A 57,671-nucleotide genomic window follows, 5' to 3' on the forward strand; every position below is an offset into this window, starting at 1 on the left:
CCCTAAATAATATGAAATATTAAAAAAAAGAAGTGAAATTTAATAAAAAACAAAAAAAGGGGTGAGACTGTATAGTCTCACCCCTTTTATCTGAAATATTTTTAAGTTGATTTACTCAACAAATATCTTCTGTACTCTTACAACTCCATCAACATCTGTTGTCATTACAAAGTAAACTCCTTGTAAATTCGCATTCGCTACAACTCGTCCTGATTGTTTAAAGATCTTAATCGCTATTACGTCGGCTGGAACTACAATACTTCCTCCTACTACATCCAACTCTTCAATAACAACTGGTGCAACTGGTGATGAACAATCATCTGCACTTGTAAACACACTTGCATCTTCTACATAATTCGTCCAGTTTAAAGTACTGTATGTTACAGCATCAACCTTTACACATGTTAAACTTGGTGTATTTACAATGTTAAAGTTATCATTAGCAACTCTGTTGTTAAATCCATTCTTGAATAACACCTGCTCTAATGATTCGTTGTTTCTTAAATTCAACTTAACAATACATGAATTCTTATCTAAGTCTAACGTTCCTTCTAAATCATTATACTCTAAGCTTAATACTGATAAGTTTAACGCTGATCTTATATCTAAGCTAGTCAACTTATTTGTTCCTGCATATAAGTGTGTTAATGACATCTTATATCCTAAAATTAAGTCTTCTAACTCATTTCCTTGAACTTCTACATAAACTAATGCTTCGTTTGGTGTAAGGTCTAAGCTTGTTAACTTGTTTCCTTTTAAACTTAACGTCTTTAATAACGTGTTGCTTGATAAATCAATTGTAGTAATTAAGTTACCTCCTGCATACAACTCTTCTAAAATTACTTGGTTAGACACATCTAAACTAGTCAATTGATTTCCTGATACATCTAATACTCGTAATAATGTATTACTTGATAAATCAACTGTAGTAACTAAGTTTCCTGCCATATGTAATTCTTCTAACGAAGTAAACAACTCTATTCCACTCATATCTTGGATACATAATCCAGTGATATTTAAGTAAGTCATCGTAGCTACATTAGCTGCCGGTGTAATGTTTCCATCTGCAACTCCATCTAAATCCAATCCTTGATCTACCATGTACTCCTCTAAAGTTGCAAAACAAACCGGTGCTGGTTGAACTGTATCACAGCTTCCTGGAGGATAGTTATCCAAGTTGTTGTTACATAAGTTAACTGTCTCTATTTGTGTATGATCTGTTAAATTTAATATTCCTGATAAATTGTTATCATTTAATAATAACGTTTTAATACACTTAATTCCATCTAAATCAACTACCTCTAGATTGTTGAATGCTGCATTTAAGTATTCCAAGTTACAGTTACTACCTAATAATAACTGCTCAATCTTGTTATAACTAGCCTCTAATGATTTTAACTCTGTTAATGGTCTTACATCTAAAATCTTGATATTGTTATAACGTAGCCCTAAATGCTTCATGATTAACGCATTTGAAACATCTATCTCTGTTAATTTGTTTCCTTCTAAGTGTAACTCTTCTAATAGAATATTATCTCTTACGTTGATTCCTATTAAATCATTATACTTTAAGCTTAAGTGCTTTAAATTTACGTTTTGCTTTAAATCGATAACTGTCAACTCATTGTCATCAGCGATTAAAGTTTCTAAAGCTGTAAAGTATTCAATACCATTTAAGTCCCTTAAGTTCTTACCCTTGATATCTAAATGTTTCATTGAAGAAACTCCAGGAGCTGGAATTATAACTCCATTGATTTCATTATCTAAATCCAACCCTAGTTTAACTAAGTAAGCTTCGAAAGTGGTTACTTTACAGTAATCATCCAATAAACAGTCAGGATCACTTGCTAGCGTTGTTCTTACGATGAACGTTACATCGTCTGATGTGGCTGCACAATCTCCGTCTGCTGCAATTGTATATCTGATAACCACCTCTGTATCAGTATTTACATCCGCTGGTGTATAAGTTGTTCCATCAATGCTTCCTCTTCCTGATACAATTGACCAAGTTCCTCCTGCTGGACTTCCTGACAATGTCTTCGTTTCATCTTCCGTGATATCTGCATCGCTTGTGTTATTCTCAGCAACTACATCACAAACTGGTGTTACTGTGAATGTTACATCGTCTGATGTGGCTGCACAATCTCCGTCTGCTGCAATTGTATATCTGATAACTACCTCAGTGTCAGTATTTACATCAGCTGGTGTATAAGTGTTACCATCAATGCTTCCTCCTCCTGATACAATTGACCAAGTTCCTCCTGCTGGACTTCCTGACAATGTCTTAGTTTCATCTTCCGTGATATCTGCATCGCTTGTGTTATTCTCAGCAATCACATCACAAACTGGTGTTACTGTGAACGTTACATCGTCTGATGTGGCTGCACAATCTCCGTCTGCTGCAATTGTATATCTGATAACTACCTCAGTGTCAGTATTTACATCAGCTGGTGTATAAGTGTTACCATCAATGCTTCCTCCTCCTGATACGATTGACCAAGTTCCTCCTGCTAGACTTCCTGACAATGTCTTAGTTTCATCTTCCGTGATATCTGCATCGCTTGTGTTATTCTCAGCAATCACATCACAAACTGGTGTTACTGTGAACGTTACATCGTCTGATGTGGCTGCACAATCTCCGTCTGCTGCAATTGTATATCTGATAACTACCTCAGTGTCAGTATTTACATCAGCTGGTGTATAAGTGTTACCATCAATGCTTCCTCCTCCTGATACGATTGACCAAGTTCCTCCTGCTGGACTTCCTGACAATGTCTTAGTTTCATCTTCCGTGATATCTGCATCGCTTGTGTTATTCTCAGCGAACACATCACAAACTGGTGTTACTGTGAACGTTACATCGTCTGATGTGGCTGCACAATCTCCGTCTGCTGCAATTGTGTATCTGATAACTACCTCAGTGTCAGTATTTACATCAGCTGGTGTATAAGTGTTACCATCAATGCTTCCTCCTCCTGATACAATTGACCAAGTTCCTCCTACTGGACTTCCTGACAATGTCTTCGTTTCATCTTCCGTGATATCTGCATCGCTTGTGTTATTCTCAGCAACTACATCACAAACTGGTGTTACTGTGAATGTTACATCGTCTGATGTGGCTGCACAATCTCCGTCTGCTGCAATTGTATATCTGATAACTACCTCAGTGTCAGTATTTACATCAGCTGGTGTATAAGTGTTACCATCAATGCTTCCTCCTCCTGATACGATTGACCAAGTTCCTCCTGCTGGACTTCCTGACAATGTCTTAGTTTCATCTTCCGTGATATCTGCATCGCTTGTGTTATTCTCAGCGAACACATCACAAACTGGTGTTACTGTGAATGTTACATCGTCTGATGTGGCTGCACAATCTCCGTCTGCTGCAATTGTATATCTGATAACTACCTCAGTGTCAGTATTTACATCAGCTGGTGTATAAGTGTTACCATCAATGCTTCCTCCTCCTGATACAATTGACCAAGTTCCTCCTACTGGACTTCCTGACAATGTCTTCGTTTCATCTTCCGTGATATCTGCATCGCTTGTGTTATTCTCAGCAACTACATCACAAACTGGTGTTACTGTGAATGTTACATCGTCTGATGTGGCTGCACAATCTCCGTCTGCTGCAATTGTATATCTGATAACTACCTCAGTGTCAGTATTTACATCAGCTGGTGTATAAGTGTTACCATCAATGCTTCCTCCTCCTGATACGATTGACCAAGTTCCTCCTGCTGGACTTCCTGACAATGTCTTAGTTTCATCTTCCGTGATATCTGCATCGCTTGTGTTATTCTCAGCGAACACATCACAAACTGGTGTTACTGTGAATGTTACATCGTCTGATGTGGCTGCACAATCTCCATCTGCTGCAATTGTATATCTGATAACTACCTCAGTGTCAGTATTTACATCAGCTGGTGTATAAGTGTTACCATCAATGCTTCCTCCTCCTGATACAATTGACCAAGTTCCTCCTGCTGGACTTCCTGACAATGTCTTAGTTTCATCTTCCGTGATATCTGCATCGCTTGTGTTATTCTCAGCAACTACATCACAAACTGGTGTTACTGTGAATGTTACATCGTCTGATGTGGCTGCACAATCTCCGTCTGCTGCAATTGTATATCTGATAACTACCTCAGTGTCAGTATTTACATCAGCTGGTGTATAAGTGTTACCATCAATGCTTCCTCCTCCTGATACGATTGACCAAGTTCCTCCTGCTGGACTTCCTGACAATGTCTTAGTTTCATCTTCCGTGATATCTGCATCGCTTGTGTTATTCTCAGCGAACACATCACAAACTGGTGTTACTGTGAATGTTACATCGTCTGATGTGGCTGCACAATCTCCGTCTGCTGCAATTGTATATCTGATAACTACCTCAGTGTCAGTATTTACATCAGCTGGTGTATAAGTGTTACCATCAATGCTTCCTCCTCCTGATACAATTGACCAAGTTCCTCCTGCTGGACTTCCTGACAATGTCTTAGTTTCATCTTCCGTGATATCTGCATCGCTTGTGTTATTCTCAGCAACTACATCACAAACTGGTGTTACTGTGAATGTTACATCGTCTGATGTGGCTGCACAATCTCCGTCTGCTGCAATTGTATATCTGATAACTACCTCAGTGTCAGTATTTACATCAGCTGGTGTATAAGTGTTACCATCAATGCTTCCTCCTCCTGATACAATTGACCAAGTTCCTCCTGCTGGACTTCCTGACAATGTCTTAGTTTCATCTTCCGTGATATCTGCATCGCTTGTGTTATTCTCAGCGAACACATCACAAACTGGTGTTACTGTGAATGTTACATCGTCTGATGTGGCTGCACAATCTCCGTCTGCTGCAATTGTATATCTGATAACTACCTCAGTGTCAGTATTTACATCAGCTGGTGTATAAGTGTTACCATCAATGCTTCCTCCTCCTGATACAATTGACCAAGTTCCTCCTGCTGGACTTCCTGACAATGTCTTAGTTTCATCTTCCGTGATATCTGCATCGCTTGTGTTATTCTCAGCAACTACATCACAAACTGGTGTTACTGTGAATGTTACATCGTCTGATGTGGCTGCACAATCTCCGTCTGCTGCAATTGTATATCTGATAACTACCTCAGTGTCAGTATTTACATCAGCTGGTGTATAAGTGTTACCATCAATGCTTCCTCCTCCTGATACAATTGACCAAGTTCCTCCTGCTGGACTTCCTGACAATGTCTTAGTTTCATCTTCCGTGATATCTGCATCGCTTGTGTTATTCTCAGCAACTACATCACAAACTGGTGTTACTGTGAATGTTACATCGTCTGATGTGGCTGCACAATCTCCGTCTGCTGCAATTGTATATCTGATAACTACCTCAGTGTCAGTATTTACATCAGCTGGTGTATAAGTGTTACCATCAATGCTTCCTCCTCCTGATACGATTGACCAAGTTCCTCCTGCTGGACTTCCTGACAATGTCTTAGTTTCATCTTCCGTGATATCTGCATCGCTTGTGTTATTCTCAGCAACTACATCACAAACTGGTGTTACTGTGAATGTTACATCGTCTGATGTGGCTGCACAATCTCCGTCTGCTGCAATTGTATATCTGATAACTACCTCAGTGTCAGTATTTACATCAGCTGGTGTATAAGTGTTACCATCAATGCTTCCTCCTCCTGATACGATTGACCAAGTTCCTCCTGCTGGACTTCCTGACAATGTCTTAGTTTCATCTTCCGTGATATCTGCATCGCTTGTGTTATTCTCAGCAACTACATCACAAACTGGTGTTACTGTGAATGTTACATCGTCTGATGTGGCTGCACAATCTCCGTCTGCTGCAATTGTATATCTGATAACTACCTCAGTGTCAGTATTTACATCAGCTGGTGTATAAGTGTTACCATCAATGCTTCCTCCTCCTGATACGATTGACCAAGTTCCTCCTGCTGGACTTCCTGACAATGTCTTAGTTTCATCTTCCGTGATATCTGCATCGCTTGTGTTATTCTCAGCGAACACATCACAAACTGGTGTTACTGTGAATGTTACATCGTCTGATGTGGCTGCACAATCTCCGTCTGCTGCAATTGTATATCTGATAACTACCTCAGTGTCAGTATTTACATCAGCTGGTGTATAAGTGTTACCATCAATGCTTCCTCCTCCTGATACAATTGACCAAGTTCCTCCTGCTGGACTTCCTGACAATGTCTTAGTTTCATCTTCCGTGATATCTGCATCGCTTGTGTTATTCTCAGCAACTACATCACAAACTGGTGTTACTGTGAATGTTACATCGTCTGATGTGGCTGCACAATCTCCGTCTGCTGCAATTGTATATCTGATAACTACCTCAGTGTCAGTATTTACATCAGCTGGTGTATAAGTGTTACCATCAATACTTCCTCCTCCTGATACAATTGACCAAGTTCCTCCTGCTGGACTTCCTGACAATGTCTTAGTTTCATCTTCAGTGATATCTGCATCGCTTGTGTTATTCTCAGCAACTATAGAACATAGATCTACACAATTTGCTAAGTCTAAATTGATATCTCCTTGAACCCATTGATTATTTTCATTTTGATATTCAAACCATCCTGAAACTCCATAGTTTGTATTCTTACTATTCGCAGCTTGACCAATTTGGAATCCATAATAGTAACTTGCTGGTTTATGTCTTACTGGTTTTTCTTGCCCAGCATTACTTCCTAAACCAACTAACTTACTTGTTGCATCATCTAAAATATAGTAAGCCCAATCTTGGTAATTATCCCCCGCTTTTCTACGCTCATCTTTATATGATCTTCCTAAAGCTTTCCACGCATTCCAATTTTTAGCATCTTTTAAGTTATACTCAATAGACCACTTATCATTTGAATCGTTAATATTGATTAAAGTACCTCTTAACGTTGCAGTACCATCAGAATATCTCTTTAATTCTCCTGCGTTATTTTCGAAATAGAACCTTGCTCTTGAACCATTATAACTACTTAACCACATTGCATGGTTACTCTCACCATTACTTCCTTCATACTGAGCTACACAGTATTCATTTTCTGTAATATCAGTATTATCTGAAGGATCTGTATCATCATCATTAGGAACTTCATCTTGACATGCTCCTAAATTTGTCCATTTAGCTGGAGTTTCTACAGGTTCTTGGTTTGTAGTTGAAGCTGTTGCTTTATACAACACATCTAAATGCACTACATAATCTCCTGAATTGTATACTGTTCCATATGCCCAAACAGGTGCAATTTCACATGTTAACTCAGTATCACAAACATCACCTATTCCATCATTATCTACGTCTGCCTGATCTGCGTTCTTTGTATACACACAGTTATCAACATCATCAGTAACACCGTCATTATCGTCATCATCATCACAAACATCTCCAATTCCGTCATTATCATTATCCGCTTGATCCGCATTTACGATTACTCTACAATTATCAGTATCATCATTTACACCATCGTCATCACTATCTGTATCCTCATGATCTAAGGTACCGTCATTATCTGTATCCTCTCCTAATGGGAAATTACACAAATCTGAAAAACGAATTCTTTGATCATTCTTAGCTCCTCCTGTAGAAGCTGTATAAGTTAAATGAACTTTACTCTCTCCACCAAAGAAGTTATTAACAACATCTCCTACATATGTTCCAGCAGTAACTCCATCAACTGAAAAAGTTAATGTTTGAGTAGAAGCTTTCCAACAAGCCATTACTTGGTGCCATTGACCATCTTCTAAGTTACTTAATGCTATTGCCGATGAAACAACAGTTCCATTGTCAGTATCTCTTATAGAACCATGATCTGCATCTATGTCTTCAGCACCATTCTTCCAAGTATCAAGCTCCAACATAATACCATCTTTGATACCTAAAGCCCCAAGACCCTCACCATAAGAACCGAGTGCATTTTCAGCTGCAGGATCGTTATGGAAAGTAATTGCAATACCATCAGCACCTCCATCTTCAGTACCTAAATAAGCCTCAAAAGACATATCAAAATCCTTAGTGAAATCAATCAAACCTGTAGCTGCTGCTGCACCTCCTTGACTTTTTAAATCTGGAGTTAATTGAACTTCTGAATCACTAATAGCACTTGCATGACCTACTAAATTAAAAATAGAACCTACAGTAGCTCCATTAGGATAACGTTCTACACAATCAAGAATACCGTCATTATCATCATCATCATCACAATTGTCACCTATATTATCATTATCAGCATCTGCTTGACCTGGATTAGCTGTATTCACACAATTATCAACATCATCAGTGATCCCATCATTGTCAGAATCATTATCACAAACATCGCCTATATTATCATTATCAGCATCCGCTTGGTCTGCATTTGTTGTATTCACACAATTATCAACATCATCAGTAACCCCATCGTTATCTGCATCGTTATCACAAACATCACCTATATCATCATTATCAGCATCCGCCTGATCTGCATTCTTAGTATTAACACAGTTATCAACATCATCCTCAACACCGTCATCATCTGCATCGTTATCACAAGTAACAGAAGTAGATTCAATATTCAGTATCTTAAATTCCTTATTTAAGTCTGAGATAATTTCAATCGTATCAAACCCGGCATTGTTAGTTACCGTAACCGTATGTTCTGAATTATCTTGCTCGTTAACATCATCCATTTCTAATGTCTGAATTACAGAACCTTCTTTTTTAAGAAGTAGTCGTCCTTCATCCTTAGAATCTTTATAACTTTTGATAGTTATTTTCACAGAAGTTGCAACCCCACCTAAACTTATCTCTCCTGTAGTTTCTCCATTATAATTTAAGTTATAATCTGTTGTATTCTCATAAGTACAATCACCACCTACATTATCATCATTACAAGTAATATCATTATCAAATGGATGATGATGTAATTCTCCACCACTCATTTCAAATGACTTTACAACTACCTGACCATCAATATTACTAGATGAGTTTTTTGCAAAGTGAGCTTTTGGAGCAAAAACAGTTCCTTTAACAGTTCTAGCAGAACTATTAAACTCTAAATCTGTTGTATTGTAGAAATTAAACAAAATATAACGCCCATGAGAATCTCCAATTCCATTAAAATTGAACATCTGTGTACTGAAAGAACCAGCTGCATCTACGTTAACAATTAGATATTTACTAGCAGAAGGAGTGTCTCCACTAAACTGCAATGCATTTAAACTATTTAATACCGTACCAGTAGTATTAACAATATTCACACCATCTGACAAAGTAATATAACCTGTACCATGACTAACATTTATTGAAGTAGTAGCAGCCTCTTGGCTTAAACACAAAGAAACAGCTTCGAACTCATCGAAAGCTGCATCAAAATCTATCAAACCACTTCTGTTTACAGAAGATTCAGACTGTTTGACATTTAAAATAATCTTAGGATTGGTATCAATACTATTAACATCTTCGTTAATTCTAGTGTTGATTTGTTGAGATGGATTCCCTGGCATATTATCATGTATCGTAATACCAGTATCGTCTCCAACCTTTATAAAAGTATTGCTATTGATGTTGATATCACCATTCGCATTACCAAAAATAATCTTACCATCCACATACAAACCTACTTGAGTAGACTCCGCTGTATCAGTAAAACCTCCACTCACATCGTGTGCAAAACTGTAGTTCGAATCAAAGGTAGCATTACCACCTATAGCCCCAACACCCTCAGAGTGACCCCCTGTAAAAAGAGCATCTCCTTTTACAAACAAATCAAACCCCTCTGCTGCCGCAGTTGGACTTTCTTGTGCTTTTGTTACTAGTGGGCCCAGCACTAACAACGAACTTAAAAGCAATTTCATTATTTTAATCATAGTAAACTTGTGTTTTAGTTCAGTTTTCTCTGAGCCCACAAAAATACGATTAAACATTGTAGTATTAAACCCTAACTCATTAACATATGTTTACAAAGAAAACTAGTAAAAACTTTCGAACATATGTTAACAACTATCAATACAACAATAAATCATAACAAAAAAAAAGATCAAACAACAAAGCTTGATCTTTTTTTATTTATTACTCAATAAAACTAATCTATAACTACGATTTTATCAACCGAAACCTCTCCATTCACATCAACCAACTTTACGTAATATAAACCTAACAGATTCATATTAGCCACAACCCTTCCTGATTGTGTAAAAATTTTCATCTCTACAACATCTGCAGGAACCTCTATTTCTCCACCTACGACAACTAATTGCTCTTCCACAATTAGGCCAACTGGCTTAGAACAATCTTCAGATGAAGTAAACACACCTGAATCCTCCACAAATAAAGTCCAATTCAACACACTAAACACTACTTCATCTACCTTTACACATGTTAAATTAGGATTTGAAACAATATTAAATCCATCGTTCGGAACACGCGCATTGTAATCATTCTTAAACTCAACCCTGCTCAATAAATTATTACTTAAGTTAAGCAACAGTAAACATGTATTCTTATCCAAATCTAAGGTTCCCTGCAACAAGTTATTTTCTAAACTTAACACAATCAAATTCAATGCTGCTCCTACATCCACCGTCGTCAACTTATTCGACCCAGCATATAAGTGAGTTAAGGCCATTTTATACCCTAAATCTAAAATCTCCAAAACATTTCCTTGAACCTCAATCAAGACTAAGCCCTCATTCGCTGTCAAATCTAAAGCTGATAACTTATTACCCTTCAACACCAACTGCGTTAACAACAAGTTACTTGACAAATCTATAGATCTTATACAGTTATTGGCCGCATACAACTCCTCTAACACTATTTGATTCGACAAATTCAGGTTATCCAATCTATTCCCACTCACATTCAACACTCTCAACAATGTATTGTTTGACAAATCAATTTCCGTCACACTATTTCCCGACATTTGCAATTCTGTCAAAGAAGCAAACAACTCAATACCAGACATATCTTTGATTCCTCTTAGACTAAGATCCAATGAAGTAGTCGTAAACACATCTGCTCTAGGATTGATAACCCCATTCGCAACATCATCTAGATCAAGACCATAGAAAACCATATACTCCTCCAAAGTATCAAACTGCTCTGGCAACACTCTCTCAACTACACAACTTCCTGGAGGATAATTATCCAACTGGTTATTACACAAGTTGATGTATTTTAATTTATGATGTAAATCCAAATCGATAGTTCCTGTTAAATTGTTATCATTTAAATACAATTCTACCAAATTCAACACCCCTGACAAATCAACACTATCTAACACATTGTATCCTGCAAACAATTGCTTTAAACTTGGATTCGTTCCCAATAATAAGCTCTCTAAACTTCCATTCTCCTTAACACCCACATACTCCAAATTCTTATTATTCCTAACATCTAACGTCTTGAACTTATTGTACCTCAATTCAAGAACCTTTAGCAATAAATTATTATACAATTCTAAACTCTCTAATTCATTACCTCCCAAATAAAGCTCTTCAAGCAAAATATTATCTCTAACATTTAATCCTATTAAATTATTGTAACCTAAGTTGATATGCTTCAAATTCACATTCTTAGTCAAATCTACCACCGACAATTCATTGTTTTTAGCAATCAGAACTTCCAAACCTGTTAAATGCTCTATCCCTTTTAGATCCACCATATTTTTACCAGAAACATCCAAAGTTTTAATAGCTGCCAAAGAAGGACTTGGAACAATAACTCCATCCACTTTATCATCATATCCGTTTTGAACTAAATACTTCTCAAACGTAAAACTATACCTTCCACTACAATCAATATCAAAACAGTCTTCATCGCTAACCAACTCACAAGCATCTCCAATTCCATTATCATTTCTATCTTCTTGATCTGGGTTCGCTACCAACTGACAGTTATCAACATCATCAGTTACCCCATCATTATCATCATCATTATCACAAACATCTCCCTGATCATCATTATCGTTATCCGCCTGATCTGCATTTGGTGTGTTTATACAATTATCAACGTCGTCTGTAACACCATCGTTATCAGCATCATCATCACATGCATCTCCTATATCGTCATTGTCAGCATCCGCCTGATCTGCGTTTGGTGTGTTTACACAATTATCAACATCGTCTGTAATACCATCGTTATCTGCATCATCATCACATGCATCTCCAATATCATCGTTATCAGCATCCGCCTGATCTGCGTTTGGTGTGTTTACACAATTATCAACATCGTCTGTAACACCATCGTTATCAGCATCGTCATCACATGCATCTCCAATATCATCGTTATCAGCATCAGCCTGATCTGCGTTTGGTGTATTTATACAATTATCAACATCGTCAGTAACACCATCGTTATCAGCATCGGCATCACATGCATCTCCAATATCATCGTTATCAGCATCAGCCTGATCTGCGTTTGGTGTATTCACACAATTATCAACGTCGTCTGTAACACCATCGTTATCGGCATCATCATCACATGCATCTCCTATATCGTCGTTGTCAGCATCAGCCTGATCTGCGTTTGGTGTGTTTACACAATTATCAACGTCGTCTGTAACACCATCGTTATCGGCATCATCATCACATGCATCTCCTATATCGTCGTTGTCAGCATCCGCCTGATCTGCGTTTGGTGTATTTACACAATTATCAACATCGTCTGTAATACCATCGTTATCGGCATCGGCATCACACGCATCTCCAATATCATCGTTATCAGCATCAGCCTGATCTGCGTTTGGTGTGTTTACACAATTATCAACGTCGTCTGTAACACCATCGTTATCGGCATCATCATCACATGCATCTCCTATATCGTCGTTATCGGCATCAGCCTGATCTGCGTTTGGTGTATTTACACAATTATCAACATCGTCAGTAACACCATCGTTATCAGCATCGTCATCACATGCATCTCCAATATCATCGTTATCAGCATCAGCCTGATCTGCGTTTGGTGTATTTATACAATTATCAACGTCGTCTGTAACACCATCGTTATCGGCATCATCATCACATGCATCTCCTATATCGTCGTTGTCAGCATCAGCCTGATCTGCGTTTGGTGTGTTTACACAATTATCAACGTCGTCTGTAACACCATCGTTATCGGCATCATCATCACATGCATCTCCAATATCATCGTTATCAGCATCAGCCTGATCTGCGTTTGGTGTATTTATACAATTATCAACATCGTCTGTAACACCATCGTTATCGGCATCATCATCACATGCATCTCCAATATCATCATTATCAGCATCCGCCTGATCTGCGTTTGGTGTATTTACACAATTGTCCTCATCATCTGGAATCTTATCTCCATCTGTATCATCAAAAATTTCACAACTCGCCAAATCTAAATTGATATCTCCTTGAACCCACTGATTGTTTTCATTTTGATATTCAAACCACCCTGAAACTCCATTATTTGCATTCTTACTATTAGCTGCCAATCCTATTTGGAATCCATAATAATAACTAGAAGGCTTATGTCTTACTGACTTAACTTGACCATCATTACTTCCTAAACCTACCAACCTACTTGTAGAAGCATCTAAAATATAATAAGCCCAATCTTGATAATTATCCCCAGCTTTTCTACGTTCATTTTTATACGACCTTCCTAAAGCCTTCCAAGCATTCCAATTTTTAGCATCTTTTAAGTTATACTCTATAGACCACTTATCATCAACATCGTTAACATTAATTAACACTCCTCGTAATGTGGCTGTACCATCTGAATACCTTGTTAATTGACCTGCATTATTCTCAAAATAAAATTTTGCCCTACCTCCTTTATAACTACTCAACCACATCGCATGGTTACTCTCCCCGTTAACCCCCTCGTACTGAGCAATACATGATTCATTAGAAGTAATATCTATATTATCATTCAGGTCTGTATCATCATCTTCCGGAATTTCGTCCTGACAAGAACCTACAGAAACCCATTTATCAAGGCTCTCAATTGGCTCTTTATTTGTACTAGAAGCAACAGCTTTGTATAACACATCTAAGAAAACTACATAATCTCCGGATTCATAAGCCACCCCATACTCCCACACTGGCGAACTATCACACGTCAATTCTGTATCAAATTCATCAGCTACACCATCATTATCAGCATCATTTTCAACAACAGGAGCTGAAGCATTTAAACATCTAGCACCATCATTTTTAGAACTCGATGGACCAGTCGCAAACAATAACGACTCCATTCCACCTCCATTAGTAACTTGATGAACGTCTTTAATTCTATATATCTTACCATTATTATTAAATGAAACATAAAAATTACCTGAAGCATCAAAGTAAACAGCTCCAAAAGCACCGTTAAATCCATCAAGAATTGGCACCAAACCTAAATCCACTACATCTCCATTTGAAGGATTAATTTTGTACAAATGATTCTCTTCTTTTGTTACCGTATAGAGATTACCATCATTAACATTGAAAGCCCAATCATGAACATCTACATCCTCTGAAAGATTCACAGAACCTACATAGTCAAGATAATCATCCGAGCTTGGATCTAAATCTATCTTATAAATTTTAGAACCATTTTTTATGTGATAAACACCATCAGCATCAATATCTCCTACATATGAACCATTAACAGGCAATCCACCAATCGTATAAGTACTTACTTGATAATCCTGTGTAACTCTAACAATTTTTTTAGAACCGATTGTCCCCCAAAGACCTCCGTCTTTTACATTAAACCCTACCGCATTAATATCTTCGTTAACAATATTTTCTTTAACTAAAACGGAATTTCCCGAACCTAGCTCAACCGTATAAATATCATTTTCCTGAAACAAGTAAGCTTTATCATTACAAACAACAGGCCCATCATCATCACAATCATCTATTTCCTCCCAATAATTCCCCTCATGATCTTCAGGGTTTCTATCTTTTTTATCCTTTAAAGCTCTATATAACTTACCATCATAAACAACATAATCTCCAACTTCATACTCGACATCATCATCCCATTCTTCAGCATCATCACACGTTTCCAAATCATCGTCGTCATCATCACAATCATCTATCTCCTCCCAATAATTCCCCTCATGATCTTCAGGGTTTCTATCTTTTTTATCCTTTAAAGCTCTATATAACTTACCATCATAAACAACATAATCTCCAACTTCATACTCGACATCATCATCCCATTCTTCAGCATCATCACACGTTTCCAAATCATCGTCGTCATCATCACAATCATCTATCTCCTCCCAATAATTCCCCTCATGATCTTCAGGGTTTCTATCTTTTTTATCCTTTAAAGCTCTATACAACTTACCATCATAAACAACATAATCTCCAACTTCATACTCGACATCATCATCCCATTCTTCAGCATCATCACACGTTTCCAAATCATCGTCGTCATCATCACAATCATCTATCTCCTCCCAATAATTCCCCTCATGATCCTCAGGGTTTCTATCTTTTTTATCCTTTAAAGCTCTATACAACTTACCATCATAAACAACATAATCTCCAACTTCATACTCGACATCATCATCCCATTCTTCAGCATCATCACACGTTTCCAAATCATCGTCGTCATCATCACAATCATCTATCTCCTCCCAATAATTCCCCTCATGATCCTCAGGGTTTCTATCTTTTTTATCCTTTAAAGCTCTATATAACTTACCATCATAAACAACATAATCTCCAACTTCATACTCGACATCATCATCCCATTCTTCAGCATCATCACATGTTTCCAAATCATCGTCGTCATCATCACAATCATCTATCTCCTCCCAATAATTCCCCTCATGATCCTCAGGGTTTCTATCTTTTTTATCATTTAAAGCTCTATATAACTTACCATCATAAACAACATAATCTCCAACTTCATACTCTATATCATCATCCCATTCCTCAGCATCATCACACGTTTCCAAATCATCGTCGTCATCATCACAATCATCTATCTCCTCCCAATAATTCCCCTCATGATCTTCAGGGTTTCTATCTTTTTTATCCTTTAAAGCTCTATACAACTTACCATCATAAACAACATAATCTCCAACTTCATACTCTATATCATCATCCCATTCTTCAGCATCATCACACGTTTCTAAATCATCGTCATCATCATCACAATCATCTATCTCCTCCCAATAATTCCCCTCATGATCTTCAGGGTTTCTATCTTTTTTATCCTTTAAAGCTCTATATAGCTTACCATCATAAACAACATAATCTCCAACTTCATACTCTATATCATCATCCCATTCTTCAGCATCATCACACGTTTCCAAATCATCGTCGTCATCACAATCAACATCCTCAGCCTCAATACCTAATATTTTAAATTCTTTATTTAAATCCGAAACAATCTCAATAGCATCAAAACCTGAATTATCAACTACAGTAACTGTATGCTCTGAATTATCCTGCTCACTAACCTCATCCATATCTAATCGAGCAACCTCACCACCATCCTTCCTCAATATCAACGTACCTCCATCACTTGAATCTTTGTAACTTTTTATAGTAATCTTAACAGAAGTAGTAACGCCTCCAAGATCAATATTACCTGTAGAATCACCCACTGAATTTAAATTGTAATCGGTTGAATCTTCATAACTACAATCACCCCCTAAATCATAAACCACATCTTTAGAGACCGTTAAAAAAGTAGAATTTATATTATTTGAATATGACATTGTTACTCCTAACAACAAAAAACAAAGTATCGTAATTTTCCTCATAGTAAACCTATTTTTCTAAGTTAAAACTGCCCAAGCAACTAAATATAGCATTTAACAAACTGAAAAACAACAAAATAAAAAAAACAACACCTTAAAACACACGTAAATAAACATATGTTTACACATCGCCATTATTGTTTCAAAAAAAACAAAAAGACAAAAAAAAGCAGCGCATATGTTAGTATGCGCTGCTTTTAATTATCAATTATTTAATTAATCCGGTACTACAATCTTAGCTATTTTCAACTCTCCATCTACATCTACCATCATTACAAAATATACACCCGATAAACTTCTATTCGCCACCAATCTACCGGTCTGATCAAACACTTTTAAATTAATCACATCCTCAGGTTCTACAACAGCTCTGTTTTCAACTCTTAACACCTCTTCCTCAACTAGCTCTACAGACTCTTCACAATCATCTGATGTTGTAAACACACTAGAATCCTCTACATACCACGTCCAATTCAATGTACTAAACGTAACGTCATCAACCTTAACACAAGATAAATTTGGATTCCCTAATATGTTAAAACTATCATTAGGCACTCTTGAATTGAAGTCATTCTTAAACTTTAATTGTTCTAATTGATTATTTTTAACATTCACTATAATCAAACACTTATTCTTATCTAGATCTAAAGTCCCTAGCAATAAATTATTCTCAGCACTTAACACTATAAGATTTAAAGCCGCACTAAGATCTAAAGATGTTAGCTTATTATTATCCACATACAAATGAGTCAACGATTGCTTATACCTTAAATTTATGTCTTCTAATAAATTAGCTTTCACCTCAACATACTCCAATTTCTCATTTACAGCTAAATCCAGATTCGTCAATTTATTAGACCTTAAAACCAGTCTTTTTAAATCAACATTATTACTTAAATCAATACTTGTCAAGCTATTTGTTCCTGCATACAACTCACATAGTAAAGACAAACCTGACACATCTAAACTAGCCAACTTATTCGCACTTACATTCAACACCCTCAACAAAGTATTACTAGACACATCAAGCTGTTCCACTTTGTTAGCAACCATATGAAGCTCTTCAAGAGAAATAAAATACGCTATCCCTGTCATATCAACAATTCCTCTATTGGAAATATCTAAGAACTTCATCTCGCCTACAGCCGTACTTGGATCAATAGAACCATTCACAAGCCCATCCAAATCTAAGCCCATAAAGACCATATACTCTTCCAAAGTGTCAAATTGCTCTAAAGTTTCACCTTCAATTAAACAATCAAATGAGAAAGTACTTACAAACGGATTGTTACAAATATTCAAAATCTGCAAAGCCTCATGAGACTCTAAATCTACCAAATGACCAATATTATTATGATTTAAATACAACTCTTTTAGATACAATACTCCTGATAAATCAATCGTATCAATTTTATTGAATCCAGCATATAAATATTCTAAATTTGGATTCTGACCTAGATTTAAGCTTTCCAACTCATTAGACTTCACTTCTAGCAACTCTAATAATAAATTGAAAGAAACATCCAAGTCATCAATCTGATTCTCACTAAGCCCTAATCGTCTTAGTAATGGATTAGAAGATACATCTACACCTGTTAGTTTGTTCCCTTTTAAATACAACTCTTCCAAATTAGCATTACCAGACACATCTAAAACCTCTAAATGGTTGTAATTCATACTAACATGTTTTAAACTAGTATTCTGACTTAAATCAACCACCCTAAACTCGTTAGCATCTGCCACCAACACCTCTAATCCTATAAGATGCTCTATTCCATTTAAATCTGTAATTCTACTATTAGAAATATTCAAATGTTTGATTGCAGCCAAAGCCGGACTTGGATTCACCACACCATCCACTACATCATCATAACCATGTTTCACTAAGAACCTTTCAAAGGTCATTTGCTCTTTACAAGTAATATCAATACAATCACTCGTTAAATCATTTAAAACATCACAAACATCCCCAATTCCGTCCTTATCTAAATCCTCTTGACCTGGATTTGGTGTATCTATACAATTATCCACATCGTCTGTTACTCCATCATTATCCGCATCGTCATCACACGCATCTCCAATTCCATCATTGTCCGCATCAGCCTGATCTGGATTCGCAACACCAACACAATTATCAACTTCATCATCTATTTTATCTTCGTCCTCATCCTCAAAATCTTCACAAGTAGCTAAATCCAAATTGATATCTCCCTGCACCCAATTATTGTTCTCATTTTGATATTCGAACCATCCTGAAACACCATAATTAGCATTCTTACTATTAGCCGCTAAACCAATCTGGAATCCATAATAATAACTCGCTGGCTTATGTCTTACTGGTTTTTCCTGCCCTGCATTATCTCCAAGCCCAACTAACTTACTTGTACTAGCATCCAAAATATAATACGCCCAGTCTTGATAATTATCTCCTGCTTTTCTACGTTCATTTTTATAAGATCTTCCTAAGGCTTTCCATTCATTCCAGTTTTTCGCATCTTTTAAATTATACTCAATTGACCACTTATCGTCTTCATCATTAATGTTAATTAAAGTACCTCTCAAAGTCGCACTACCATCTGAATACCTAACCAACTGACCTGCATTGTTCTCAAAATAGAACCTTGCTCTTGAACCTTTATAATTACTTAACCACATTGCATGATTACTCTCACCATCCTTACCTTCATACTGAGCAATACAAGACTCATTCGCTGTTATATCCGTATTATCTGATGAGTCCGTATCATCATCGCTTGGAACCTCATCTTCACAAGCCCCCAAATCTGTCCATTTAACCAACGATTCAACCGGCTCTTCATTAGTACTTGAAGCTACTGCCTTATACAATATATCTAAATGAACCACATAATCCCCAACATCATACGTTGTACCATACTCCCAAACAGGAGCATTCTCACAAGTCAACTCCTCATCACACGCATCTCCAATTCCATCATTATCACTATCTAACTGATCTGCATTTGCATCATTTATACAATTATCTACCGCATCAGCCACACCATCATTATCCACATCTGCACAAACATTTTCATTCGCATTTAAATAATCTGCATTCGGTGTCGTATATCCTGAAGCACTTGTCACAACCCCATTACCATCAACAGTTAATCCAGCACCAAAACTTCCAATACCTAAATAACCATTCTCATCTGCATCACTAAACCCTGCCTCTACAACATCCAAACAACCATCTCCATCTGCATCTTGATCTATATAATTAGGATAAGTATCTGAGAACTCTTCCGAATCAGCTACCTCATAATCCACATTTCCGCTATCAACACCAGCAATAGCCTGCACCGCATCAGGAATTCCATCTTCACCAACACTTCCCACCAATCTTCCATTAACATTTGGAATATTATGACCTGCCTCATCCGCATCGTAAATTCCATCATTGTCAGAATCTAAATCCAAATAATCTGGCACTCCATCCCCATCAAAATCGCTTGTACAACTTGTCTCCAACATATCCGAATACACCTCAAAAACACTAATACCATACACTTCTGATTTCAATTTATCAAAACCATCTGGAGTAACTCCACCATATATCGATTCTAATAAAAACTCAAATGAATACAGTTCAACTTCACCAGCAGGTAGCGTACACCTAAATTCAATTGGTATCCATTTTTTAGCATTCAACTGTGTTCTTTCTTCGGTTGTTAAAATTTTATTAACTATCACAACTCCTTTACTGGTATTAAATTTAATTACAGGCCCTAACTCAAATGAAGTATACTCAGGAGAATAATCAAAATAGAAAGCCTTGATAATAAGTTCTTGCTTAACTTCAAACTTTGGAGGACTGGCATAGGTGAATTTTCCGGTACCAGGTCCAGACTCCTCATCGTAACCATTGATATATATATTATTTGTTGGCACCACCTGACCACCGGTCTCTAAAACATAATCCTTAGTACTAGACAAAACAATATTAGCCCCAACAACATTAGAAACAGAACCCTCATCATACAAGAAAGAGCCTCCAAAAGACACACCAGAACCTGGCACTACAAATTCAGTACAAGACTCAACACTATTTAAAATTCCGTCATTATCCGCATCCTCATCACAAACATTACCTAGACCATCATTATCTGCATCGGCTTGATCTGCATTGGAAACATGCATACAATTATCAACATCATCAGTAACACCATCGTTATCTGAATCATTATCACAAGCATCTCCCAACCCATCTTCATCTGCATCTAATTGATTTGCATTGGTTGTATTTACACAATTATCCAAATCATCTGTCACACCATCATTGTCCGCATCATTATCACAAACATCTCCTATACCATCTTCATCCGCATCCAATTGATTAGGATTAGAAATATTTAAACAATTATCTAAATCATCTGCAACACCATCATTATCACTATCTAATTCACAAGCATCTCCCACTCCATCCTCATCGTTATCTACCTGACTAGAATTTTCCGTCAACTTACAATTATCTGTATCATCATCTACACCATCATTGTCATCATCTTCATCACAAACATCCCCTAAATCATCACGATCGTTATCCGCTTGATCTGCATTCGCAATATTCGCACAATTATCAACCTCATCACTAATCCCATCATCATCTTCATCCTCATTCACTACTGGAATTCCAGCATTCATACACCTTGCTCCATCATTTTTAGAACTAGATGGCCCATTGGCAAACAATACAGATATAATAGAATCGCCCGGACTAAGTAGATGTACCGATTTTACTCTATAAATTCTACCATTATCATTAAAAGACACATAAAAGTCTCCCAAACTATCAAAATAAACAGCACCAAACGCACCATTATAACCATCTAAGATTGGCACCAAACCTAAATCCTCTACATCTCCATTTTCTGGATTGATTTTATACAAATGATTTCCACCTTTTGTCACAGTATACAATTGCCCATCATTGGCATTAAAAGCCCAGTCATGTATATCCAAACTCTGAGACAGGTTTATGGATCCTAAATAATCTAAATAAGTATCCGAACTTGGATTTAAATCTACCTTGTAAATCTTTGACTCACTTTTTATATAATAGATCCCTTCGGAATTTACATCACCCACAAAACTTCCACTTACCGGAAGACCGCCAATCTTAAATTCATCTTTTTCAAAAGTTTGCGAAACTCTAATCAACTTTTTAGAACCAATACTTCCCCATATATTTCCATCTTTAGGGTTAAAACCAACAGCATTTATATCACCCGATATAATATCTTGTTTTGCCAATACAGTTTCCCCAGAACCCAGATCTACCGTATAAATATCATTTGCCTGAAAAAGGTAAGCACTCTGATTACAAACAACAGCACTATCATCTATAGGGTCACAAACATCTCCTATACCATCATTATCTACATCTGCCTGATTTGAGTTTTGGTCATACCTACAATTATCCTCACAGTTTGGTATGCCATCATTATCAATGTCATCATAAGCCATAGCAACTCCATTTACTATAGCTCCCATTGGACTGGCACTATTTGCTGTACTAACAACGTTAAAATTCACACCATCAAAACGAATTAAATTATAACTCGCCCCTCCAGATCCATTTGCATAGAATTCATAGAAATCAATTCCATTTGGAGTAGACATTCCCAACATATTAACATTTAGACTAGGAGCTGGTATAGGAAACCCTACCTGAGCAAAGCTCACTCCAACTCTCCTCCATAATCTACAAGCAACACTTCCTCCTATATTTACAAATTCAAAAAACGCTTCTCCGTCATTTGTAGCAATACCTAAAGTACCAACACCCATTGTTGTTGGATTGGAAGTACTTGTTGTAGTAAAGCTAGCTCCATCAAAATCCCAGACAGTCATATGAGACACACCTGTTCCATTATTGGAAAATTCGTAAAACGTCTTATTATCTGCAGTAGCGACTCCTAAAACACTCAACCCAATCTCTGGAGCAGGTACCACACCCGCTGGGGTTAAGTTTTGCAAATCAGAAGTCCACTTGGTACTAAATGACGTAACGCCATTATTAAAAAAGTCATAAAAAGTCGCACAATTATCTTGCGAATAACCTTTTAACGATAAAAAAACAAACAAGGCAACAAGCCAAAGCTTAGGAATAATTTTCTTTTTCATAAGGGGTAAAATTTAATGAATCACAATTTTTTTTTGAAATAAAAAACAACCTACCAGAAGACAAACTACAGAAACAACTGTAGCCTAAAAATTTGCTCTTTAGCCTTCCCAAAGAACAAAAACAATCCCAATAAATAATTTTTTAATATCTAGCAATTTTTTCAAAGCCAAAGGGGTATCCAGCTGAGAAACAGTTAAATGTAAATAAAATTTATGACATAAAAAAACTACAGCCAATTATTCCCTAAATTTGCAGCTAGAAAACACACTAAAATCATGTCCAAAAAAGATATTAGAGCATTAACCAAAGACCAACTTAGAGAATTCTTTGTTTCACAAGGAGATAAAGCTTTTAGGGGAAATCAAGTTTACGAATGGCTCTGGAGTAAATCCGCTCATACGTTTGAGGATATGACAAACATTTCCAAAGATACGCGAGCTATGCTCGAAGAAAACTTTGTAATTAACCACATTAAAGTTGACAATATGCAACGTAGTAATGATGGTACTGTTAAAAACGCTGTAAAACTACATGATGGCCTCATAGTAGAATCTGTTTTAATCCCAACAGACTCTAGAACGACGGCTTGTGTTTCTAGTCAGGTAGGTTGTAGTTTAGATTGTGAATTTTGTGCTACCGCTCGTTTAAAAAGGATGCGTAATCTAAATGCCGACGAAATTTTTGATCAAGTTTCGGCAATCAATCAAGAAAGCCTACACTACTACAACCACAAACTCTCTAACATTGTATATATGGGAATGGGAGAACCCTTAATGAACTACAACAATGTTATAAAATCTATTGAAAAAATTACAAGTGAAGAAGGCTTAGGTATGTCTCCTAAAAGAATTACCGTTTCTACTTCTGGATTACCCAAGATGATAAAAAAATTAGCAGATGACGAAGTAAAATTCAACTTAGCCGTTTCTCTGCACTCTGCCATTGAAGAAACCAGAAACAAAATAATGCCTTTCTCTAAAAACTTTCCGTTAACAGACCTACGTGAAGCTTTAGAATACTGGTACGAAAAAACCAACAACAGAATCACCTACGAATATGTTATCTGGAAAGGGATTAATGACAAACAAGAAGACATTAATGCACTTGTTAAATTTTGCTCCTATGTACCATGCAAAGTGAACTTAATTGAATACAACCCAATTGATGACGGGGAATACCAACAAGCAAGCACAAAAGCAACAGATGCTTACATGAATACATTAGAACGAAACGGAATTGTAGTAAATGTTCGTCGCTCTCGTGGAAAAGACATAGATGCTGCCTGTGGACAATTGGCCAACAAGAGTTAAGCAATAACACAAACTCTTTAAATCTGTTCTAAACAGAACTAAAACATCCTAAAATCACTGACTTAACTTTTTTTTCATAATTTAGCAACCGATAAGCTTTAGGGGTGTTTCCTATTGACTATTGATTATTTGCAATTGACTATTTAGACAATACACAATAAACAACATTCAATTAAGAGACTGAGAATTACCCTTTGAACCTGAATAAGTTAGCACTTACGTAGGAAAAAGCACGGTCGTAGACCGTTTTATTATGAATGTAGCAATGCAAATACATTTCTAATTTCAAGCAAGGCTCTCTTGCAAAGGTTATCAAAGTATTTTTTAATCATTGAATCTTTCAATTTTTGAACACAAACGTGATAACAATTAAAGTAAACAATCAATCCAAAGAAATTCCAGACAGTAGTTCTGTAGCGCAACTATTACAGCAACTAGAACAACCTGAAAAAGGAATTGCTGTCGCCATCAATCAACAAATAATCACCAAAAACAACTGGGAAACCCAAGAAGTTTTAAACGGTGATGATATATTGATTATACAAGCTACGCAGGGAGGATAAATAGTCCAGAGTCATTAGTACAAAGTACTGAGAAACTCTCATAAAAATATAACACGAACACCAATGTACTCGGTACTCAGTACTTAGTACTTAATACTACACAGAGATGAAAAACAAAGACACTGCACCAAAGGAAGGACAAATTACAAGAAAGCCATTTCCTAATTCAAAAAAGATTTACGTACAAGGTAAAATTCACCCACAGATTAATGTGGCAATGCGTGAAATTAGCCTGAGCGACACCAAAGATTCTATGACAGGTAAATTAACACCTAATGAACCTGTTACTGTTTATGATACTTCTGGACCTTATACAGATCCTAACAAAGAAATCAACGTACACAACGGTATCGAAAGAATTAGAGAGCAGTGGATTTTAGATCGTGGAGATGTAGAAGAGTTAGATTCTTTTTCTTCTGAATATTGTAATGAGCGTTTAAACGACAAAAGTTTAGACCACATGCGTTTTGATTTAAAACACAAACCAAAACGTGCTAAAAAAGGACAAAACGTAACACAGTTACACTACGCTAAAAAAGGAATTATTACTCCAGAAATGGAATACATTGCAATTCGTGAAAATCAGCGTATTGATGAAATGACAGAAATTAGAAAGCAACATCCAGGAGAACATTTTGGAGCTTCTATTCCTGCAAAAATCACCCCTGAATTTGTACGTGAAGAAGTTGCTAGAGGTCGTGCAGTAATACCATCCAACATTAACCACCCAGAAGCAGAACCTATGATTTTAGGTAGAAACTTCTTAGTAAAAATAAACGCAAACATTGGTAACTCCGCTACTACATCGTCTATTGAAGAAGAGGTTGAAAAAGCAGTATGGGCTTGTCGTTGGGGAGCAGATAACATTATGGATTTATCTACAGGACAAAATATTCACGAAACTCGTGAGTGGATTGTACGTAACTCTCCAGTGCCAATTGGTACCGTACCTATTTATCAAGCGTTAGAAAAAGTAAACGGTGTTGCCGAAGACTTAACATGGGAAATTTTCCGTGATACGTTAATTGAGCAAGCAGAGCAAGGAGTAGATTACTTTACTATTCACGCCGGAGTATTGTTACGTTACGTACCTATGACTGCCAAACGTGTTACCGGAATTGTATCTCGTGGAGGATCTATCATGGCAAAATGGTGTTTAGCTCACCACAAAGAAAGTTTCTTATATACGCATTTTGAGGAAATTTGTGAAATCTTAAAATCTTACGATGTTGCCTTTTCTTTAGGAGATGGATTACGTCCAGGTTCGGTTGCCGATGCCAATGATGAAGCTCAGTTTGCAGAATTAGAAACTTTAGGAGAATTAACTCAAATTGCTCGTAAGCACGAAGTACAATGTTTTATTGAAGGACCGGGTCACGTGCCAATGCACATGATTAAAGAGAACATGGAAAAGCAAATTGAAGTTTGTGACGAAGCTCCTTTCTATACATTAGGACCTTTAACAACTGATATTGCTCCAGGTTACGACCACATTACTTCTGGTATTGGTGCTGCTATGATTGGTTGGTACGGATGTGCTATGTTATGTTACGTAACGCCAAAAGAACACTTAGGGTTGCCAAACAAAGAAGATGTACGTGTAGGTGTGGTTACTTATAAATTAGCGGCACATGCTGCCGATTTAGCCAAAGGACACCCAGGTTCTCAACACAGAGATAACGCACTAAGTATGGCTCGTTTTGAATTCCGTTGGGAAGATCAATTCAACTTAGGATTAGATCCAGAACGTGCATTAGAATACCACGATGAAACATTACCAGCAGACGGAGCAAAAGTGGCTCACTTCTGTTCTATGTGTGGACCAAAATTCTGTTCTATGAAAATTTCTCAGGAAGTACGTGATTTTGCTGCCGAAAACGAAATTTCTGACGAAAACGAAGTATTACAAAAAGGAATGGAAGAAAAATCTCAAGAGTTTAAAGACAAAGGATCGGAGGTGTATCTTTAGTCAATTACAAATTACGAATGTTCAATTGCGAATTAATTGAACATTCGTAATTCCTAATTCGTAATTCCATGATTGTACTCATTGCACCAGAAACAGACATCCCAAACGAACTTGAAATACTCAACAAGTTATTTCAAGAAGGATTAGAATATTATCATTTCAGAAAACCGCATAAGAACTACCAAGAACACTGTGATTATTTAAATCAAATAGATCAAAAATATCACAACAGAATTGTAGTTCATTATTTTCATGAGTTGATAAACAAATACCATTTAAAAGGAATTCATTTTCAAGAGCAGAAACGTAGAGATTGTTTAGACACACCTAGTGATTATTTTGTAAAACTAAATAATATGTATGGTAAAACCATCAGTAGTTCTTTTCACGAACCAGAAGAATTAGAAAATTGTGATTTCGAATTTGACTATCATTTACTAAGTCCTGTTTTTTCTTCTATTTCTAAACAAGGATATGAAGGTCGTGGTTTTAATGTCAATCATATCAACAAAACCATTGTAGGTATGGGTGGTGTTACTACCGAGAATTTAGGTGAATTTGACAAACTAGGTTTCAAAGGAGTTGGAGTTTTAGGAGGGATTTGGAATAGCAAATTGCCTATTGAAGATTTTAAATTGATGAACAGTCACTTCGAGTAAATTTCTGTAATGGAATGAAAGAAATTTGTATCGAGAAGTTTTCGATACATTTTATTCCTCTACGTTTCATAAAACACTCAAACTGACAAATAAAAAATGAAAGAACATAAATACATATTGACTATCGCTGGCCATGATCCATCCGGAGGTGCCGGACTTACTTCAGACATTAAAACGTTTGAAGCACACGGTTTTTATGGACTTTCGGTTTGTACAGCAATCACGGTTCAGAATGATATTGATTTTGCAACGTGTATTTGGATAGAAGAAGCTATAATTATTGCTCAAATAGAAACTTTATTTGATCGTTTTGAAATCCCAGTTGTTAAAATTGGCATCATCAAATCCTGGGAGACATTGTCTATTTTATTAGACAAACTACATGCTTTAAACCCTGATATTAAAATCGTCTTAGATCCAATCATCAAAGCAACAGCAGGTTTTGATTTTCATACTACCGAAAGTCAAGATTTACTAGATAAAATTTGGAAAAAATGTTACTTCATCACTCCAAATTATGATGAAATTCAATTGTTGTATCCCGAAAAAGACATAGAAGACACCATTGAACATATTAGTAGTCTCACCAACATCTATCTAAAAGGCGGACATAGAAAAGATAAAAAAGGTTGGGATGAATTGTATCATAGTGGAATTGTAATGGTAAATATTCCACCAATTGCCACAACCATAAAAGAAAAACATGGTAGCGGATGTGTATTATCTTCTTCATTGGCTTGTAATTTATCTTTAACACAAGAACTAGAAGATGCGTGTAAAGCTACTAAACAGTATGTAGAAACTTTTTTAAATTCGGATGATTCTTTGTTGGGAACGCACATAAGAATTGAAGGATTGGAGAATATGAGAAGTTCAGAAATTAAGAATTCTAGGAATGAAGTATTTGAGGAGTCTAAGAGTAAAGAAGAGCTTGATAACCAAAACCCATTAAACTCAATTTTTTATGGAGAAAAGTAAAAGTTTTGAAGATTTATTGGTTTGGCAAAAAGGACATGAATTTGTGCTGTCGGTTTATAAAATTACCAAGCTATTTCCAAAAGAAGAAATTTATGGACTTACATCACAGTTTCGAAGAGCAGCTGTATCCATCACAGCAAATATTGCAGAAGGTTATAAGCGATTAAGTAATAAGGAAAAACTACGTTTTTATAATATCGCTCAAGCCTCGTTAGAAGAGTGTAAATACTTTTTGATACTGTCTCGTGATTTAGAATACACTGACCAATTTCAAAAACTTAATGATTTAATAAATGAAGTAAGTAAAATGTTGAACGCTTATTGTAGAACTATTGCTAATAAAAATTACTCATAATTTCTAAATTCTAAACTACTGAGCTTCTATAATTCTTAACTTCTACAATCCTCAATACCTAAAAAATGACCATCAACAAACTCCACTATATATCACAAGGAAGCAACCCTAAAGAGCATCTAGAAAACATACAACAAGCGTGTCAATCTGGTGCTGAGTTGGTGCAACTACGTTTAAAAAATCTATCTGATAAAAAGATTCTAAAAGCTGCTGAAGAAGCTAGAGAGATCACCAATCATTTTCAGACAAGATTAATTATAAACGACCACTATAAAATAGCTAAAGAAATTAAAGCGGACGGTGTTCATTTAGGATTAACGGACACAAATCCAACACTTGCAAGAAAAGAATTATACTCTTGGCAAATTATAGGAGGAACGGCAAACACCCTACAAGACTGCCAACAACGTATACAAGAAGAAGTGGATTATATTGGTTTGGGCCCGTTTAGATTTACCAACACCAAAAATAATTTAAGTCCAATATTAGGTTTAAATGGTTATCAATTAATTATTGAAGAGTTAAAAACCGAGACTCCAATTATTGCCATTGGTGGTATAACTGCAGATGATATTTCTGACATCTTAAACACAGGAGTTTCTGGTATTGCGATGTCTGGAGAAATTACAAAAGATTTTAATCAGATTAGAAATATTAATAAAATTTTACAAGCAGGTAATTCACAAGAGCAGAAGTATAATTTTAGCAACTAACCTCTAAAACAATGGCCAATAAAACACAACCCACCAATGCAAATGTAACGGACTTTATCAACACTGTTGAAAAAGAACAAAAGCGCAAAGATAGTTTCGAAATCTTAAAAATGATGGAAAAGCTAACAGGGGAAAAAGCTGTAATGTGGGGAGAGAGTATTATTGGATTTGGACAGTACAGCTACAAAACAAAATCGGGTATAGAAGACAATTGGTTCACCTGTGGTTTCTCGCCCAGAAAAGCAAATATTTCCTTATATCTAATGGGTTGTGACATCAAAAAAAGTCAAGACCTGTTAGACAAATTAGGAAAACATAAAACCGGTGTAGGCTGCTTATACATTAACAAATTAGCAGATGTAGACACCCAAGTTTTAAAAGAAATAATACAAAGAACAATTTTAGAAGTTAAGAAGTAAAGTAGTATAGCTCGTTTCCGAGCAGGAGTTAAGGATTGTAACAAATCCGAACTCCTTCACTCCTCAAATTCTTAAATTCTTAACTACTTAAAAACATGGACACATTAAAAATCGCAGATAAAGAGTTCAACTCTAGATTATTTACAGGAACAGGAAAATTTAGTTCTAACGACTTGATGGCCGATGCCATTCTAGCTTCAGAAAGTGAATTGGTAACAGTCGCTTTAAAACGAGTTGATGTAGACAACGAACAAGACAAAATGCTACAAAGTATTAGTCAACCACACGTTAACCTACTACCCAATACTTCTGGTGTAAGAGATGCAAAAGAAGCTGTGTTTGCTGCACAATTAGCTAGAGAGGCGTTAGAAACCAACTGGATTAAATTAGAAATTCACCCAGACCCTAAGTACTTATTACCAGATCCTATAGAAACATTAAAAGCTGCAGAAGAATTAGTAAAATTAGGCTTTGTAGTAATGCCATATATTCACGCAGACCCTGTTTTATGTAAAAGACTAGAAGAAGTAGGAACGCAGTGCGTTATGCCTTTAGGAGCTCCTATTGGAACTAATAAAGGATTAAAAACTATGGATTTTTTAGAAATCATTATAGAGCAAAGTAATGTACCTGTAATTGTAGATGCTGGTATTGGAGCACCTTCTCATGCTGCGTATGCAATGGAATTAGGTGCAGATGCTGTATTAGTGAACACGGCCATTGCAGTTTCGCAAAACCCTACAACTATGGCCAAAGCATTTAAAATGTCCGTAGAAGCGGGTAGAATGGCTTACAATGCAAAACTAGCAACCATTAAAAAACATGCAGAGGCGAGTAGTCCGTTAACCAGTTTTTTACAGTAGCGATGTATATAGGAGTTCAGAATTTAAGAAGCTATAGTTCCCTTTGGGAACAGGAGTTAAGGAGTATAGAATATCATTACGATTCTTAACTCCTGCTCGTTTACGAGCTTTAACTTCTTAAATTCTGAACTCCTCAAAAAACAACAACAATGAAAACATTCCAAAACATATTCGATACCTACAACTGGGACGAAACCCTCTCAAGCATCAATGCTAAAACAGCACAAGATGTAGCGCATGCTTTAAACAAAACCAAAAGAGATTTAGAGGATTTTAAAGCCTTAATTTCCCCTGCTGCCACTCCTTACCTAGAGCAGATGGCACAACAAAGTATGGCCATCACTAAAAAGCGTTTTGGAAACACAATTCAGATGTATGTGCCTATGTACCTGTCTAACGAATGCCAGAACATATGTACGTATTGTGGATTTAGTATGACCAACAAGATTCCTCGTAGAACCTTAACCGATGATGAAATTCTAAAAGAAGTCGCGTTTTTAAAAGAGAAAGGATACGATCATATTTTATTGGTAACAGGAGAAGCCAACAAAACAGTTGGAGTTCCCTATATAAAACATGCTATGGAATTGATTAAAAATCAATTCTCTAACATTACCATTGAGGTACAACCACTAGATCAAGATGAATATGAAGAATTAAGAGAGGCTGGTCTATATGCTGTTTTGGTCTATCAGGAAACATACCACAGAGCAGAATACAAAAAACATCATCCTAAGGGTAAAAAATCTAATTTCAACTACCGTTTAGACACTCCGGATAGATTGGGTAAAGCTGGAGTTCATAAAATTGGAATTGGAGCTTTATTTGGTTTAGAAGATTGGAGGGCTGATAGTTTTTTTGTGGCCTTACATTTAAAATACCTACAGAAAACGTACTGGAAAACAAAATACTCTATCTCCTTTCCTAGGTTACGCCCTCACAGTGGTGGTTTAGAACCAAAAGTAGAAATGACAGACAAACACTTAGTACAAACTATTTGTGCTTTTAGGTTGTTGGACGAAGATGTAGAACTTTCTATGAGTACTCGTGAAAGTGAAGAATTTAGAAACAATATTGTGCATTTAGGGATTACTTCTATAAGTGCAGAATCTAAAACAAATCCCGGAGGTTACACTGTAGACCCGCAAACCTTGGAGCAATTTGAAATTTCTGATGAAAGACCAACAGAGGATATTGCTTTAATGCTATCTAACCAAGGACTAGAACCCGTTTGGAAAGATTGGGAAACGTTTAATTAGTATTAAGTATTAAGTAATGAGTACTAAGAACAGTAGCTACTCAATACTTTGTACTTTGTACTCAATACTTTGTATTTGTGAAATTAAATCAAAACGAAAAAACACTATACAGTAGACACTTACTTTTAAGTGAAATAGGTATAGAAGGACAAGAAAAATTGAAAGCCGCTAAAGTGTTAGTAATTGGTGCTGGTGGTTTGGGCTGTCCTATTCTACAATATTTAACCGCTGCTGGTGTTGGGACTATAGGAATTGTGGACGGAGATACGGTGGATGTAACCAACTTACAACGTCAAATTTTATATACTGTTGACGATATTGGTAAATCTAAAGCTCGTAGTGCAGCCAATCGCCTTAAACAGCTTAATCCTTACGTAAAATTCTCTATTCATGACTTCTTTATAAACACGGAGAACGCTTTACTCCTTTTTTCCGAATACGACATTATTGTTGATGGATCTGACAATTTCCAAACACGTTATTTATGTAACGATGCGGCCGTACTAACAAACAAACCTTTAGTTTTTGGATCTATTTTTAAATTTGAAGGACAAGTTTCTGTATTTAATTACAAAGAAGGACCAACGTATAGATGCCTATACCCTGAACCTCCAAAATCTGGCTCAGTACCTTCTTGCTCAGAAATAGGCGTACTTGGAATTCTTCCAGGAATTGTAGGAAGTTACCAAGCCAACGAGGTCGTAAAAATAATTTGTGAAGTCGGAGATATCCTAAGCGGAAAACTACTCACTATAAACACACTTACAAATCAGAATTTTGTATTAGGATTCAATAAAAACCAAGCTATTAAAGTCACCGAATTAATTGACTATGATTTTTTCTGTGGTGTAGATAAAGAAACAGACATCAATACTGTAACCTATTACGAGCTTAAAGACTTACTCCATAAAAACCTAGTTGAATTAATTGATATTAGAACCTCTACCGAAAGGGAAATTTACCACATAGGAGGAAAACACATACCTGAAGAAGACATCCGAAACAATCCATTGTTATTAAACTCAAAAACACCAATAGTACTATACTGTGAGTCTGGTAACAGAAGTGCAAAACTTATCAAAGATTTAAATTTACCCTTCAAATCCTTAGATGGTGGTATATCAAACAAAAAAGCTTCTAATTAAATTAGAAGCTTTTTTGTTTATAATGAAGCTAGATGATTGAACCCATCTACTCTCGTTTTTTTTGTAATTTTAGAAATATCAATAAACTTTTCTATCTCTTGTATTTCTTTGGTCTTTTTTGAAGAATTAAAATGATTTGCATATAATAATTTTTCACCCTTATCACTTACATATTCTACAAAAACAGCTTGTTTAACACAAGTAGTACCGTGTTTTGTAGTAAATGCATTCGTCATATTTTTCTTCAACACCGGAGAACTCCCCGTTCGTATTCTTACTTCATTCTTACTACAATCTATTTTTATATCAGCATATAATTTTTTTGATAAAAAATCATCTGTTAAAAAATAACCACTGTATTCCTCAAAATAATCTACAAAGACAATTCTGTTTATTTTACTCCACGTTACTACACACTTTTGCTCTGAGGAATTTACGACCTCAACACCATTTTCGCTAAAGGACCAACTGCCTTTTAAACCAAACTTGGCTAGTATTTTTTTCATATAACAAATATAACTATTCTTTAGACCATTTATATCCGATATTAGTTCTGGGGTATTTTTTATTTTTTTGTCACTAATTACCTCTTTTATTAGACAATCTTATATTAATATCTTTCTTCAATTTATTTTTTCGCAATAACCTTTACATTCATCTCTTCTACTTTCTTGTTAGAAAGCTTAGATGGTGACTTAAACAACAGATCTTCTGAGCTTCCTGTCTTTGGAAAAGCCATAACTTCTCTAATAGATGCCTTTTTCTCTAAAATCATCATTAAACGATCTACTCCCCATGCAATACCTCCATGTGGCGGTGCTCCGTAATGGAAAGCTTCATACATAGTTCCTACACTCTTTAACATCTCTTCCTTATTGTAACCCATGTTTTTATAGGTTGCTTCTAAGATTTCTGGTTTGTGAGCACGAACAGAACCTCCACCAATTTCATAACCATTTAAGATTAAATCGTATTGCTGTGCAATAATAGCTCCAATCTCATCTTCCTTCCCATTCATATGCTTTTCTACATCATAAATAGCTGGCATAGAGAATGGGTTATGTGTAAACGTCCAACGTCCCTCGTCAGTTTTCTCAAACATAGGGAAATCTACTACCCAAGCAGGTCTTAATTCCTTTGGATTGATCAATCGTAACATAGCTCCTAACTCCTGACGAACGGCATCTAAAGCTTTGTTTGCTGTAGCGTAATCTGCAGCCGAGAAGAATACCACATCTCCTACTTTCGCATCTGCAGCTTTGATAATATTTGCAGCAATCTCTTCTCCTAGGAACTTAATAATTGGAGACTGTAAATCGTTCTCATTTACAAAAATATAAGCCAACCCTCCTAAACCATGTTGTTGCGCTATAGAAGTTAACTTTTCAATCTGTCCTTTAGACATACGTTTTCCTCCTTGTTCTTCTGCAGAAACTTTAATACACTTTACAATTCCCCCTTCATCAATAGGTTTAGAGAACACTTGGAACGTAGTATCTTTTACAATGGCTGTAATATCTTGCATTGGCAATCCAAAACGTAAATCTGGACGATCACAACCATATTTGTCCATCGCTTCTTTATAAGTAATTACTTCAAACGGACGTAAAATCCATTTGTTACCATAAATTTTCTTTACAATGGTATTAAACATTTCGGTATTTAAATTGATAATGTCTTGCATAGAAGCATAAGCCATCTCAATATCCAATTGTGTAAACTCAGGCTGACGGTCTCCACGTGAATCTTCATCACGGAAACAACGTGCAATTTGGAAATACTTGTCAAAACCTCCTACCATCAACATTTGCTTAAACTGCTGTGGTGCTTGTGGTAAGGTATAAAACGCTCCTGGCTCTTTACGAGAAGGCACAATAAACTCTCTTGCCCCTTCGTCTGTACCTGCTGTTAAAATTGGAGTTTCTACTTCTAAGAAACCATCCTCATCTAACATATCGCGCAATAACTTTATTACTTTATGACGGTTTACAACCGCTTTACGTACTTCTTGATTTCTATGATCTAAGAACTTGTATTCAAAACGAACTGCTTCGTTAGAACGCATTGCTTTTTTAATTTCAAAAGGTAACGTTCTCGATAGATTCAAAATATCTAAATCCGTAGCTTCTAATTCAATCTTACCTGTTCTTAGCCCAGCATTAAAATCATCTTCATTACGTCCTACAATCTTACCTATTACAGCAATTACAGACTCTGGCTTTAACTTTACCAACTCATCTAAGTTCGGGAAAGTTTCACGCTCTAAACGAACCTGAATCACTTCGTAAGAAGCATCACGTAAATCAATAAAAATTAACTCTCCATGATCACGTACACTCGCTACCCATCCACTTAAAGCAACAGTCTCTCCAACATTGTTCTCATTTACATCTTTTGCAACATGTGTTCTGTATGTGTCTTTTACGATTAGCGGGATTTCTGGTAATACTTCCTCTTCTTTAGTATTAAGTCCAGAGTCTTTAGTATTAAGTTCATCACTTGTAGACTTTGTACTTTGTACTTGAGACTTTGTATTACCCGACAGGGTCTCTATAATCATCTCACGAATTACGTTCCCCGGTGCTCCTTTACCAATCTTCGCAATTACTTTACCAACTAAAACTCCTGCTTTTCCTTTGTTACCTCCTTTAATATCGTTGGCAATGGCTTCGTTTTCTGCAATTGCAGCATCTACAGCAGCTTGAATCTGTTCTGTAGAAATGGTATTATCTGCAAAGTACTTTTTGTAGTCAAACTTAGCATCAGCTAATAAACCTTCAATGGCTTTTTGCACCAATACATTGGTCACTTTTGCTGCTTTGAATTCCTTGAAAATATAGATTAAGTCTTCAATATTCTCAATTTTATCGTAGTCCTCTGCTTTTAGGTTATTGGTCAATGTTTTTGCCACAAAAGCAACATCTCCAATCGCATCAATCAAACTCATTACGGTTTTAGAGCGTACCGCATCTGCAGTAAAGAACTTAGCATCCTGTGGTTTTACTTTTCCATCAATTAAAATAGTTTCTACCGCATGTGGTAAAATACTATTATCAACCTTTATAGCATCTACCACCTCTTTGATAGCAACAAACGGTAAATCTGGCTCAGAAATGTAACGATAATCGGCATCGTACTCTTTCTTACGCATGGTTTTTGTTTGTTTTAAAGCCTCATCCCACAATACTGTTGTTTGATCTGGTCTAAAGTCTTTGTGCTCTATAAAGTAGTTTAATTGCTTTTCTATTTCTTCTTTTAAAGCCTCTACCATAAACTTAAACGAGTTTAAGTTTTTGATTTCTGTACGAGGATTTAAAACATCTGTACCTTTAATTCGTAATGAAACAGAAACATCCGATTTAAACTGACCTTTTTCTAAGTTCGCCTCCGAAACTCCTAAGTTCTGAACAATACGTTGTACGTACTGAGCGTATGTTGAAGCATCCTCAATATTACGAATACAAGGCTTGGTAACAATCTCTATTAACGGGACTCCCGCTTTGTTAAAATCTACCAAAGAAATGGTTTTCTCGTGCACCAACTTCGCTGCATCTTCTTCTACGTGTACTTGTTCTATCTGAACGGTAAACTGAGATCCATCGTTTCTATAACAAGCCACTTCTCCATCTGGAATAATTGGATTATGAAACTGTGTAATCTGAATATTCTTTGGGTTATCTGGGTATTCGTAGTGTTTACGATCCCAAGATGTAATTTCATTAGAAAAAGACGAGTTAACCGCTTTACCAAAGTAAATAGCCTTTGTTAAAGCCTCTTTGTTTATAGCAGGTAACACTCCCATTTGCCCCGTACAAACCGGACAAATATTTACGTTTGCAACTTCGCTTTCTTCGTTGGCACATCCACAAAACAATTTTGATTTTGTGTTTAAACGAACGTGTGTTTCTAAACCAATTACTAATTCTATTCCGTGCTCCTCTATGGCAGCATTTAATCTATCTAATTCCATTATTGCACTTGGTTTAAGAAGTTTGCAAACTGTAAAATTGTTTGTTCTTTATTTTTTGCTCCAGTAATCTGAATTCCTGTCTCTGTTCCAAACGGGCATGTTAAGGTTGGTAATTGACCCAAACTAAAACCTACCGTATAAGCATCCGACAAATACATGGCATGAGGATTGCTTAACACCTCTCCTATTTTAGGCACAGGTCCTGGTGTTACAGGCGATAAAATGATCTCTACTTTCTTAAAATCTTCTTCAAAAGCAGTTTCTATCTCATTTCTTAACTCCTGACCTTTTAAGTATATCGCATCGGAGAATCCTTGAGACAATACTTGATTTCCTCCTACAATTCTTCTTTTGGTCTCTTCTGTAAAATTCTCAGAACGTGTAATCATGTACGTGTCCTTTAAACTATTCCCTTCTACTCTATCTCCGTAATTGGTTCCATCCAAACGAGACAAGTTCGATGCTGTTTCTGCCATTGCTAAAGTATAGTAAGTAGAAACCAACGTATCTGCGTTAAAGAAATCTAATTCCTGCACTTCATATCCTTCTGCCTTAATCTTCTCAACCGTTGCTAAGAAATCTTCTTTAACATTGGCATCAATTGCATCGTTTTCTATAAAGTTTTTAAAGTAACCTACTTTTATACCTTCTGGTTTAGCAGCCACCACCTCAGCTTTAATCTCGGTAGACATAACAGAAGTTTGATCTTTAGCGTCCTTACCACTAATTACATTCATAACAATAGCAACATCTTCTATAGATTTTGCCAAGGGTCCAACGGTATCTGTAGACGATGCATAAGCCATTAATCCGTAACGAGATACTCGTCCGTAGGTTGGTTTTAAACCATAAATTTGGTTATAACCTGCTGGCTGACGAATAGAACCTCCTGTATCTCCTCCAATAGAAAAAACCGTATAATCTGCAGCAACGTTTACCGCAGAACCTCCTGATGAACCACCTGCTACCAAACTTGTATCTACCGCATTTTTAACACTTCCAAACACCGTATTTTCAGAAGAAGAACCATGACCAAACGAATCACAGTTTTCTTTGGCAACTGGAATAGCACCAGCATCTAACAATTTCTGAATGGCAGTAGCAGTATAGGCCGATTTGTATTGTTTTAACAAATCTGAACTTGCAGACGTATAGGTTCCTTGTACCATGTATACATCTTTAATTCCAAACGGAATTCCCTCTAACAATCCAATTTCTTCACCGTTGGCAATTTTAGCATCTACTTTGGCAGCAGCAGCTAGTGCCATGTCTTCTAAAACCGTGTTAACTGAATTGTATTTATTTTCTTTTAGCAAACCTAATTTCTCTTGTACCAAAGCCGTACAAGTAATTTCTTTGTTTACTAACTGATTGTGTATTTTTTGAATTTGACTCATTTCATTCGTGCTTTAGGCTTTAGGCAATAGGCTTTAAGCATAGAGCTTATAGCATACAGCATAAAGCGGTATCCTTACCCCTCTATTACTTTAGACACTACCAAGTACCCATCCTTCTGTTTAGGAAAGTTTTCCTTAATGATTTCTTTGGTGATTTCTGAACTGTGTTCTACTACATCTTCTCGCAAATTGTCTATAGACACCGCATTCTTTGCATTCTGATTTGATGAATTATTATTTGTTTCTGCGTTTTTAATCACGTCGAACAACTTCTCCACCGCCTCAGAAGACTCTGCTCCTTTGATGCTAGACAAGATGTCTACAGGCATTATTTTACTCATTTCTATGCTATTTAAATTCAGACTTCAAGGATGCGAAATTACAAAAGTTTTAATGGACTGAAAAAGGTTTATTCAACCTAGTTTCTTTTAAATAGAAAACAGCCAAATTCCCTATAGAAACCTGGCTGTTTTCACGAACAACTAATAAAAAAAACAACTATCTCTTAAATTCAAGAACCTAGACACTAGATTCAAGAACTAAAAACTTCGATTTTGAATTTATCGAATGGTAATCTGGTACTGCAATACCGCCATCCCTTTCCTATCTATCTCTTTTAACGTACTAGCATCAAATACTGGTCTGTACTGATACCCTAAACTTATCTTATTCCCATGCCCCATTCCGTTTAGGAAAAAGTTCACCGTAAAATCATATACGGTCATTTTATCTTCCAATGCATCAAAATCTGAATGCTGAATGGCAACGTTCGGTTGTGCTATTACTTTTTTGTTGACTGGAAACGCATATCCAAATTGTGTATACCAGGTAGTTCCTGTTCCCATCATAGGATAACCGTTACCATCCTTATTGTAGGTGCTTCCAGAACCGCTATCAAAAACAGATCCGTTGGCATCTACTGTTCTTATATAATCCTTTCCTAAATCTAAATTGTAATACCCTAAATAAGCAGTAATTCCTTGCTCATTAGCCAAAGGCAAACTCAAAAAAGAATCTATTGCCCAAGTTTTCATATCGTACAAATTGGTTTCTGGCAACATGGCATCTCCATCTGCAAACGCTTTTTCTTGAAACTGTCCACCAATACCAATATTAAACACCTTCTTTTTGTTGATATAAGTCCCAGTTTGGTAAGCTGACTTATTCGATTCTTCCTCAAAAAACTGGTACTTTACATAAGTAGAAAAACGCTTTCTTGGTCTGTTGTTTGCAAAATCAACTTTACCATTAGGAGCAGAGGATACAGAAATCGGATTCGAAATCACAAAACGGTAATCTATTTTTGCTACTTGACCTTTGAACCAAACACTTAAGTTTCGTCCTAAATCATCGTCTCTGTTTACCGTAGTTAAAGAGAATAAAGGTGAGTCTAAGCCCATTAGAGACTTAGAAGAACGTACGTTCCATCTGTCCAATCCTTGCCAACCAGATTTCCCCATACCAACTTCAAACTTTTTGCTAAACGCATACTCCAAGTACAAATCCAATACTTGCAATGGAAAGTTTTTAGACTTCTGATTAAAGTTATTCCCTCCAAACAAGGCATATCCATATATGTTGTCTGTAATCTGAGACGTAACCGGAATTCTTAACCTACGGATAGAAACATCTGCATAATTATCTGTTTTCTCTCCATTAATCTCTGTCCCTTCGTTCAATTCTGAATACCTAGCCCAAAACTGTGTGGTGATATTCCATTTTATTTTTGGTTTCTTTTGTGCCTGCAACCCTATTACAGACAATAAAACGATAATTAAAATTCTAAACCTCATCATTATTTCTTCTTTACATTCTTGAATTATTCAATCACTTCTAAATCAACCCAACCATTTGGAACCCTAGAATTACCAATACCACAATTAATGGCCCGAGTAGCCCCGCTATAAGTCCTCCAAATCGGAAATCTTTTTGCGTTATTAACCCTGTACTAAAGGCAATTGCATTGGGCGGTGTAGAAATTGGGAAGAACAAAGCTGTAGAAGCACTAAACCCAATTACTAAGGGTAAAATCAACGGATTGTCCGTAGCTAAAATAATTGCAATAGGAATTAATATAGTCGTTGTAGCCGTGTTACTCATAAAGTTAGATAGCACTACGGTTATTAAGGCAAATACCGCAATCATTACCCCAAAATTTAAATCGTATTGATTAATTAACCCTACATAATAAGCAGCCAATCCTGTTTCTTTAATTGCCAACCCTAAAGACAAACCTCCTGCTACTAACATTAGTGTATCCCAAGGTAATTTTCTAACGTCTTCTGAGTTTACAATACGGAACATGGTTAACAACATAATTGGCAACATAGATACCGATGAAGCAGAAATTCCGTGTAACTTTCCTGTTAACCACAACAACATGGTTACTACCAATACTCCCAATACAAATTTCTTTTTTAGTAAGAATATTTTTTCTGTAGACCCTTCTTCTGGCTCACCCTCTCCTAAGAAACTTAAATCTATAGTAGATACTCTAGGAATAAATTTGCTAATTAAAATCAACCAGAAAATAAGTACCAATACAATCGCTACCGGGAAACCAATCATCATCCACTCTAAGAATCCGAATTGAATTCCGTTTTGCAACAACCCATCTACCGCTACCGCGTTGGGTGGCGAACCAATAATAGTCCCCATACCTCCTAACGATGCTGCTGCAGGAATACCAATTAATAAGGCTTTGGTAATTTTAGCATCTTTGGGTAAAGTCTTTAAAAAAGGCAATACCGATGCAATCATCATAGCAGTAGTAGCTGTGTTACTCATAATCATAGAGAAAATAGCCGTTACCAACATAATCCCTAGCAATACATATCTTGGTTTGGTTCCAAAACGTTTAATGGTTAGTTTAAATATGGTTTTATCTAGCCCTACTTTTTGCATGGCTTGTGCCATAAAGAAACCACCTAACATTAACCATATTACCGAGTTAGACCATGTTTGCACGTATTTTTGCACAATTTTGTTAGATGTGGTAGGATCTATATCGTGGTAATGTTTACCGAGGGCAAAAACCAAGAACCCAAAAATTAAGAGTCCGACCGTAAAGGGGGGAATGGCCTCTGTTACCCATAAACAAACGGATAATATTAATAGGAATAATACATAAATTTGGGGGGTATCTAACTCTGGAGACTGTAAAAGATACGTTCCTCCAAAAGCCAAAATGATACTAATTAAGAAATTAATAATTCGTCCCTGAAAATCGACCATGGTTTGTACCATCTTGTATTTTCTAATCGAATCTAGCCTTGAATCTGCCATACCAATGTGTTTTAGTTTGATACTGTAAAATTCGCTAGAACCCCTTTTTTAGAATATGACTTTGGTCATACCTGCTCATTTTTACAGATAATGCAAAGAATGGCTCTTCTTTTATTTTTTGTGTGTAGTGATATCGTTTTCGACACTATTTTATGTAAAATTCTCCCCAATTAATTGACATCTTAAAGATGCAACCCTCCATTTTTTCTTTTGTTGTACCGTATTCTATCTTTTTAGTATATTGTAGTACCTATACTTTTTACCCCAAAAACAGCCAATAAATGTATTGCCAAGTATTTGTAAAAATGGTGCCCGCCGTTTTGCAAAGTGTTGCCCGCCGTTTTACAAAATGGTGACCGCCATTTTAGATTATCACACGGTGCTTATTTCTTTTTCATACCGTTCTCGTTTCTTTTTTACTATAGTCCTAATTCTTTTTTATACGGTAGAAATTTTGGTGTGCTACTATACTGCTATTTTATTCCTTAAATGCTATGGAAAATTAGTTTATATTTGAGTGGGTAAGCATTGCTATGAGATTGGCTTATCGATTCGATTGCTATAGACCGAATGAACTTACCTTTTGTACACTTATAACGAGTTAGCAAACATACGAATGAACATCTTTGGGTTTAAGAAAAAACAGGAATATTCAGCAAAGGAAATACTAAAGCAACTTGACAAATGTGCTGAAGAGTTTACCTTTCCAATGTTGGACAATGGCTACGTTTATCCGATTCACTCAAAGATGAATGCTTACCGAGATGAAAAACGATGGGCTTTAATCATCGAAGTAATCGGATTTAATTATCGTGGCGGAGGACACAACGGAACTTCTAATTGTCTACACATTTTTGGTAACTGTATAGAAACAAAGCCTGGAACCGACAACGCAAACTTTTTATATATAACGGACAATAGTGCGGACAACTCGACTTTTGACGAAGAATATTTGGAAAGTCTAAATCCACAAGCAAAAACGATGCTTTTACGCGGAAAAGAATTGAGTATTAACCACAATAGAGAATTTTACCTGAATAAAGGGATTGAACTCGAGGATAAAGACAAAATTTTCGTTTGGGAATTTATAAGAGGTTTAGAGCCTGAATACAACAATGAATTAGAAGCAACCGAACAAGAAATAAGAGAACGAATTCCATCGGATTTACCAAAAATTATGGAACTGACTGAATGGTATCATCCAGATTGTGCTGATTCGGAACTTCCAAGTAAAAATGAAACGTTTAGGCAAATAGCCAAAGTTTTGGAAACTGGAAAAACGGAATTCTACAAACCAACTAATGAACCGAATAATCATTGGAAAAACTGGCCAGATGGTGGAACACTATAGAAAAGTACGTTTGGCAACAATGTATAACCGCAATAACGGCGGATTCGACTACGTCCGAATCCACTCTGAATTGCTAAAATCAGTGCCAAACCGAAAATTAACGCATATAAACCCGTAACTAACGATTATACTAGACCGTTGGCTAATATTGTAATGAAAGATAAATCTAAAACACACCCTACTGAACTAAACTACAGTCTATTGCTTGAAAAATTTACAGTAGATTTATTTTTTATTCAAACTATTATCCACTTATATGAATCTAATGTTATTGAATTCAAATTTGAAGAATTTAAAACAGGATTGTTCATTGAAAAAAAATACTACTTAGATATTGGAGCAAATTTCTTTAGCTATACTTCTAAAAATTTTGAATACGAATTTTTGAAAGTATTTTATCAAAATACTGGAAAAATTGAAATCGGAAAATACATTTCACTTGTAATAAATGAATTACTCAAAAGCTCTAATTGGAAAAAAAAATTGGAGGAAAAGTTTAGTGAAAAAGAAAAGTTGAAAAATGAAACAAAACAAGAAGTCTCTAGTATAATAAAAACGACTAAATATTTTAATTATAGTAATTACTCAAAACCTGTTCTGAAACCAGAAAACAACCATAAAAAAGAGCTATACATTTTAGAAACAAATTTAAATTTCAATCTGATTGATTTAGTATATGAAAAAGCTAAACTTTTTATCTTAAAAAAAGAGAGTAAACCGAATAATTCGCACTGGGGTAATATTAATGCTACAGCTGGAATCTAAAAAACATTAGCCAACAAACAAGTTCAATTTTCGGCTTTGTTCTAAACTTAAAGTTCTGTACTTTTAAACAAGCTTTGTTTTAGTTGATAGACTTCTGCCCTATCAACCCAAAACCTAAGCTTATTAAACCCGTTGTACTTAATTAACGACATGAATTTAACCAATGAACAAATACTAAACCTTAAACGTATTTATTACTCTAAGGAACAGAAACTTCATACTGATTCATTTGTTGCTAATAACAATAAGCCACACCCAAAACCAGAAAAAATAATTACTCAGTTAGTCAGACTAGATTTAATCGAAATTGAAGATGATGAAAACCCACTCTGGTGCTCTCCCGAAGTTTCGGGACTTTCGAGTACTTTTACGATCTAAATCGTATGTACGATAAATATTCATAAACACAACCTGACCCTATCACAAAGTGTCGAGAGAGCATCATATGAAGGATATAAAGTCAATATCAGCCAAAAAGGAGTTTAGCGTAAATACGCTAATTATGATATAGATACTAGAAAGTCCCGAAACTTCGGGAGAGCACCAATTTATAGTACATAATTAGACAATACATTAAAAACTTAACAATTCAGAATCCCCAAAAAAAGAAAAAATCAAACTAGACTTTCACCCCAACTAGCCCATTCCCAAAATCAAAATCTTTTATTTAAGCCCCTTTTTTGTTAGAACAGAAAAAAAGCACAATTCTACAAGCCCAGAATTTAAAATAAAGCGTTTTTTAAGCCTTTTAAGCCATTTTTAGGATTTGCTAGTTTTTCTACTTTTTATTAACAATTCTATGGGAAACAGTCTTATTTATTTATATTTGATAGGTTTTGAAACTAAAAATTCTAATAAACACATAATATAAGTATGAGCGAAGAAATGAAGCCACAATACTCCGCAGATAGTATTCAGGCACTAGAAGGAATGGAGCACGTACGTATGCGACCATCCATGTATATTGGAGATGTAGGTGTAAGAGGATTACACCACCTGGTATACGAGGTAGTAGACAACTCTATTGATGAAGCTTTAGCTGGACATTGTGATACAATTTCCGTAATTATTAACGAAGACAATTCTGTTACGGTTCACGATAACGGACGTGGTATTCCGGTTGGAATTCACAAAAAAGAAGGAGTTTCTGCCCTAGAGGTAGTAATGACTAAGATTGGTGCCGGAGGTAAGTTTGACAAAGATTCTTATAAAGTATCTGGAGGTTTACACGGGGTTGGTGTTTCGTGTGTAAACGCATTGTCGGACCATGTAAAAGCAACCGTATACAGAGAAGGAAAAATTTGGGAGCAAGAATACGAAAGAGGTAAAGCCCTGTATCCTGTTAAAACTGTAGGAGAATCTGATATTACTGGAACCAGTGTAACGTTTACTCCAGACAAATCTATATTTCAACAAACTACAGAGTACAACTACGATACCTTGGCAGCTCGTATGCGCGAATTGGCCTACTTAAACAAAGGAATCACAGTTACTTTAACAGACAAAAGAACCAAAGACGACGAAGGGAACGATGTATCGGAAGCTTTCCACTCTACAGAAGGACTTTCTGAGTTTGTAAAATATTTAGATGGTACACGTGAGCAGTTAACGGCAGGAGTTATTTCTATGGAAGGAGAAAAGAACGGAATTCCTGTAGAAGTTGCCATGGTATACAATACCTCTTATGCTGAGAACTTACACTCGTACGTTAACAATATTAACACACACGAAGGAGGTACACACCTTTCTGGTTTCCGTAGAGGATTAACAGGAACGTTAAAAAAGTATGCCGAGGCTTCTGGAATGTTGTCTAAATTAAAATTCGACATTGCCGGAGACGATTTTCGTGAAGGTTTAACCGCTATTGTATCTGTAAAAGTACAAGAACCTCAGTTTGAAGGTCAGACCAAAACAAAATTAGGAAACCGAGAAGTTTCTGCTGCTGTAAGTCAAGCAGTATCAGAAATGTTAACAGACTACTTAGAAGAAAACCCAGACGATGCTAAAACCATTGTACAAAAGGTAATCTTAGCAGCACAAGCACGTCATGCAGCAACAAAGGCTCGTGAAATGGTGCAACGTAAAACGGTAATGTCTATTGGTGGTTTACCTGGTAAATTATCTGACTGTTCTGAAACAGACCCAGAAAAATGTGAAATCTTCTTAGTAGAGGGAGATTCTGCAGGGGGAACAGCAAAACAAGGTCGTGACCGTGAATTCCAAGCTATTTTACCATTAAGAGGAAAAATCTTAAACGTAGAAAAAGCAATGCAACACAAAGTTTTTGAAAACGAAGAAATCAAAAACATGTTTACCGCTTTAGGAGTTACCATTGGTACCGAAGAAGATAGCAAAGCCTTAAACTTATCTAAATTACGTTACCACAAAGTAGTAATTATGTGTGATGCCGATGTGGATGGTTCTCACATTGCTACCTTAATTTTAACGTTCTTCTTTAGATACATGAGAGAAATGGTAGAGCAAGGATATGTGTACATTGCTACTCCACCATTGTACTTAGTTAAGAAAGGAGCTAAAAAAGAATACGCTTGGGACGATAACCAACGTGACATGATTAACATGAAGTTTGGAGGATCTGCAGGTATACAACGTTACAAAGGTTTAGGAGAGATGAATGCGGAGCAATTATGGGATACCACCATGAATCCAGAATTCAGAACTTTAAGACAAGTTACTATAGATAGCGATGTAGAAGCAGACAGAGTTTTCTCTATGTTAATGGGAGATGAAGTACCACCACGTAGAGAGTTTATAGAGAAAAACGCGAAATACGCAAACATTGATGCTTAACACACATCAACATTTTATATAAATTTAAAGGAGATAAAAGCTATTTTTATCTCCTTTTTGTTTTATTTAGTAGCTTCTAAAAGAAGAATCTATTATGAAAAAAATCTTATTTGCCTTATTCGCACTTATCACCACCATCTCATTTAGCCAAAAAAGCGTATTGTTACGCTACAAGTACAAAGAAGGAGATGTGTACAAACAAAACATAACACTGCATCAAAAAATAGATACTATGATGACCCTGGACATGTCGATGAACATGTCTATGCATATAAAAACTGCCAACAAAAAAGGGTTTAGTTCGTTAATGAGCTTTGGCCAAGTAACCATGGACATGGCTGCAAATGGTCAGAACATGAAATACGACTCTAATACAGACGAAGCAACTATGGATCCTTTTGCCAAAGGTGTACATAGCAGCATGAAAGCTTTACTAGAATCAACCGTTTTATTTGATTACGACAAGATTGGTAATATTAAAAACGCTACCATTCAATCAGGAAATCCAGACATTCAGCAGTTTAAAGAAAACATGAATAGCATGACTTTCCCTACGGAAAAAGTAAGCGTAGGAAGCGAATGGAAGTTTTCTAAAACAACCAAAGAAGGTTTTACTCTAAACGTTACTTATAAAGTTACAAGCATTAAATCTGGTAAAGTAAATGTAGATTTAAGTGGTGAAATCCCTAATTTTAATGGAGTAATTTCTGGAACGGGTTGCATTGACGTTAAAACAGGTAATATTGATAGTATGATTATGTTGATGAACATGGCAGTACAAGGACAAAAAATTGACATGAAAATAAGCACGACTATTGAAAAGCAATAAACCAAAGCAGCTTGGCTTTCTTAACTGGAATACAATTGCATACATACTGGAATTCTTCCAGTTTTAGATAAAAAATTACAAATACAAAAGCCCATTAAGAACTACTTAATGGGCTTTTTTAGTACGGTACCCCACAACCAACAGCTCACTCAAAAAGTAAATACTCAAAAACAAAGCTCACAAACACATAAATCACCACAAAAAGCAATTATTAAATATTATATTCATAACAAAAAGACTGTTTTGTTTAATATTTTTAAAAATAAATCGATTCTGTTCTATTTTTTAGTTTAGTGACAGAAATCATATTCACATAAGCTACAATTCCTTATTTTTAGTACACCTAAAAGAAATTAATCACTTAAAACCATAATCACATGAAAGTAACTGTAGTTGGAGCTGGTGCCGTAGGAGCATCTTGTGCAGAATATATTGCCATTAAAGACTTCGCTTCTGAAGTGGTAATTGTAGACATTAAAGAAAACTACGCAGAAGGAAAAGCAATGGACCTAATGCAAACCGCTTCTTTAAATAATTTTGATACTAAAATTACTGGATCTACTAACGACTACTCTAAAACAGCAGGTTCGGACATCGCAGTAATTACCTCTGGTATTCCAAGAAAACCAGGAATGACACGTGAAGAGTTAATTGGAATTAATGCCGGAATTGTAAAATCTGTTGCTACCAATATCTTAGAATATTCTCCCGAAGCTATTATTATAGTTGTATCTAACCCAATGGATACTATGACCTACTTGGTAAAAACACAACTAGACATTCCTAAAAACAGAATTATTGGAATGGGTGGTGCTTTAGACTCTGGTCGTTTTAAATACAGATTGGCAGAAGCTTTAAACGCTCCTTTATCTGATGTTGACGGAATGGTAATTGGAGGGCATTCTGATACTGGAATGATTCCTTTAACTCGTTTGGCAACTAGAAACTCTATGCGTGTTTCTAGATTCTTAGACGAAGAGAAATTAAGCGAAATTGCCGAAGCTACCAAAGTTGGTGGGGCTACCTTAACTAAAATGCTAGGAACTTCTGCTTGGTATGCACCAGGAGCAGCAGTATCTGCAATGGTACAAGCAATTGCAACCGATGCTAAAAAATTATTCCCATGTTCTGTGTATTTAGAAGGAGAATACGGACAAGAAGGATTGTGTATTGGTGTACCTTGTATTTTGGGTAAAAATGGGCTAGAAGAAATTGTTGAGATAGAATTAAACGATGAAGAAATGGCAAAATTTGCCGAGTCTGCAGCAGCCGTTAAAAAAACCAATGGCTTGTTAGAAAGTTAATAACTAAACCTTACATAAACACCCTGTAAAGCCTTTTACTTTTTTAGTAAAAGGCTTTATGTTTTACTAAAAAAGACCGCTCACAAAAAATGTGTAGCGGCCTTCACAAAAAACATCATCACTAACTCAATGTTTTTCTTACTTAAACAATAATCAACTTAACTCACGGATTAATTCTTCATCAACTTCTTTATATAAGAACTATTTGATTTATCTATTTTTAAAATGTAGATCCCTCTTTTTAGATGCCCTAAATTATAACTCGCTCCTTTTGCAAAACCTCCTTTAAATTGTTGCACCTCTTTTCCAGTAATATCATACACAGTAACCTCATCTGTTGCTATGCTAATTTTAAACTCACTCGTAACAGGATTAGGAACCACAGAAACTGTTTTGTCATTTTTAACAATCTCATTACTTAACGTACTGTAAGAAGGTTGGTTCCCATATATTTTAAACTGCCCTGGTTCTATGGTAATTCCAGAAGTTACATTACTTACCTCCATAGATGTAGTTCCAGTTCCGTCCATTAAATCGTACCACGTTCCGGTATAAGGAAAATTTGGATTGATGGTTTGGCTCGCCACAGAAAAGTTACACAGTACTACCACATTTTTTAACACATCGCTTGCTAGGCCATTATCCCAAACATAGATTCGTTGTTTTATATTGTTTCCATCTGGTAAAATAGAAAAGTCTCCTTCAAACACAGGCTCGTGTACCTTTAACTCAATAAGTCTAGACCAATCATTGTATATTTTTTTTCGATGACTATCCAGCTCCCAATTCTCTACCCACTGTGGTTGTGGCTTGGTATCTAACTTGCAATCTCCAGCAACCGGATCACTTGGTGTATTTACGGTTCCAGAAGCACAAGTATAAATTGAATGCTCCATTCCTAATTCTACAAAATGCCAAATCATTTTTGGCCCTGGTATGGTAAACAACGAAGCTCCATGTGTAGACATTCTAGACAAGGAAACCGTTATGTCTTTTACATTATGACTAGACAAGGCCGAGTTTCCAAAAGAAAGATTCTTATACATCAACCTTTCCTCATCGTGACTCTCTGCATACCCCAACAATCTTGGCTTGGCAAACCCCTTAGTTCTATAATCCATAGCCGAAATAGCTGCATTGCTAGAATACCCCATGGTTAATTGATTGTAAGCATCTGTAACTTTACCCCACATCATAATTCCTTTGGCAATTCCATCTGCCTCTCCAGTAACTCTATAATCTGCCCATTGTTGCTCTTCTGTATTGGTTCCTAAATGTTCAAAAATTACATACTGATTAGGATCTAATGCCCACTGATAATCTGCATACTGTTTTAAAACAGTTACTCTATCTTGCTGATAAGCATTGGTACAGGACTCGTTAGCTTCGGTACAATTCTGTGTAAACCCTTTGGTTAAATCCCAACGATATCCGTCTATTTTAAACTCCTCTATCCAATATTCCACCACCTGCTTTACATATTCCTGTGTTCTGGTTTGTTGATGATTAAAATCGGACCCTACATTGTAACTGTGCTTAGGTGTTTCATTAAAATAAGGACTCTCAGAACTGGGTTCTCCCCATCCATCACCATCAGCATCGTTCATCCACATTCTAACCAATGGATTTCTACCAAAAGCATGGTTTAGAGCAATGTCTAAAATAACTGCAATACCATTCTGATGACAAACGTCTACCAACTCTTTAAACTTAGCCGATGTTCCATAAGCCTTATCCAAAGCCATATGAAAAGAAGTATTGTACCCCCAACTTTCATTTCCTTCGAACTCCATAACGGGCATCAACTCAATTGCGTTGATGTTTAAGCCTTTAAAATAATCAATCTTATCAATCAAATCCTGATAATTTCTATCTGCATCAAAATCCCTTACCAAGACTTCGTACACTACCAAATCTTCCTTTTTAGGTTTTACAAAGTTGTTTACTTGCCACATATACCCATCACCCTGTGTTTGCAGTACCGTTACTTCTCTTTCTTGCCCTGTTGGATATGTTGGCATATTTGGATAAGTATCCGATGAAATATATGGATCGTCAAAAGGAGACAAGACCAATGTAGAAAAAGGATCTGCCGTTTTCACCATACTAGGAGAATTGGCAATAGGAGTTTGGTCTACCACCCAATACTGATACGTTTCTGTTGCTGATAGTCCTGATAGTGTAAGCCAAAACTTACCCGAAGTAGGATCTTTTTTCATTACATAATTCACCCCCGGGTCGTAGTTATTAAAACTCCCTGCTACATACACAAAATCCTTGTGTGGTGCATCTAACACCAATGTAGCTTCTGTAGCAGAAACAGCATTTATTCCATTCTTTAAACCTGTAGGCATAGCCTCACTCACCACATTGGGAGCTACCAAAACACTAAAACCTCTAGCAATTGTTTTCCCAGATTTTTCGATCTCTAAAGTATAGGTTTCGTTATCTGTTATGTTAGCTAGTGTGTAATTGTAAACAGAAATATTGCTTTGCGTATTTACAACAACACCTTCTTTGGTTTTTAAAGTATAGGTTGCATTTCCGTTTGTATTAGATGCACTTACTGCTAGGTTATTTCCTGAACCCACAACAGTAGTACTTCCTTCTGTTGGACTTGACAAGGTTGCCTGAAAAGATCCAATGCCAAAGAAAAAATCTGAATTCCCATTATCCTTTAGCTCTTGGCTTCCATTTTCATTTCTAAAAACCATTCCCATTTTGGTAATGGAAGAAAAGTCAGAACTGGTCAGCCCATAATAATCTTTAGGTACAAAAGTGATAGACCAAAGTCCTCCAACCAAGGTCATTTCTCCCACACCATCGTCTTGCCCCCAATTCCCTATTGCATGTTGCCAAGGGTTGGCATCCGACCCAACACCCGAGTGCATATACACTTTACTCGGGTTGTTAAACCCGTTACTATCTGTTGCCGTACTATTAGGGTCTACCGTAATAGTAATGGGTGTTTCCTGATCTATTTCAAAAGGAAAAGGACTTATAGTTACCTGCGCATAGGACGATATACACCCTACCAAAAGCAGGATTGCTTTTAGGAATTTATGAATCATATTTTCTATTTTTTTAGTTCCCAGCTACCAATAAAGAAGCAGAACGTGCTGGAATTAGTATCTCTTTGTTTTGAATTTTTGCACCTCCTAAAACATCTTTATAATGCTTCCCATGCAAATCCAAACACACTGTTTTTGGTTTTTCTGAAATATTAAAAACCGCTATTGCTTCGTTTTCAGAATCAAATCTTTTATAGATTAAAACCTCATCGTCTCCTTGTAAAAATTCAATTTCGCCATGAATCAACACAGGGTACTCTTTTCTTATTTTGATGAGCTTCTGGTAATAATTGAATAATTCGTTATTAAAAGCTACTTTATCTACAGGTCTTTTTCTTCCTGTAGGATGAGTTGTTTCTTCATCAAAAGTATAATCTGGCCACATTAATGGTTTTCTAGAAGAAGGGTCATCAGCTCCCCACATTCCCATTTCGTCTCCGGCATAGATATGTGGAGCTCCAAAATAGGTAAACTGTTGCGCTAACAATAACTTTACCTCTTTGTAAGTAACCTCATCTGGTTTCTGAATCTTATACGCTTCGTTCTCGTGTACTTTACACCCTAGCTTGTACTTGTTTTTGTTAAACATAGAAGTTAACAACCTTGGAGTATCAAACCCACAAGTATAATTCATCATGGCATAGCGTGTACTTTTTCGTAGGCCTTTGTCAAAACTTGCCAAGCTATCTGTAAACTCAGTAGCACTAATTTTATTGGGTGCCCCTGCAAAGTAATTTCTAGAAGCTCTATACCAACGGTAGTTCATAACACCATCAAAAACATCTCCTGTTAAAAACGGAGCAGGATTCAATAATTTATCAGGAAATTCTTCCCACCATATTTCTCCTAACAAATAAGCATCTGGATTGATAGCTCTTACCGTTTTTCTAAAATCTCTCCAAAAGCCTAAAGGCATTTCTCCAGCTACATCCAATCGGTATCCATCTACTCCATCACTAGTATCTCCGTCTTTATTTGGATCTAGCCATCTTTTGGTGATATTAAAAATATGCTGCTTTGCTTGCTCACTATAAATATCCCCTTCAAAAGAACTTACTTTTTTAGACAAGTCTTGTTTTTGTGTTTCTCTAATCTCTGGCAACGTAGCTACACCTGCCCAACCGTGGTATTTAAATTCATTTTTTTTCGTCTTTGGATTGTCAAACTCCTCTACCCAATACCAATCTTTGTATTTAGATTGCTCTTGATTTTTAACTACATCTTGCCAAGCCCAAAAGGTTTGCCCAGTATGGTTCCACGAATAATCTAAAATGACTCTAATCCCTCTTTTATGAAACTCTTTAATCACCTTTAGAAACAACTTATCAGCTTCTGTAAATTGCCACGTACTCGGATCTTCAGGTATTTCACTTTTGATAGTTTCTATATCTTTCTTTGGATTGGGACCAAAATTACGATCGATATGTCTCCAGTTTCTAGCATCGTATTTATGTAAAGACGGAGCATCATTTAAAGGACGAAAATAAACGGCCGTAACCCCTAAAGAATCTATATAGTTTACCCTATCTAAAACTCCTTGCAAGTCTCCTCCATAACGTCTTAACTGTACTTTGTCAACAAATTTGTTTAGTGTATTCCCAAAAAAGTCTTTATGCCCTTTGGTATTTTTAAAATACTCATCCTCTTTGTACCAATCTTGTGTCCAAGGAGTTGTTTTCCATCCCTCAGGGACAAAACCAGGGTAAGACCCCTGAATATCTGCAGCAGTTGGATCGTTCGTAGGATCTCCGTTTCTAAAACGCTCTACTCCTATCTCGTACCAAACCACTTCTTTAGCCCACGCAGGCGGTTCGTTAAAAGCAGTCTTTTTAGCTGTTTTTATGACTGGTTTTGTGTTGGATTCTTGACATGAAATACACATCAACAGAGAAGTAAATACAATAATTATTTTTTTCATTTTGATGATTTTTAAATCCTATTTCTTTAACAAAAATTCCAATGGAATGTGTACACGTTTTTTCCAAGCATCCTCACTATGATTTTCTCCTGGAAAATATTTTGTCAACCAGTTTTTGGCATCAAATCCTTTTTTAACCATAATACCATCTACCTTTTTCTGAATCTTTGGATACAAAGCATCTAAAGTTGCATCTCCACAATCAAAATAAATTTTATGATTCTTTGGGCATGGCAATGCTGCTTTAAGATAATTTAAAAATGCATCTGGCACCACATTATTATCCAAAGTAAAAGTACCTGGCCAATGTGTAGACAAACAAGCTGCTCCACCAAACACTTTTGGATATTCAGAAATCGCATAAAAAGAAATCAATCCTCCCATACTGCTTCCCATGATAAAAGTATTTTCTCTATCTGTTAAAACCGAATATTTTTTATCAATCATTGGTTTTAACTCCTTCACTAAAAACTGTAAGTAGTTATCTGATACTGGCTGAAAATCTTTTTTAACTACCCCCACTTTTCTCAATTGAGAACTCACCGTGTCTTTTTCAACAGTCGATAAATTTTCAAATGGTTTTTGCGGGAAATAATCTATATGACGAGTTTTTCCTCCGTTCCAAATTCCTACTACAATTACTTTTTTAATCTTATCCGCCTTTGATAATGCTGTAATTGCATCGTCTACATCCCACGATTGCTTGTTCCATGCAGCCTCAGTTCCCGAATCGTATATCATCTGCCCATCGTGCATATATAAAACAGCGTATTTAGAGTTGCTTGAATACCCCTCTGGCAACCAAACATCAATATTTCTGGCAGTTATATATTTTGATTGAAAGTTTTCTATTCTTTCAACCTTTCCATTAACCACTTTTGGCAATGGCTTTTGCCCCTTTACTTGTAGTGATACAACAAGGAGCATCAATAATAAAACTACTTTAAACCTCATACCGTTTGTTTTATAATTAAACACAAAGAATAAAAAGCCTGTTCTACAAAAAACAGAACAGGCTTAAATTTATACACCAATTAGTTTTTAGTAACTGTGTAAGTGTAAGATCTAGGGGTACTTAAATCCATAATAATGGTGTAGTTCCCAGCTTCTGCAATAGAAATATTTGTTCCTGCATTTAGGTCTAAAATACCATCACCATCTTCATCACCATAATTTCTTTCCCATGCATCGTTTGCTCTAAATTTTATTTCTCCTGCTACCAAATCTAAAGTTGCCTCCCAAACTCCAGTAGCAGTATTATAGGTCATATCTTGGTCAGCATCCCAACCACCTGCAGTAGCATCTCCAATTACTCCCCAATCGTACTTTGTAATAGCATATACAAGCGACGTTGTGTTTACTTCTACAAAATAATGTCCTGTTGCAGCTTCTGCATTGGACTCTCCATCTTCTGTTAAAACTCCAGAAAAACTTCCATCGTCTCCGTAGTCAACATTCCCCCAAGCATAATTTCCGTCACCATCAGGGGCTACAAATTTAAACCCACCATCTAACCAAAGGTATCCTTCGTAATCTGTCTCTCCAAAAGCAGAAGAAGAAATTAAAGGAGCTGTTGTTGGATTCCATCCTTGGTGATTCCCAGGAACAGATAAAGATGGCAACTGAGCTGTATATGGAGTTACTGCAAGAGACAAAACCTCTGAAGCTACCTCTCCAGACCCTTGCGATCCTACTGTTGATAAAATTCTTAACTCTAAAGCTCCTTCTTGGAATGCTGGCAAACCTGCTGCAATTGCAAATGTATTTAATTGATCTACTGTCCAAGAATAAAACGTTTTACTTGTTTGACCTGCAATTATAGGCTCTACAAAATCTGTTCCTGCAACAGCTAACTGAACTGTATAAGTAACCTCTACATTGTGACCATACTTACTACCATCCCAAACAATGGTTGTAGCTGTTTTTGTCTCATCCTGAATTTTTAATTCTAAGTCTACTCCTCCTGTTGGAGTTAATATCGCTGGCCCAGTAATACTGTTTGTATCAATCACTAAATCTGATTCTTCTGCACAAGAGGCCATTAGTACAAGAGCTATCAAAGTGATAACTCTTGCCTTTTTAAAATTTATTTTTTTCATCATATTAAAGTTTAATATTGATCGTTTTGTTTGATGTTAGGGTTGGTACTAATAATGTTATTAGGGAATGGGAATAACTCTCTGTATTTCCCTACTCCAGTACCTTGAGAAGCTCCACCTTTAAAAGGCCATAAGTATGTATTCTCTGTAAACTGACCATTTCTAATTAAGTCTGTTCTACGTAATCCTTCCCAGTACAACTCTCTTGCTCTTTCGTCCATTACAAAAGCAACGTCTAAGTCTCCAGAATTAATGTTTCCAGTAGCATCTCCATAAGCTCTCTCTCTTAATTCATTGATTAAGCTTACAGCTGTAGCAGTACTTCCTGCTCCACCTCTTGCCGTTGCTTCTGCATAATTCAAATAAATTTCTGCCAAACGAATTAAAGGCAAATCTGTATCGGTATGATTTCCTGTTGGATCGCTACCTGCAACTCCATTAGAGTCTACATTTTTAAACTTGGCAATTGCATAACCATCTGTAAACTCATTCGCAATGGTAGTAATCTCGTAGTTTTGACCATCACTATGAAACATAGCCCTTGCATCTGCCCAAGCTGTTGGTTCCCCTCCAGTTCTAGTTCCTGTTACCGCTCCATCAAACTTTTCTACCAAACCTTTGGTTGTTCTTAAACCAGACCATCCTCCGTTTACTCCAAATTCAGCAGCATCCATAGAACCTCCAATAGCAGCGTGTACTAAGAAAGTAGTACCTGCCCAAGTTTTACTATTCAATCCGTCAAAGTTTAACGCATAGATAAACTCGTTTTGAGCTCCGTTTGTATGGTTATCTGCTAAGAATAATTCGTCGTAAGCAGAACCATTTCCATTTGCATCGTTGATATTAATAATATATGAAGAGTTGATTACTTGCTCTGAAAAAGTAACACACTCATTGTATTTAGCTTCTCCTGTATATACCTCTGCATTTAAATACAAACGTGATAACAATGCCCAAGCAGCTACTTTGTCTACTCTTCCGTATTCGTTAGCTCCAGAATCTTTTAACAAATCCTGAATCTCTAACAATTCAGCTTCTACAAAATCAAACACTTCCTTTCTAGTATTCTGAAGCGGCAACGCAGTAGAAATTTCTGTTGTAATTGGCACACCTCCATACAAGTCCATTAAATTATAGTAAGCATAAGCTCTAATAAATCTAGCCTCAGCAATAAAATACTGTACCTCATCGCTTCCATTAAATTGCTCAGCATTGCTAATAAATGAGTTACTAAAAGATACTACCTGAGCCAACCTATAGTACAATGCCTCAATTAATGTATTGTTTGCAGACCAGTTCATCTCGTGTAAATCTGGCAATCCTGGGTCTCCCCAACCTACTACAGCTTCATCTGTAGTTAATTCGTTCATGTAAAACAACATTCTAGAAAACTGAGAAGTTCCTTCATCAATCCCATCAATATCTGCTAAACCATCTGGTCCTTTTTGCCCTGTTAATACCAAACTAGCATATACTTTGGCTAAAGCACTCTTTACATTGTCCTCATTTGCAAATACATCTTGCTCTGTAAAACTATCTGGATCTATTGGATTCTGATCTAATTCGTCTGTACAACTAGAAAAAGTCATAGCAGCTACAATTGATGCAATCCATATATATTTATTGTATTTCATCTTTCTAAATTTTAAAAGTTAACATTTAATCCAACCACAAAAGTTCTTGGTCTAGGGTAAACATTGTCGTCTATTCCTAAGTTTACTTCTGGGTCTAAACCGCTATAATCTGTTACTGTTAATACATTC

At 36.2% G+C, this 57,671-nt stretch carries 31 protein-coding genes and 1 riboswitch (1 of these 32 running past the window's edge); of the genes, 16 read left to right on the forward strand and 15 right to left on the reverse strand.

What is annotated here, in order from left to right; translation table 11 throughout:
* Nucleotides 1-111 precede the first annotated feature (111 nt).
* From ACXHHC_RS09635 to ACXHHC_RS09645, 3 genes are all read right to left on the reverse strand, one after another.
* Nucleotides 112-9,849 carry a collagen-binding domain-containing protein gene (locus ACXHHC_RS09635; protein WP_458226160.1) on the reverse strand — a complete coding sequence of 3,246 codons (9,738 nt, stop codon included), beginning with the start codon at nucleotides 9,847-9,849 and terminating at the stop codon, nucleotides 112-114.
* A gap of 227 nt (nucleotides 9,850-10,076) precedes the next feature.
* Nucleotides 10,077-16,733, reverse strand: a complete 6,657-nt coding sequence (locus ACXHHC_RS09640) for a thrombospondin type 3 repeat-containing protein (RefSeq protein ID WP_458226161.1) — start codon at nucleotides 16,731-16,733, stop codon at nucleotides 10,077-10,079.
* A 213-nt stretch (nucleotides 16,734-16,946) separates the two neighbouring features.
* Complete coding sequence (locus ACXHHC_RS09645) at nucleotides 16,947-22,874, reverse strand: thrombospondin type 3 repeat-containing protein (RefSeq protein ID WP_458226162.1); 5,928 nt, start codon at nucleotides 22,872-22,874, stop codon at nucleotides 16,947-16,949.
* Nucleotides 22,875-23,150: 276 nt separating this feature from the next.
* Between ACXHHC_RS09645 and rlmN the strand changes: the two genes are divergently transcribed.
* The 11 genes from rlmN to moeB all read left to right on the forward strand — a co-directional run bounded on the left by rlmN (nucleotide 23,151) and on the right by moeB (nucleotide 33,108).
* Nucleotides 23,151-24,185: a 23S rRNA (adenine(2503)-C(2))-methyltransferase RlmN gene (gene rlmN, locus ACXHHC_RS09650; protein ID WP_458226163.1), complete on the forward strand. Its 1,035-nt coding sequence runs from the start codon at nucleotides 23,151-23,153 to the stop codon at nucleotides 24,183-24,185.
* A gap of 90 nt (nucleotides 24,186-24,275) precedes the next feature.
* Nucleotides 24,276-24,429: riboswitch (TPP riboswitch) on the forward strand.
* A 115-nt stretch (nucleotides 24,430-24,544) separates the two neighbouring features.
* Nucleotides 24,545-24,748 carry a sulfur carrier protein ThiS gene (thiS, locus tag ACXHHC_RS09655; RefSeq protein WP_458226164.1) on the forward strand — a complete coding sequence of 68 codons (204 nt, stop codon included), beginning with the start codon at nucleotides 24,545-24,547 and terminating at the stop codon, nucleotides 24,746-24,748.
* Nucleotides 24,749-24,854: 106 nt separating this feature from the next.
* A complete protein-coding gene (gene thiC, locus ACXHHC_RS09660; protein ID WP_458226165.1) occupies nucleotides 24,855-26,717 on the forward strand; it encodes a phosphomethylpyrimidine synthase ThiC in 1,863 nt (620 codons plus the stop codon).
* A 68-nt stretch (nucleotides 26,718-26,785) separates the two neighbouring features.
* Complete coding sequence (locus tag ACXHHC_RS09665) at nucleotides 26,786-27,376, forward strand: thiamine phosphate synthase (protein ID WP_458226166.1); 591 nt, start codon at nucleotides 26,786-26,788, stop codon at nucleotides 27,374-27,376.
* 96 nt (nucleotides 27,377-27,472) lie between these two features.
* Nucleotides 27,473-28,354: a hydroxymethylpyrimidine/phosphomethylpyrimidine kinase gene (locus ACXHHC_RS09670; RefSeq protein ID WP_458226167.1), complete on the forward strand. Its 882-nt coding sequence runs from the start codon at nucleotides 27,473-27,475 to the stop codon at nucleotides 28,352-28,354.
* Nucleotides 28,341-28,709, forward strand: coding sequence for a four helix bundle protein (locus ACXHHC_RS09675; protein WP_458226168.1), 369 nt, complete (start codon nucleotides 28,341-28,343; stop codon nucleotides 28,707-28,709). The genes ACXHHC_RS09670 and ACXHHC_RS09675 overlap by 14 nt, the downstream gene beginning before the upstream one ends.
* 65 nt (nucleotides 28,710-28,774) lie before the next feature.
* Nucleotides 28,775-29,422, forward strand: a complete 648-nt coding sequence (thiE, locus tag ACXHHC_RS09680; RefSeq protein WP_458226169.1) for a thiamine phosphate synthase — start codon at nucleotides 28,775-28,777, stop codon at nucleotides 29,420-29,422.
* A gap of 11 nt (nucleotides 29,423-29,433) precedes the next feature.
* The gene (locus ACXHHC_RS09685) at nucleotides 29,434-29,841 is read left to right on the forward strand and encodes a DUF1801 domain-containing protein (protein ID WP_458226170.1); all 408 of its coding nucleotides are present in this window, start codon (nucleotides 29,434-29,436) and stop codon (nucleotides 29,839-29,841) included.
* 95 nt (nucleotides 29,842-29,936) lie between these two features.
* Nucleotides 29,937-30,704 carry a thiazole synthase gene (locus tag ACXHHC_RS09690; RefSeq protein WP_458226171.1) on the forward strand — a complete coding sequence of 256 codons (768 nt, stop codon included), beginning with the start codon at nucleotides 29,937-29,939 and terminating at the stop codon, nucleotides 30,702-30,704.
* 149 nt (nucleotides 30,705-30,853) lie between these two features.
* Nucleotides 30,854-31,963, forward strand: coding sequence for a 2-iminoacetate synthase ThiH (gene thiH, locus ACXHHC_RS09695; protein WP_458226172.1), 1,110 nt, complete (start codon nucleotides 30,854-30,856; stop codon nucleotides 31,961-31,963).
* A 77-nt stretch (nucleotides 31,964-32,040) separates the two neighbouring features.
* Complete coding sequence (gene moeB, locus ACXHHC_RS09700; RefSeq protein ID WP_458226173.1) at nucleotides 32,041-33,108, forward strand: molybdopterin-synthase adenylyltransferase MoeB; 1,068 nt, start codon at nucleotides 32,041-32,043, stop codon at nucleotides 33,106-33,108.
* Between the two features lie 17 nt (nucleotides 33,109-33,125).
* On the opposite strand, the gene ACXHHC_RS09705 is transcribed toward moeB, so the two are convergent.
* The 6 genes from ACXHHC_RS09705 to ACXHHC_RS09730 all read right to left on the reverse strand — a co-directional run bounded on the left by ACXHHC_RS09705 (nucleotide 33,126) and on the right by ACXHHC_RS09730 (nucleotide 41,760).
* Complete coding sequence (locus tag ACXHHC_RS09705; RefSeq protein ID WP_458226174.1) at nucleotides 33,126-33,614, reverse strand: hypothetical protein; 489 nt, start codon at nucleotides 33,612-33,614, stop codon at nucleotides 33,126-33,128.
* Between the two features lie 122 nt (nucleotides 33,615-33,736).
* Nucleotides 33,737-37,078, reverse strand: a complete 3,342-nt coding sequence (gene gatB/aspS / locus ACXHHC_RS09710; RefSeq protein ID WP_458226175.1) for a bifunctional amidotransferase subunit GatB/aspartate--tRNA ligase AspS — start codon at nucleotides 37,076-37,078, stop codon at nucleotides 33,737-33,739.
* Nucleotides 37,078-38,475 (reverse strand): amidase family protein, encoded by a 1,398-nt coding sequence (locus ACXHHC_RS09715; RefSeq protein WP_458226176.1) that lies wholly within the window; start codon nucleotides 38,473-38,475, stop codon nucleotides 37,078-37,080. Before ACXHHC_RS09715 ends, gatB/aspS begins: the two co-directional genes overlap by 1 nt.
* A gap of 74 nt (nucleotides 38,476-38,549) precedes the next feature.
* Complete coding sequence (locus ACXHHC_RS09720) at nucleotides 38,550-38,816, reverse strand: hypothetical protein (RefSeq protein WP_458226177.1); 267 nt, start codon at nucleotides 38,814-38,816, stop codon at nucleotides 38,550-38,552.
* Between the two features lie 219 nt (nucleotides 38,817-39,035).
* A complete protein-coding gene (locus ACXHHC_RS09725; RefSeq protein ID WP_458226178.1) occupies nucleotides 39,036-40,271 on the reverse strand; it encodes a porin in 1,236 nt (411 codons plus the stop codon).
* 37 nt (nucleotides 40,272-40,308) lie between these two features.
* On the reverse strand, nucleotides 40,309-41,760 hold the full coding sequence (locus tag ACXHHC_RS09730) for an SLC13 family permease (RefSeq protein ID WP_458226179.1): 1,452 nt from the start codon (nucleotides 41,758-41,760) through the stop codon (nucleotides 40,309-40,311).
* A gap of 616 nt (nucleotides 41,761-42,376) precedes the next feature.
* Between ACXHHC_RS09730 and ACXHHC_RS09735 the strand changes: the two genes are divergently transcribed.
* The 5 genes from ACXHHC_RS09735 to ACXHHC_RS09755 all read left to right on the forward strand — a co-directional run bounded on the left by ACXHHC_RS09735 (nucleotide 42,377) and on the right by ACXHHC_RS09755 (nucleotide 48,820).
* Nucleotides 42,377-43,111, forward strand: a complete 735-nt coding sequence (locus ACXHHC_RS09735; RefSeq protein ID WP_458226180.1) for a DUF7003 family protein — start codon at nucleotides 42,377-42,379, stop codon at nucleotides 43,109-43,111.
* Nucleotides 43,112-43,264: 153 nt separating this feature from the next.
* Nucleotides 43,265-43,876 carry a hypothetical protein gene (locus ACXHHC_RS09740; protein WP_458226181.1) on the forward strand — a complete coding sequence of 204 codons (612 nt, stop codon included), beginning with the start codon at nucleotides 43,265-43,267 and terminating at the stop codon, nucleotides 43,874-43,876.
* Between the two features lie 873 nt (nucleotides 43,877-44,749).
* On the forward strand, nucleotides 44,750-46,687 hold the full coding sequence (gyrB, locus tag ACXHHC_RS09745) for a DNA topoisomerase (ATP-hydrolyzing) subunit B (RefSeq protein ID WP_458226182.1): 1,938 nt from the start codon (nucleotides 44,750-44,752) through the stop codon (nucleotides 46,685-46,687).
* A 94-nt stretch (nucleotides 46,688-46,781) separates the two neighbouring features.
* Nucleotides 46,782-47,516 (forward strand): hypothetical protein, encoded by a 735-nt coding sequence (locus tag ACXHHC_RS09750; RefSeq protein WP_458226183.1) that lies wholly within the window; start codon nucleotides 46,782-46,784, stop codon nucleotides 47,514-47,516.
* A 377-nt stretch (nucleotides 47,517-47,893) separates the two neighbouring features.
* Nucleotides 47,894-48,820 (forward strand): malate dehydrogenase, encoded by a 927-nt coding sequence (locus tag ACXHHC_RS09755; RefSeq protein ID WP_458226184.1) that lies wholly within the window; start codon nucleotides 47,894-47,896, stop codon nucleotides 48,818-48,820.
* A 170-nt stretch (nucleotides 48,821-48,990) separates the two neighbouring features.
* Here ACXHHC_RS09755 and ACXHHC_RS09760 read toward each other — a convergent pair whose 3' ends face one another.
* The 6 genes from ACXHHC_RS09760 to ACXHHC_RS09785 form a co-directional block, all read right to left on the reverse strand.
* On the reverse strand, nucleotides 48,991-51,891 hold the full coding sequence (locus ACXHHC_RS09760; protein WP_458226185.1) for an alpha-amylase family glycosyl hydrolase: 2,901 nt from the start codon (nucleotides 51,889-51,891) through the stop codon (nucleotides 48,991-48,993).
* A gap of 13 nt (nucleotides 51,892-51,904) precedes the next feature.
* Nucleotides 51,905-53,809: a glycoside hydrolase family 13 protein gene (locus tag ACXHHC_RS09765; protein ID WP_458226186.1), complete on the reverse strand. Its 1,905-nt coding sequence runs from the start codon at nucleotides 53,807-53,809 to the stop codon at nucleotides 51,905-51,907.
* Between the two features lie 18 nt (nucleotides 53,810-53,827).
* Complete coding sequence (locus tag ACXHHC_RS09770; RefSeq protein ID WP_458226187.1) at nucleotides 53,828-54,763, reverse strand: alpha/beta hydrolase; 936 nt, start codon at nucleotides 54,761-54,763, stop codon at nucleotides 53,828-53,830.
* Between the two features lie 80 nt (nucleotides 54,764-54,843).
* A complete protein-coding gene (locus ACXHHC_RS09775; RefSeq protein WP_458226188.1) occupies nucleotides 54,844-55,908 on the reverse strand; it encodes a SusE domain-containing protein in 1,065 nt (354 codons plus the stop codon).
* 11 nt (nucleotides 55,909-55,919) lie between these two features.
* Complete coding sequence (locus tag ACXHHC_RS09780; RefSeq protein WP_458226189.1) at nucleotides 55,920-57,542, reverse strand: RagB/SusD family nutrient uptake outer membrane protein; 1,623 nt, start codon at nucleotides 57,540-57,542, stop codon at nucleotides 55,920-55,922.
* Between the two features lie 11 nt (nucleotides 57,543-57,553).
* Nucleotides 57,554-57,671, reverse strand: partial view of a SusC/RagA family TonB-linked outer membrane protein gene (locus ACXHHC_RS09785; protein WP_458226190.1) — the 3' portion only. The gene runs 2,789 nt beyond the window's last position; the window shows 118 of its 2,907 coding nt (coding positions 2,790-2,907); its start codon lies beyond the right edge, outside the window — the gene reads right to left on this strand; the stop codon is at nucleotides 57,554-57,556.

Source organism: Wenyingzhuangia sp. IMCC45574 (assembly GCF_054182685.1).

Excerpts from the sequence above, each read along its gene's own strand:
- ACXHHC_RS09715 (WP_458226176.1), bottom strand. The coding sequence starts at position 38,475 with ATGAGTCAAATTCAAAAAATACACAATCAGTTAGTAAACAAAGAAATT.
- ACXHHC_RS09755 (WP_458226184.1), top strand. The coding sequence starts at position 47,894 with ATGAAAGTAACTGTAGTTGGAGCTGGTGCCGTAGGAGCATCTTGTGCA.
- ACXHHC_RS09690 (WP_458226171.1), top strand. The coding sequence starts at position 29,937 with ATGGACACATTAAAAATCGCAGATAAAGAGTTCAACTCTAGATTATTT.
- ACXHHC_RS09670 (WP_458226167.1), top strand. The coding sequence starts at position 27,473 with ATGAAAGAACATAAATACATATTGACTATCGCTGGCCATGATCCATCC.
- ACXHHC_RS09760 (WP_458226185.1), bottom strand. The coding sequence starts at position 51,891 with ATGATTCATAAATTCCTAAAAGCAATCCTGCTTTTGGTAGGGTGTATA.
- ACXHHC_RS09725 (WP_458226178.1), bottom strand. The coding sequence starts at position 40,271 with ATGATGAGGTTTAGAATTTTAATTATCGTTTTATTGTCTGTAATAGGG.
- ACXHHC_RS09720 (WP_458226177.1), bottom strand. The coding sequence starts at position 38,816 with ATGAGTAAAATAATGCCTGTAGACATCTTGTCTAGCATCAAAGGAGCA.
- ACXHHC_RS09645 (WP_458226162.1), bottom strand. The coding sequence starts at position 22,874 with ATGAAAAAGAAAATTATTCCTAAGCTTTGGCTTGTTGCCTTGTTTGTT.
- ACXHHC_RS09735 (WP_458226180.1), top strand. The coding sequence starts at position 42,377 with ATGAACATCTTTGGGTTTAAGAAAAAACAGGAATATTCAGCAAAGGAA.
- gatB/aspS (WP_458226175.1), bottom strand. The coding sequence starts at position 37,078 with ATGGAATTAGATAGATTAAATGCTGCCATAGAGGAGCACGGAATAGAA.
- ACXHHC_RS09770 (WP_458226187.1), bottom strand. The coding sequence starts at position 54,763 with ATGAGGTTTAAAGTAGTTTTATTATTGATGCTCCTTGTTGTATCACTA.
- ACXHHC_RS09635 (WP_458226160.1), bottom strand. The coding sequence starts at position 9,849 with ATGAAATTGCTTTTAAGTTCGTTGTTAGTGCTGGGCCCACTAGTAACA.
- thiE (WP_458226169.1), top strand. The coding sequence starts at position 28,775 with ATGACCATCAACAAACTCCACTATATATCACAAGGAAGCAACCCTAAA.
- ACXHHC_RS09705 (WP_458226174.1), bottom strand. The coding sequence starts at position 33,614 with ATGAAAAAAATACTAGCCAAGTTTGGTTTAAAAGGCAGTTGGTCCTTT.
- ACXHHC_RS09780 (WP_458226189.1), bottom strand. The coding sequence starts at position 57,542 with ATGAAATACAATAAATATATATGGATTGCATCAATTGTAGCTGCTATG.
- ACXHHC_RS09730 (WP_458226179.1), bottom strand. The coding sequence starts at position 41,760 with ATGGCAGATTCAAGGCTAGATTCGATTAGAAAATACAAGATGGTACAA.
- thiH (WP_458226172.1), top strand. The coding sequence starts at position 30,854 with ATGAAAACATTCCAAAACATATTCGATACCTACAACTGGGACGAAACC.
- ACXHHC_RS09765 (WP_458226186.1), bottom strand. The coding sequence starts at position 53,809 with ATGAAAAAAATAATTATTGTATTTACTTCTCTGTTGATGTGTATTTCA.
- rlmN (WP_458226163.1), top strand. The coding sequence starts at position 23,151 with ATGTCCAAAAAAGATATTAGAGCATTAACCAAAGACCAACTTAGAGAA.
- ACXHHC_RS09775 (WP_458226188.1), bottom strand. The coding sequence starts at position 55,908 with ATGAAAAAAATAAATTTTAAAAAGGCAAGAGTTATCACTTTGATAGCT.
- ACXHHC_RS09675 (WP_458226168.1), top strand. The coding sequence starts at position 28,341 with ATGGAGAAAAGTAAAAGTTTTGAAGATTTATTGGTTTGGCAAAAAGGA.
- ACXHHC_RS09640 (WP_458226161.1), bottom strand. The coding sequence starts at position 16,733 with ATGAGGAAAATTACGATACTTTGTTTTTTGTTGTTAGGAGTAACAATG.
- thiC (WP_458226165.1), top strand. The coding sequence starts at position 24,855 with ATGAAAAACAAAGACACTGCACCAAAGGAAGGACAAATTACAAGAAAG.
- ACXHHC_RS09665 (WP_458226166.1), top strand. The coding sequence starts at position 26,786 with ATGATTGTACTCATTGCACCAGAAACAGACATCCCAAACGAACTTGAA.
- ACXHHC_RS09750 (WP_458226183.1), top strand. The coding sequence starts at position 46,782 with ATGAAAAAAATCTTATTTGCCTTATTCGCACTTATCACCACCATCTCA.
- gyrB (WP_458226182.1), top strand. The coding sequence starts at position 44,750 with ATGAGCGAAGAAATGAAGCCACAATACTCCGCAGATAGTATTCAGGCA.
- ACXHHC_RS09740 (WP_458226181.1), top strand. The coding sequence starts at position 43,265 with ATGAAAGATAAATCTAAAACACACCCTACTGAACTAAACTACAGTCTA.
- ACXHHC_RS09685 (WP_458226170.1), top strand. The coding sequence starts at position 29,434 with ATGGCCAATAAAACACAACCCACCAATGCAAATGTAACGGACTTTATC.